41 protein-coding genes and 2 tRNA genes are annotated in these 52,835 nt (G+C 71.0%); 16 read left to right on the forward strand and 27 right to left on the reverse strand.

Annotation, left to right across the window (positions count from 1 at the left end; genetic code table 11):
• From V7Z97_RS11190 to V7Z97_RS11200, 3 genes are all read right to left on the reverse strand, one after another.
• A partial coding sequence (locus V7Z97_RS11190; protein ID WP_334163505.1) for a type II secretion system protein N occupies window positions 1-453 on the reverse strand: 453 nt, incomplete at its 3' end.
• Between the two features lie 121 nt (window positions 454-574).
• Window positions 575-3,172, reverse strand: a complete 2,598-nt coding sequence (locus tag V7Z97_RS11195; protein ID WP_334163506.1) for a TonB-dependent receptor domain-containing protein — start codon at window positions 3,170-3,172, stop codon at window positions 575-577.
• Window positions 3,173-3,240: 68 nt separating this feature from the next.
• A complete protein-coding gene (locus V7Z97_RS11200) occupies window positions 3,241-4,722 on the reverse strand; it encodes a hypothetical protein (protein WP_334163507.1) in 1,482 nt (493 codons plus the stop codon).
• Between the two features lie 248 nt (window positions 4,723-4,970).
• On the opposite strand from V7Z97_RS11200, the gene V7Z97_RS11205 reads away from it, so the two are divergent.
• On the forward strand, window positions 4,971-5,186 hold the full coding sequence (locus tag V7Z97_RS11205; protein ID WP_334163508.1) for a hypothetical protein: 216 nt from the start codon (window positions 4,971-4,973) through the stop codon (window positions 5,184-5,186).
• A gap of 155 nt (window positions 5,187-5,341) precedes the next feature.
• On the opposite strand, the gene V7Z97_RS11210 is transcribed toward V7Z97_RS11205, so the two are convergent.
• Together V7Z97_RS11210 and V7Z97_RS11215 are read right to left on the reverse strand one after the other, a co-directional pair.
• On the reverse strand, window positions 5,342-5,665 hold the full coding sequence (locus tag V7Z97_RS11210) for a hypothetical protein (RefSeq protein ID WP_334163509.1): 324 nt from the start codon (window positions 5,663-5,665) through the stop codon (window positions 5,342-5,344).
• Window positions 5,666-5,800: 135 nt separating this feature from the next.
• Window positions 5,801-5,874, reverse strand: a tRNA-Gln gene (locus V7Z97_RS11215).
• A gap of 129 nt (window positions 5,875-6,003) precedes the next feature.
• Between V7Z97_RS11215 and V7Z97_RS11220 the strand changes: the two genes are divergently transcribed.
• Window positions 6,004-6,080: transfer RNA gene (locus tag V7Z97_RS11220), tRNA-Pro, on the forward strand.
• Window positions 6,081-6,200: 120 nt separating this feature from the next.
• Complete coding sequence (gene sppA, locus V7Z97_RS11225) at window positions 6,201-7,973, forward strand: signal peptide peptidase SppA (protein WP_334163510.1); 1,773 nt, start codon at window positions 6,201-6,203, stop codon at window positions 7,971-7,973.
• Window positions 7,974-7,980: 7 nt separating this feature from the next.
• Here the strand turns inward: sppA and V7Z97_RS11230 are convergent, their stop codons facing one another.
• Genes V7Z97_RS11230 through V7Z97_RS11240 form a run of 3 tightly spaced genes read right to left on the reverse strand, consistent with a single transcriptional unit; the run spans window position 7,981 to window position 12,400 of the window.
• Window positions 7,981-8,991 carry an aspartyl protease family protein gene (locus V7Z97_RS11230; RefSeq protein ID WP_334163511.1) on the reverse strand — a complete coding sequence of 337 codons (1,011 nt, stop codon included), beginning with the start codon at window positions 8,989-8,991 and terminating at the stop codon, window positions 7,981-7,983.
• A complete protein-coding gene (locus V7Z97_RS11235; protein WP_334163512.1) occupies window positions 8,988-10,703 on the reverse strand; it encodes a tetratricopeptide repeat-containing sulfotransferase family protein in 1,716 nt (571 codons plus the stop codon). The genes V7Z97_RS11230 and V7Z97_RS11235 overlap by 4 nt, the downstream gene beginning before the upstream one ends.
• The gene (locus tag V7Z97_RS11240) at window positions 10,700-12,400 is read right to left on the reverse strand and encodes a sulfotransferase (protein ID WP_334163513.1); all 1,701 of its coding nucleotides are present in this window, start codon (window positions 12,398-12,400) and stop codon (window positions 10,700-10,702) included. Before V7Z97_RS11240 ends, V7Z97_RS11235 begins: the two co-directional genes overlap by 4 nt.
• Before the next feature lie 136 nt (window positions 12,401-12,536).
• On the opposite strand from V7Z97_RS11240, the gene V7Z97_RS11245 reads away from it, so the two are divergent.
• Entirely contained in the window at window positions 12,537-13,598 is a 1,062-nt protein-coding gene (locus V7Z97_RS11245; RefSeq protein ID WP_334163514.1) for a methyltransferase domain-containing protein, read from the forward strand.
• Here the strand turns inward: V7Z97_RS11245 and V7Z97_RS11250 are convergent.
• The 3 genes from V7Z97_RS11250 to V7Z97_RS11260 all read right to left on the reverse strand — a co-directional run bounded on the left by V7Z97_RS11250 (window position 13,595) and on the right by V7Z97_RS11260 (window position 21,773).
• Entirely contained in the window at window positions 13,595-16,612 is a 3,018-nt protein-coding gene (locus V7Z97_RS11250; protein ID WP_334163515.1) for a TonB-dependent receptor plug domain-containing protein, read from the reverse strand. The two genes, V7Z97_RS11245 and V7Z97_RS11250, sit on opposite strands and share 4 nt — an antisense overlap.
• A 303-nt stretch (window positions 16,613-16,915) precedes the next feature.
• On the reverse strand, window positions 16,916-19,951 hold the full coding sequence (locus V7Z97_RS11255; protein WP_334163516.1) for a TonB-dependent receptor plug domain-containing protein: 3,036 nt from the start codon (window positions 19,949-19,951) through the stop codon (window positions 16,916-16,918).
• Between the two features lie 160 nt (window positions 19,952-20,111).
• Window positions 20,112-21,773 carry a peptide ABC transporter substrate-binding protein gene (locus V7Z97_RS11260; RefSeq protein WP_334163517.1) on the reverse strand — a complete coding sequence of 554 codons (1,662 nt, stop codon included), beginning with the start codon at window positions 21,771-21,773 and terminating at the stop codon, window positions 20,112-20,114.
• A 12-nt stretch (window positions 21,774-21,785) separates the two neighbouring features.
• On the opposite strand from V7Z97_RS11260, the gene V7Z97_RS11265 reads away from it, so the two are divergent.
• Window positions 21,786-22,328, forward strand: coding sequence for a hypothetical protein (locus V7Z97_RS11265; RefSeq protein ID WP_334163518.1), 543 nt, complete (start codon window positions 21,786-21,788; stop codon window positions 22,326-22,328).
• Between the two features lie 10 nt (window positions 22,329-22,338).
• On the opposite strand, the gene V7Z97_RS11270 is transcribed toward V7Z97_RS11265, so the two are convergent.
• The gene (locus V7Z97_RS11270; RefSeq protein WP_334163519.1) at window positions 22,339-23,250 is read right to left on the reverse strand and encodes an ABC transporter permease; all 912 of its coding nucleotides are present in this window, start codon (window positions 23,248-23,250) and stop codon (window positions 22,339-22,341) included.
• Window positions 23,247-24,170: an oligopeptide ABC transporter permease OppB gene (gene oppB, locus V7Z97_RS11275; RefSeq protein ID WP_334163520.1), complete on the reverse strand. Its 924-nt coding sequence runs from the start codon at window positions 24,168-24,170 to the stop codon at window positions 23,247-23,249. The genes V7Z97_RS11270 and oppB overlap by 4 nt, the downstream gene beginning before the upstream one ends.
• A gap of 109 nt (window positions 24,171-24,279) precedes the next feature.
• Between oppB and V7Z97_RS11280 the strand changes: the two genes are divergently transcribed.
• The gene (locus tag V7Z97_RS11280) at window positions 24,280-24,687 is read left to right on the forward strand and encodes a TIGR01244 family sulfur transferase (protein ID WP_334163521.1); all 408 of its coding nucleotides are present in this window, start codon (window positions 24,280-24,282) and stop codon (window positions 24,685-24,687) included.
• Complete coding sequence (locus V7Z97_RS11285; protein WP_334163522.1) at window positions 24,687-25,580, forward strand: MBL fold metallo-hydrolase; 894 nt, start codon at window positions 24,687-24,689, stop codon at window positions 25,578-25,580. The genes V7Z97_RS11280 and V7Z97_RS11285 overlap by 1 nt, the downstream gene beginning before the upstream one ends.
• Window positions 25,581-25,584: 4 nt before the next feature.
• Here V7Z97_RS11285 and V7Z97_RS11290 read toward each other — a convergent pair whose 3' ends face one another.
• From V7Z97_RS11290 to pdxH, 5 genes are all read right to left on the reverse strand, one after another.
• Window positions 25,585-26,106, reverse strand: coding sequence for a GNAT family N-acetyltransferase (locus tag V7Z97_RS11290; RefSeq protein WP_334163523.1), 522 nt, complete (start codon window positions 26,104-26,106; stop codon window positions 25,585-25,587).
• Window positions 26,103-27,749 carry a long-chain-fatty-acid--CoA ligase gene (locus tag V7Z97_RS11295; protein WP_334163524.1) on the reverse strand — a complete coding sequence of 549 codons (1,647 nt, stop codon included), beginning with the start codon at window positions 27,747-27,749 and terminating at the stop codon, window positions 26,103-26,105. The genes V7Z97_RS11290 and V7Z97_RS11295 overlap by 4 nt, the downstream gene beginning before the upstream one ends.
• A 78-nt stretch (window positions 27,750-27,827) precedes the next feature.
• Window positions 27,828-28,220: a hypothetical protein gene (locus V7Z97_RS11300; RefSeq protein ID WP_334163525.1), complete on the reverse strand. Its 393-nt coding sequence runs from the start codon at window positions 28,218-28,220 to the stop codon at window positions 27,828-27,830.
• A 94-nt stretch (window positions 28,221-28,314) separates the two neighbouring features.
• Entirely contained in the window at window positions 28,315-29,817 is a 1,503-nt protein-coding gene (locus V7Z97_RS11305; RefSeq protein ID WP_334163526.1) for a bifunctional aminoglycoside phosphotransferase/ATP-binding protein, read from the reverse strand.
• Window positions 29,814-30,479 (reverse strand): pyridoxamine 5'-phosphate oxidase, encoded by a 666-nt coding sequence (pdxH, locus tag V7Z97_RS11310; RefSeq protein ID WP_334163527.1) that lies wholly within the window; start codon window positions 30,477-30,479, stop codon window positions 29,814-29,816. The genes V7Z97_RS11305 and pdxH overlap by 4 nt, the downstream gene beginning before the upstream one ends.
• A gap of 81 nt (window positions 30,480-30,560) precedes the next feature.
• Between pdxH and V7Z97_RS11315 the strand changes: the two genes are divergently transcribed.
• From V7Z97_RS11315 to V7Z97_RS11325, 3 genes are all read left to right on the forward strand, one after another.
• On the forward strand, window positions 30,561-31,271 hold the full coding sequence (locus tag V7Z97_RS11315) for a DnaJ C-terminal domain-containing protein (RefSeq protein ID WP_334163528.1): 711 nt from the start codon (window positions 30,561-30,563) through the stop codon (window positions 31,269-31,271).
• A gap of 45 nt (window positions 31,272-31,316) precedes the next feature.
• Window positions 31,317-32,441, forward strand: coding sequence for a chorismate synthase (gene aroC / locus V7Z97_RS11320; RefSeq protein WP_334163529.1), 1,125 nt, complete (start codon window positions 31,317-31,319; stop codon window positions 32,439-32,441).
• A 62-nt stretch (window positions 32,442-32,503) separates the two neighbouring features.
• The gene (locus V7Z97_RS11325; RefSeq protein WP_334163530.1) at window positions 32,504-32,707 is read left to right on the forward strand and encodes a hypothetical protein; all 204 of its coding nucleotides are present in this window, start codon (window positions 32,504-32,506) and stop codon (window positions 32,705-32,707) included.
• Here V7Z97_RS11325 and queD read toward each other — a convergent pair.
• The 3 genes from queD to queC are packed head-to-tail and all read right to left on the reverse strand — an operon-like array spanning window position 32,704 to window position 34,487.
• Window positions 32,704-33,078: a 6-carboxytetrahydropterin synthase QueD gene (queD, locus tag V7Z97_RS11330; RefSeq protein ID WP_334163531.1), complete on the reverse strand. Its 375-nt coding sequence runs from the start codon at window positions 33,076-33,078 to the stop codon at window positions 32,704-32,706. The genes V7Z97_RS11325 and queD overlap by 4 nt on opposite strands.
• Window positions 33,079-33,111: 33 nt before the next feature.
• The gene (queE, locus tag V7Z97_RS11335; RefSeq protein WP_334163532.1) at window positions 33,112-33,744 is read right to left on the reverse strand and encodes a 7-carboxy-7-deazaguanine synthase; all 633 of its coding nucleotides are present in this window, start codon (window positions 33,742-33,744) and stop codon (window positions 33,112-33,114) included.
• Window positions 33,741-34,487, reverse strand: coding sequence for a 7-cyano-7-deazaguanine synthase QueC (queC, locus tag V7Z97_RS11340; protein WP_442958027.1), 747 nt, complete (start codon window positions 34,485-34,487; stop codon window positions 33,741-33,743). Before queC ends, queE begins: the two co-directional genes overlap by 4 nt.
• 330 nt (window positions 34,488-34,817) lie before the next feature.
• On the opposite strand from queC, the gene V7Z97_RS11345 reads away from it, so the two are divergent.
• From V7Z97_RS11345 to hisC, 6 genes are all read left to right on the forward strand, one after another.
• A complete protein-coding gene (locus tag V7Z97_RS11345; RefSeq protein ID WP_334163534.1) occupies window positions 34,818-37,361 on the forward strand; it encodes a TonB-dependent receptor in 2,544 nt (847 codons plus the stop codon).
• Window positions 37,362-37,617: 256 nt separating this feature from the next.
• On the forward strand, window positions 37,618-40,452 hold the full coding sequence (locus V7Z97_RS11350; RefSeq protein ID WP_334163535.1) for a TonB-dependent receptor: 2,835 nt from the start codon (window positions 37,618-37,620) through the stop codon (window positions 40,450-40,452).
• A 365-nt stretch (window positions 40,453-40,817) separates the two neighbouring features.
• Window positions 40,818-43,295: a TonB-dependent receptor gene (locus V7Z97_RS11355; RefSeq protein WP_334163536.1), complete on the forward strand. Its 2,478-nt coding sequence runs from the start codon at window positions 40,818-40,820 to the stop codon at window positions 43,293-43,295.
• Window positions 43,296-43,436: 141 nt separating this feature from the next.
• On the forward strand, window positions 43,437-44,546 hold the full coding sequence (locus V7Z97_RS11360; protein WP_334163537.1) for a response regulator: 1,110 nt from the start codon (window positions 43,437-43,439) through the stop codon (window positions 44,544-44,546).
• 97 nt (window positions 44,547-44,643) lie between these two features.
• The gene (locus V7Z97_RS11365) at window positions 44,644-45,450 is read left to right on the forward strand and encodes a chorismate mutase (protein WP_334163538.1); all 807 of its coding nucleotides are present in this window, start codon (window positions 44,644-44,646) and stop codon (window positions 45,448-45,450) included.
• A gap of 49 nt (window positions 45,451-45,499) precedes the next feature.
• Window positions 45,500-46,630 carry a histidinol-phosphate transaminase gene (hisC, locus tag V7Z97_RS11370; protein WP_334163539.1) on the forward strand — a complete coding sequence of 377 codons (1,131 nt, stop codon included), beginning with the start codon at window positions 45,500-45,502 and terminating at the stop codon, window positions 46,628-46,630.
• Here hisC and V7Z97_RS11375 read toward each other — a convergent pair.
• From V7Z97_RS11375 to V7Z97_RS11400, 6 genes are all read right to left on the reverse strand, one after another.
• Window positions 46,617-47,363: a prephenate dehydrogenase gene (locus tag V7Z97_RS11375; protein ID WP_334163540.1), complete on the reverse strand. Its 747-nt coding sequence runs from the start codon at window positions 47,361-47,363 to the stop codon at window positions 46,617-46,619. The two genes, hisC and V7Z97_RS11375, sit on opposite strands and share 14 nt — an antisense overlap.
• A 14-nt stretch (window positions 47,364-47,377) precedes the next feature.
• Complete coding sequence (locus V7Z97_RS11380; RefSeq protein ID WP_334163541.1) at window positions 47,378-48,157, reverse strand: class I SAM-dependent methyltransferase; 780 nt, start codon at window positions 48,155-48,157, stop codon at window positions 47,378-47,380.
• Between the two features lie 93 nt (window positions 48,158-48,250).
• Window positions 48,251-51,046 carry an ATP-dependent DNA helicase gene (locus tag V7Z97_RS11385; protein WP_334163542.1) on the reverse strand — a complete coding sequence of 932 codons (2,796 nt, stop codon included), beginning with the start codon at window positions 51,044-51,046 and terminating at the stop codon, window positions 48,251-48,253.
• A gap of 68 nt (window positions 51,047-51,114) precedes the next feature.
• Window positions 51,115-51,483: a YccF domain-containing protein gene (locus tag V7Z97_RS11390; RefSeq protein ID WP_334163543.1), complete on the reverse strand. Its 369-nt coding sequence runs from the start codon at window positions 51,481-51,483 to the stop codon at window positions 51,115-51,117.
• 87 nt (window positions 51,484-51,570) lie between these two features.
• Window positions 51,571-51,774 carry a hypothetical protein gene (locus tag V7Z97_RS11395; RefSeq protein WP_334163544.1) on the reverse strand — a complete coding sequence of 68 codons (204 nt, stop codon included), beginning with the start codon at window positions 51,772-51,774 and terminating at the stop codon, window positions 51,571-51,573.
• Between the two features lie 73 nt (window positions 51,775-51,847).
• Window positions 51,848-52,597: a carbonic anhydrase gene (locus V7Z97_RS11400; RefSeq protein WP_334163545.1), complete on the reverse strand. Its 750-nt coding sequence runs from the start codon at window positions 52,595-52,597 to the stop codon at window positions 51,848-51,850.
• Window positions 52,598-52,835 lie beyond the last annotated feature (238 nt).

A 52,835-nucleotide genomic window follows, 5' to 3' on the forward strand; every position in this document is an offset into this window, starting at 1 on the left:
GGGATGGGGCGTGGGGAAGCCGAGGCGACGCCGCGCGCCGTCGCGGGAAAGGATCACGTGGTCGGCGGCGACGGCGGCGAGCACGACGTCCGGCTCCACCTCCTCCCCCACCGCCACGGAGCGCTGGGTCCCGCCGATGGAGAGGATGGCCGAGCCGCGGCCGCCGGGCGCGGCGCGCACGCCGTGCAGCACCGGGGCCCCGCCCTCGCCGCCGGCGCCGTCCGGCGAGGCCGCCGCGCCGGAGACGCGGAAGAAGGGGTCGAAGCCGGCGAGGATGGAGAGGTCGGCCGGGGGCCGCACCGGGGCCTGGGCCATCGCGGCGGAGCCGAACGGGCCCAGCGGGGTGACGAGCGCCCAGGCGAGCCGCGCGGCCTGGGTCGCCAGCGCCACGGCGAGGGCGGCCTCGAGCCCTGCGAGCAGGGTCCGCGGCGGCGGCGCGCCCAGGGCTTTCAACTGGAGCTTCAACCTATCCCCCGTAGCCGCCGATCAGGGCGGGACGGCGGACTCTTGGCGGACGACGCCGACGTTCCCGTGAAGCTTGGATGAAGCTCCCGTGACAGTCGGCGGCCCGGCCTCAGAACCGCGTCGACAGGCTGACGGAGACGCTGCGGCCGAGTTCGTAGTTGTTGAGCTTGATGACGTCGCCGCCGCGCGACTGGCTCTCGTCGAACTCCTCGCCCAACAGGTTGCGGGCCTCCAGGCCGAAGGTGAACTGCTGGGCCCGGACGCTGAACTTCTGCCGGAAGGTGAAGTCCAAGAGGACGCCCGGGTCCTGCACGAAGTCCGGCGCGCCCGACTGGCCGCGGGCCGTGGTCCGTTCGCTGGCGTAGTTGGCGAGCAGGGTCGCCTGGGTGGCGCCGTCGGCGCTCTCCAGGCCGAGCTGGACGTTGGCGAGGTGCTCGGACTGGCCCTGCAGGCGGCTGCCGTCGATGACGAAGTTGGCGGCCGGCGCGGGCATGCCGTTGTTGGTGATCGGGAAGACCAGGTCGCCTTCGTCCACCTTCACCTCGGCCTTGGTGTAGGTGTAGTTGGCCGCCACCAGGAAGCGGACGCCGCTCATCCAGCCGAGGTCGAACCCGGGCTCGAAGAACTTCTTGAACTCGGCCTCGGCCCCGTAGAGCACCGCGCGCGGCGCGTTCAGGAAGGTCTGCTGCAGGCCGGAGCCGGACTCGTTGACCACCGACTCGATGGACTTGTCGATGTCCTTGTAGAAGACGCCCAGCGTCGCGAACTGGCCGCGGTCGAAGTAGTGCTCGTAGCGGGCGTCGAGGTTGATCAGCTCGGAGTCCACCAGGAACGGGTTGCCGATGAAGGTGCGGTCCGACTCCGGGTCGAGGTAGAGCTGCGGCGCCTGCTCGCGGAACTGCGGGCGGGCGATGGTCTTCGACGCGCCGAAGCGGAGCTGCTGGTCCTCGGCGAAGTTCCAGGTGACCGTGCCGGCCGGCAGCAGGTAGTCGTTCTCGATCCGGTTGCCGGTCAGGGCCGCGGCCGGATTGAACAGGTCGATCGCCTGGACGGTCTGCTCGCCGCTTTCGTAGCGGGCCCCGAAGGTGGCGCGCACGGCCGGCAGGATCTCGCCCTCGCCCTGCAGGTAGAAGGCGCTGGTCTTCAGCGCCGCCTCGTAGGCGGCCGCGCCCTCGGAGCCGGTGACCTCGCGCAGGATCAGGCCGTTGGGGCCGATGTTGAAGTCCGAATAGAGGAAGTCCACCCGCTGCATCTGGAAGGCGATGGAGGGCGTGGAGTTCATGGTGAAGCGGAATACCCGGCTGTCGGCGAACCGCTCGTTGTCGTACCAGGCGTAGCCGCCGGAGACGGTGAAGTCGGCGATCAGCGGGTTCTCCAGCCGGTAGCGGAGGTCGACGCCGAAGCCGGTCGCCTTGTCCTCCAGCTCGCTGAAGCGGATGAAGTTGGCGTCGGACTGCGGGTTGTGCAGGTAGACGTCGTCCACCCGGCGGTAGCGCACCTGGCGCTCGTAGGGCACGTCGCGCTCGGTGCGGGCGTAGGAGCCGCGCCAGTCGATCTCCAGGTCGCCGAAGCGGTGCTGGCCGGTGAGCTGGGTGTCGATCAGCTCGCGCTGGTACCAGGCGGTGGAGTCGTCGCGGATGTAGTTGGACGCCCGCGAGCTCTCGCCCTCGACCGAACGGGCCTCCTTGGTGACGTTGCGGACGTAGAAGTTGGTCCACTTGAAGGTGTGGTTGTCGAGCTCCAGGGCGACGCTCGCCAGGCCGTTGATGACGATGTCGTTCTGGGTGGAGTTGGACCGCAGGTCCTCGAGCACGGCCAGGCCCTCGAGGCTGACCACGCCCTCCTGCTGCACGGCGCGCCGGGTGGACCAGCTGGAGTCGTAGCCGCCGACCGCGACGAAGCCGATGTTCCCCCAGTCGAAGGTCCAGGATTCGCCGCCCGAGATGTCGAAGCTGCCGTTGATCGGCACGTCGTTGGTCGACTGCAGGAGATTGATGTTGGCGTTCTGGAAGCTCCGCCCCATGGCGGTGAGCTGGTCGGACGAGAAGTTGGCGGAATCGATCCGCTTGCCGGTCTCGATGCCCTGGCGGATCAGCGCCGGCAGCTCGCGCGTGCCGTCGTCGACGCCCAGCCAGTCGGAGTCGCCGCCGTAGTAGGTGAAGCCCTGCTTGAGCGAGGTCTCGTCGTTCATGCCCAGGCTGACGCCCATGGCCAGGAAGGCTTCCTCCGGCACGTCGATGGTGCGGAGGTCGATGAGGCCGCCACCGAACTCCCCGGGGTAGTTCACCGAATAGCTCTTCTGGACGTTCACGCCAGCCAGGACGTTGGACGGGAAGAGGTCCAGCGGCACGACCCGCTGCAGCGGCTCCGGGCTGGGCAGGGGCGAGCCGTTCAGCAGCGCCGAGGAATAGCGCTCGCCCAGGCCGCGGACGTAGACGAAGCGGCCGCTCACGACGGAGAGGCCGGCCAGGCGGGTGAGCGCCTGGGCCGCGGTGTCGTCGCCCTGCCGGACCAGGTCCTCGGGCGTGACGATGGAGGTGACCTCGGAGGTCTCCCGCATCACTTCCGGGATGTATTTGCCGCGCACGACGATCTCCTCGACCTCCGTGTCCGCCGCGCCCGACTGCTGGGCGTGGACGAGGCCCGGCGCCATCAGCGCGGTCGTGCACAGGAGCAGCCCGCTGAGCGGGCGGATGAGCTTGATCATGGGGGTCGCTTTCAAGATGTCGCCGGCGTGCGGGAAGGGCGGAGCCCGACGGGCCCCGCCCCGCGGGATCAGCAGCTCGAGCCGCTGGCCAGGCCGCAGGTCCAGCCCTGCCACCAGGTGTCGCTCGCGTCGCGCACGGCGCCGATGTAGGTCGTCGTCGTGTAGAAGGCGCCGAGCGTCGCGGCGTTGAAGGCGGTAACCGCGTTCTCGTTGGCGCCGTTCACGAAGCCGCCCGCGAGCGTGTTGGTGAAGCTGGCGTTGTTGTTCGTGCCTGCGCCGAACAGGGCCGCCGTCTCCGCGCCGTTCACGTCGGAGTCGTTGCGGAAGTTGATGGCGCAGGACAGCACCACCGAGTCCCAGCGCGGCGCGGCGGCCACGGTGGAGGCGGTGTCCACGTCGACGCAGGCCGTGGCGGTATTGGCCGAGACGTGGACGCCGTTGACGAAGCGGCCGCCGGTGCCGGTGTTCAGCACCTGGATGTCGCCGGCCCCGGTGCGGCCCGAGCCGATGGCGGTGTAGTTGGCGATGGTCGGGCGCGAGTTCAGCGAGGCCTGGACGCCGGCCGAGCTCTGCTCGAACACCCGGTCGCCGCCGTTGGCCCGCTGGCGGGCGATCAGGAACTGGATGCCGCCGCGCCAGCCTTCGTCGGTGTCGATGCTGTCGTCGTCGGCGCCGGTGATGACGATGTGCTTCAGCTGCACCGTGCCGCCGAAGAACTCCATGCCGTCGTCCGAGCTGTTGTGCACCTGCACGTGGTCGACCACCGTGCCGGAGCCGACGCCCAGGAAGCTGATGCCGTTCAACTCGCGGTTCGGCTGGATCTCGAAGCCCGGGTAGCGGACCTGGACGTAGCGGATGCGGCCGGAGTTGTCGGTCGGGCTGTTGCCGCCATAGAGCGAGACGCCGCCTTCGAAGGTGGCCACGCAGTTGATGTTCGGCGGGGTGGCGCCGGACGGGCAGCTGGCGATCGGCGCGCGGCCGGCGATGACGATGCCGCCCCACTGGCCGATCAGGTCGGCGCCGGAATTGCCGTCGAGGTTGGAACGGCTGGTGAAGATGATCGGGTTGGTGGGCGTGCCCTCGGCGAAGATCTGCGAGCCGCGCTGGACGTTGATGTAGTCGAGGCCGCCCGACCCGTAGAGGCGCACGCCCGGCTCGATGGTCAGGATGCCCGCCTGGGCGCCGGCGATCGGGGCGTTTGGATCCGCGCCGCGGTCCTGGCCGACGTCGACCCGGCCGCTGATGGCGTAGACCGTGCCGGCGCGCAGCGGCACCACCAGGTTGCCGGTGATGGTCTGGGGCAGCTGGCAGGCGCGCAGCGTACCGTTGGCCACGGTGCCGACATTGGCGAAGCCGGTGGGGCAGTCCGCCGCCGCCTGGCCCGGAGGCGGCTCGGTCGTGCCGCCGCCCGTCCCGCCCCCGCTGGTCGGCGGGAAGGCGCCTTCGCCCGGGGAGGCGACATTGTCCGCGCCGCCGCCGCCGCAGGACGCCAGGGCGACCGCGCTCAGCGAGGCGAGAAGAAGGGTTTTCAGCTGGGTGACGCGGGTCATCGAAGGTTCTCCCACCGTGGCTCATCGACGGCGCACGCGAGAGTTCCGTCCCCGGCCCGTGCCGGGCGCCCCGCCTGCCCTTGGCCGGGTTCTAGGGACGAGCCATGACAACGACCCGACAGAAGCGTGACAGCTGTGTTGCAGAGCTTGCCCGTCTGGCCGGCGGGGTCACGCGGGCGAGTCCGAACCGACACGGGCCTGTCGCGAAGGTTGTGTAGAGCCCCGCCCACAGCTGCGGAGTGGGTGACATGCGGCAGATCGTTGTACGGCGCACCGACGGCGCCTGGGCCCTGCACGCGGGCGCGGGGGCCGTCTACTTCAGGACCGGCGCCCAGGCCGAGCGCCAGGCTCGGGCCCTGGCCGCCGACCTCGCGGCCCGGGGCGAGCCCGCCGAGGTGGCGGTGTTTGACCTCTCCGGACAGCCGGTGGGCCGCCTCACCTTCGCGCCCGCCGCCGCGGCCTGAGCGCAAAGAAGGGAGGACCCGGACGGGGGCCCGAATCCTCCAAGGCGCGGGGTACAGACCTCTGAAACGCGAGATCAGGGCGCGGCCGTTCTAGCGGCCGGCCGTGACGGCGCCGCTACAGGCGCGCGAACAGTTGCTGACAGCGCAGCGGGCGGTCAGCCCTCGCCGGCCGGCGTGGCGGATTCGGCCGGGGCCGGGGCGTAGCGGGCCGCGAGGTCGGCGTGCTCCGCCTCGCGGGTCGCGCGGGCCACGTTCAGGCGGGTGTAGAGGCTGGCGCCGCGGCGGATCTCCGCCGGCTGCTCGCCGGCGGCGCGGGAGAGGTCCTCCGTCGCGGCGACGGCGACCACCTTCACCCCCTCCCCCCGCGGCCGGACCACCACATAGTTGCCGGCGATGGGGACGTGGGCCTGCCCGTCGGGCAGGAGGCGGAAGCGGTAGGCGGCGCCCGAGGCGCCGACGAGGTCCAGGAACGGCTTCATGGCGCGCGGGTTAGGCGAAGGCGCACCTCCCGTCGAGCCCAATCCGCCCCCGGCGACGTCCGGTGGGACCGGAAGTCGCGATCGCGCGGACCCGGCGGCGGGCTCGCGGGCGTCTCATCTCCTGGAAAAGGGAAGTGGCTGGGGAACTAGGACTCGAACCTAGAATGACGGTACCAAAAACCGCAGTGTTACCATTACACCATTCCCCAGCAGGAACGGCGCAGAGGGGGCTCCCCTCGCGAGAGGCGGTGAGATAGCGCAGTCGCCCTGTCGATGCAACGCCCCTCAGGGCCGCTTGCGGGGGCGAAAACACTCCCCTATAAGGCGCCCTCCCAAGTCGGAGTGTGGCTCAGTCTGGTAGAGCACCGCGTTCGGGACGCGGGGGTCGCAGGTTCGAATCCTGCCACTCCGACCATCTCTTCCCGCGTCATCCCAACATCCTGAAATCGCGGCCCTTCCCGCGTGCGGGATTGTATGCGACAGGCCGTCGCACGGCCGCCTCCCCGCGGCCGCGCCCGAGGTTCGATCGCGGTCCATGAAGCAGTTCCTGATCACCGCGGCCGGCGTGTTCGCCGGCCTGATGATCTTCCTGATCGGCGTGCCCATCGTGCTGATCTCGATGGCCGCCGGGGCGGCGGGGCCCGCGCCCGTGCCGCAGCGCACGGTGCTGGAGCTGGACCTGCGCGATCCGCTCACCGACCAGTCGCCGCAGAACCCCTTCGCCGGCATCGGCCGCCGCAGCCAGTCGGTGATGGCGATCGTCGAGGGCCTGCGCCGCGCCGCCTCGGACGACCGGATCAAGGGCGTGCTGGTGCGCCTGCCCGAGGACGGGCTGGAGCCCGGCATGGCCGACGAGATCCGGCTGGCGATCAAGCAGTTCCGCGCGTCCGGCAAGCCGGTGATCGCCCACAGCCAGGGTCTCTATCCGGCCGGCGTGATCACCGCGACCTACATGGTGGGGGCCTCCGCCGACGAGCTGTGGATGCAGCCCGGCGCCTCGTTCCAGGTGACGGGGATCGCCAGCGAGGACCTGTTCCTGAAGCGGTTCTTCGACCGCTACGAGGTGAAGCCCAATTTCGAGCAGCGGCAGGAATACAAGAACGCCGTCAACGGCTTCCTCCAGGACGACTACACGCCGGCCCACCGCGAGGCTCAGCTCTCCTGGATGACCTCGGTCTACCAGTCGGGACTGGCGGCCGTGGCGGCCGACCGCAAGCTCGACGCGGACGTCCTGCGCACCCGGCTGGAGGCCGGCCCCTACCTCGCCGAGGAGGCCCTGCGCGAGCGGCTGATCGACCGGCTGGGCCATGTGCGCGAAGCGCAGCTCTCCCTGCTGAGGCGGGCCGGCGAGGACGCCGAGCTGGTGGAATTCGAGGACTACGCCCACGGCCGGCGCGACCGCCGGCGGGCGGGCCCGACCATCGCCGTGATCGAGGGCGAGGGCCCGATCGTCACCGGCCGCGACGGGACGGCCAATCCGTTCGCCGGCGGCTCGACCATCTATTCCGACGACGTCGCCGACGCCTTCCACGCCGCGATCCGCGCCAAGGACGTGAAGGCCATCGTCTTCCGGGTGAACTCGCCGGGCGGTTCGGACACCGCCTCGGAGCAGATCCTATCGGCGATCCGCGCGGCCAAGGCGGCGGGCAAGCCGGTGGTGGTCTCCATGGGCACCTATGCGGCGTCGGGCGGCTACTGGGTGGCCTCGGAGGCCTCCCACATCGTCGCCGAGCCCACCACCCTGACCGGCTCGATCGGGGTGTTCGGCGGCAAGTTCGCGGTCGGCCCAGCGCTGGCCCGCTACGGCGTCGACATGCGCCAGCTGGAGGTGGGCAGCACCTACGCCGGGGCCTTCGGCCTGGGTCAGGAGTTCACCCCGGAAGAGCGGGCCGCCTTCTCACGCTGGATGGACCGGATCTACGAGACCTTCGTCACCCGGGTCTCGGCGGGGCGCAAGCTGCCGCCGGAACGGGTGCGCGAGATCGCCCGCGGGCGCGTCTGGACGGGGGCGCAGGCGCTGCGGCTGGGCCTGGTGGACGAGCTGGGCGGCTTCTACCAGGCGGTGGACCGCGCCAAGGTCCTGGCGAAGATCGAGGGCGAGCCGCACCTGCGCCGCATCGGGCCGTCGGCCTCGCCGTTCCAGGCGCTGGAGCGGATGCTGGGCGTGCAGGCGAGTTCGGCGCGCACCCTGGCGGCGGCGGCCTGGGTGTTCGGCGACCCGCGCGCCGAGCGGATCCTGGACGAGCTTGCCCAGGCCCGCCTGCGCGAGCAGGGCGCCACGGTGCTCGCGCCCATGCCCCTCCCCTAGGGCTCTCCTAGCGCGGGCGCCGGCCCGGCGGGCGGGGCGTGAAGGTCACGTGCTTGCGGCCGAAGTCGAGGGTGACGTCCTGGAAGTGACGCAGCACGTCGACGCCCACCAGGATGGCGGGGCGGTCGGAGAGCTTCCACAGGTCGAAGATGTGCAGGTCGGCGAAGACGCCCAGCACCTGGTGGATGGCGAGGCCGCCCAGGCGCACGGTCGGCAGGGTGGCGAACTCGCCGCGCGCGGTCTGGCCGGTGGCGCTGATCAGGGGCACGGGCGCGAGCCGCACGCCGAACTCGGGCCGCAGCCGCACGGCCGCGTCGCGAAGGGCGCGGTTGCCGACGGTGACCTGGGAGCCGGAATCGATGAAGGCGCTGACCTTCACGTCGCCGACCTCGGCGTCGAGGATGACGAGCTGGCCGAAGCGGTACTGGGCGGGCACGCGCACCGGCTCGTTCGCGGCGCGGATGCGGCTGTCGGTGCGGCGGCCGATCTCGGCCCCGCCGCCGGAGGGGCTGATCTCGAAGCGGTTCTGGCCGAAGTCCATGCGCACGCGGCGGCCGCGGAACACGTCCACGCCCAGCAGGCCGTCGGCGCCCAGCCGCGTGCGCGGCAGGACCGGCAGGGTCAGGCCGCTGGACTGAACGGAGCCGACGCGCAGGCGGCGGACCTGGGCCAGGTCCGCCGGCTCGACGCCGGCGATGCCGTGGACGGCGGCCGTCCCGGCCGGCGCAAGGCCGCAGTCCCGCGCAAGCTCGCGCGAGACGACGGTGCGGTTGGCGCCGGTGTCGATCACGAAGGGATAGGGGCCCTGGCGGTCGATATAGACCGGCACGGTCATCCGTCGCGCCTCGTCGAAAGCGGTCTCCAGGAGGGCGGCGTCGGTGGGCGGCTGCGGCGGCGGTTCGGCGTCCAGCAGGTTCACCGAGACGAGCGGCCGCTCGCCAGGCGTGGTGGCGCAGGCGGCCAGCAGGCCGGGCGCGAGCGCGGCGGCGAGGCCGCGGCGGGTCCAGTCGGCCGTCATCGCGGCGCCTGCGGATAGGTCTCCAGCACCGGGCCGAGCGCCGCCTTCAGCGGCTCCAGCCAGGGCTCGAAATGCCGCCAGTGCTCGGCGGCCCCGGTGTAGATCGGCTGGCGCACCTGCTCCGACGACGCGGTGCGCACGGCCCGGTCGTTCTCGTAGAAGCGCAGGCAGGCCGCCTCGAACGGGAGGCCGCAGTGGTCGAGCAGGGCCCGGACCTGGGCCTCCGGATTGACGACCATCTCCTCGTAGATCACCCGGTGGACGCGTCCGGGCAGGACGGCGTCGAAGTGCGCCATCAGCTCCACATAGTCGGCGTAGTACCGGCCGATGTCGGCGAGCGAATAGCTGAACTCCTGCCCCTCGGCGAAGTGCTGCTTGAAGGCCGAGAAGCCGCAGCCCAGCGGATGGCGCCGGGCGTCGATGATCCTGGCGTTCGGCAGGGCGAGCTGGATGAGACCCACATGCGCCCAGTTGGTCGGGTTCTTGTCGATGAAGAACGGCCGGCCGAGCTTGCGATGGACCTTCGCGCGGCCGAGGTACTCCTCGCCCAGGGCGGCGAGCTCGGCGGCGGAAAGCGCGGCCAGGACGTCGGGATAGGCGCTCTCCGAGGCGCGGCGCGCGCGGCCGCCGAGCCGCAAGGCGAGCGCCGGCAGGTCCGGCAGCTCCTGGGTCCCCTCCACCTGGGAGTGACTGGAGAGAATCTGCTCGATCAGGGTCGAGCCGGCCCGCGGCAGGCCGACGATGAAGATAGGGTCCGGCGCGGCGCAACCCTGCCCTTCCCGCGCGGCGAAGAAGCCGGCGCTCATCAGCGCCTTGCAGCGCCGCATGTGCTGGGTGGTCTCGGCGGCGTCGTAGCCCAGGCGGGCGCGGCGCAGCGCATTGCCCTCCTGGTAGCGGGCGAACGCGGGGCCGTAGCGGCCGGCGTCCTCGTGCGCCTTGCCGAGCGCGAAGCAGAGGTGGAACCGGTCGTCCTCGTCGAGGTCAGACCTGGCCAGCTCGGCCTCCATCACCGCCACCTCGGCCTCGTCGAAGCGGACGGTCTTCAGGTTGGCCAGGCTCCACCAGGCCTCGCCCAGGCCGGGCTGCAGCTCCACCCCGCGGCGGTAGGCGGCGACGGCGTCCGGCTGCCGGCCGAGAATCCGCAGGACGTGCCCGTAGCTCATCCAGCTCAGCGGCTGGTCGGGATGGTCGGCGAGGACGGCGGCGTAGGTCGCGGCCGCCCTGTCGTAGTCGCCGACCCGGACGAGGGCGGCGGCCTTCAGATGGCGGTAGATCGGGTGGGCCGGCGCCTCGCGCAGAAGGGCCTCGGCCTCGCGCAGGGTCTCCTGGGGCCGGTTCTGGCGGTGCAGGACCAGCGCCAGGGCGTAGCGGGCGCCGGGGAACCGCGGCGAGAGCTCCAGGCAGCGGCGGAGCAGGCGCTCGGCGTCGGGCAGCCGGCCGATCCGCGCCGCCACCTCGGCCAGGATGCGGACGGCCGCGGCGTCGGCGGGGCGCCGCTGCAGGACGCCGCCCACCAGCCGCTGCGCGTCGGCCAGCCGGTTGTCGTGCAGGGCGTCGGCCGCCTCGACGAGCTCGGGATCGGCGACCCCGGCGCGGAGCTGGCGGGCGTAGGCCCGGTCGGCGCCGGCGAGATCCCCCGCCAGCCGCAGGCGGTCGCCAAGCGCCGCCCAGCCGGCGGCGTCGGCCGGTCCGGCGTCCCGCGTCTCGCTCATTGCGGCTCGTAGCCGAACCGCTCCACCCAGGGCGTCAGCGTGGGCAGCACGGGCGCGAGCTGCTCGCGGTAGCGCCGCCAGGAGCCGACGCCCTCGGCCGACAGCCCGCCGGCCAGCTGGGCGCCGGTCGGCGTGGCGATGCCGCGGTCCCTGGTGCGGTCGGCGAAACCGCGCATGGCCTCGGTGAACGGCAGGCCGACGGCGGCGCAGACCTCGCCCACGACCCGGTCGAAGTCGGCGATCAGGGATTCGTGGCGGACCACGTGCAGGCGGTCGCCCAGCACCGGGGCGAAGCGCTCGGCGAGCCGCATGGCCGCGTCGTAGTAGCCGGCGGTCCCCGGCAGGGTGAGGAGCTGGTAGGCCGAGCCGCTCATGGCGAAGCGGCGTCGCCAGGCGGCCAGCACCACGTCGCGCGGGTCGCGGCGGGCCAGCAGCACGACGGCGTCGGGGAACAGGCGGGCGATCAGCGGCAGCTTGAAGGTGTTGAGCGGGTGCTTGTCGACGAACACCTTGCCCGAGGGATCGGCGCCCTCGGCCCGCACGCGCTCCCAGTAGGCGGCGCGCAGTTCGGCGAGCTCGGCCTCGCCGGCGGTGGCGAGGTTGGCCACGTCGCCGGGCGCGGACATGAAGGCGCGCATGGCGTCGGCGAGGGTCTCGCGCTCCTCGAGAGCCTCCACCTCGGGGTGACTGGCCAGCACCTGTTCGAGAAGGGTGGTGCCGGAGCGGGGGAAGCCCAGCAGGAAGACGTGGGCCTTCACGCCCGGCGCGGCGCCGGCCGGCGAGCGCGGCCAGGTCTCCGGCCCCGCGAAATCGAGCGCCTCGGCCATCTCACGGACAAACTCCAGCGCGCCCGGCCCCTCCTGGAACGCGGCGGCATAGGCCCGCCAGAGGCCCATGTTGCAGGCCGCGTAGGCTTCGTAGGCCTCGGCCGGGCGGCCCTCGGCGTCGAGCACGTCGCCCAGCAGGCCCTGGGCCAGCGCCCGCTGCTGCGGGGTCAGGCGCGGCTCGGCGATCAGGGCGTCCAGCCGCGCGCGGGCCTCGGCGGTGCGGCCGTCGGCGAGGTCGGCGGAGGCCAGCACCATCACCGCGTCCGGGTAGTTGGGCTGCGCGGCCAGGACCCGCTCGGCCAGCGGCCGGGCCTCGGCGTGGGCGCCCCTGCGGCTGAGCAGGTTGGCGAGGCCGGCGACGGCGCCGAGGTTCTCCGGCTGCAGCTCCAGCGCCCGGCGGTGGGCGGCCTCGGCCTCCACCAGCCGCCCCAGGGCCTCCAGCGCGGCGCCGCGGGCGCAGTGGGCGCCGGCGAAGTCGGGCTGGGCGGCCAAGGCCCGGTCGAACTGGGCGAGGGCCTCGCCGTAGCGCTCCAGCCGGTGCAGGCAGAGGCCCAGCGCATTGCGGGCGGCGAAGTCGTCGGGGGCCAGTTCGCAGGCCCGCTCCAGGATGGCGAGCGCCTCGTCGAAGCGCTCCTCCCGCTCGAGCTTCAGGGCCAGGAGATTGAGCACCATGGGGTGCTCGAGGCCGCGCTTGTGGGCGGCTTCGGCAAGGGTCGAGGCGCGGTCGAAGTCGCGCTGCTGGGCGGCCTCCTGGATGGCCCGCAGGTCGGCGCGGTCACGCTCCACCTGCGCCTGGGAGGGCGCCACCTGGGGCATGCCCAGCCCGCCCACCTTGACCTTGATCTGTCCGACCTTCCAAACGCCGCTCAACGCCGCCTCCTGAACTCGCCGGCAAGGTAGCCCAGGCGGGGCGCCCCCGCCACCCGAGGGGCGGCTTGGCGGCAGGGGCGGGTTGCTCTACCTCAGCCGGGCAGACGGGCGGAACGCCTGGACGAGGGAGCAGGACATGGCCCGCGCGCCGGGATCAGAAAAGCGGCCCGGCTGGCACTGGAGCGAGTACTGGCGCAGCGGCCGCGCCGACGTGCTGAGCGTGGAGGGCCCGAACGGCCCCGCGCCCCTCGATCTCGGCGACCTGTGGCCGGCCTTCTTCCGCACCCTGCCGGACGGCGCGCGGGTGCTCGACCTGGCGACCGGCGGCGGCCAGGTGGCGCGGCTGGCCTGGGACACGGCCCGGGCGGACGGGCGCCGCGCGGAGGTGGTCGGGGTCGACTACGCCGACCTCCCGCCGCCGTCCGGAGAGGGCCCGGTGCTGATGGGCGGGGTCGCGCTGGAGAAGCTGCCGTTCCCGGCGGCCGCCTTCGACGCGGCCACGTCGCAGTACGGCATCGAATACGCCGAGCCGAAGGCCGCGCTGGCGGAACTGGCGCGGGTCCTGCGGCCGGGGGGGCAGGCGCTGATCCTGGCGCACCACGCCGATAGCGCGATCGGCGCGTCGGCGGCCGGCCAGCTCGACGCCTTCGACGCGACCATGGGCGGCGGCGAGGCGCTGCGCCGGGCGCGGCGGCTGTTCGCCGCGATCCTGGAGCGGCGCAGGCCCGAGGTGGTCCAGGCGGCGCACGCGGCGCTGCGCGAGGCGGTGAGCCGGGCCTCCGCCCGCCTGCCGGGCACCCCGGAAGCCGAGTTCGCGCGCTACATGGTGCACTACCTGGCCGATCTCTCGCAGCGGGCGGGGGCCTATGAGCCCGCCAGCGTGCTCCGGCGTCTGGACGAGGTGGAGGCCGGCAACGCCGCCTGGCGCCAGCGCCGGCGCAATCAGCTCGCCGCCGCCCTGGACGTCGCGGGCGCCGACGCCTTCCTGCACCGCGCCGGCCGGGCCGGGCTCACCGCCGTCGAGCGGGCGGAAGCGCGCGACGCCAACGGCGCCCTGATCGGCTGGCGGTTCCTGCTGCAGCGGGCCTCAGAAGACCCGCCCCGCCCGCCGCGGGCGGACACCCGATCGACGGACAAAGAAAAAGGGCGGTGGGTCACCCCACCGCCCTTCAGTCCTTGCGGACCCGTCGACGACTAGAAGTCGGCGGTCAGGCCCACGAACACGTAGCGGCCGAACGCGTCGTACACTTGCGGCCAGGTGTTCCCGTTGCAGGGCCCGGTCGGGCAGTTCGACGAACCCGTCAGCGGCGGCGACTTGTCGAAGACGTTGTTCACGCCGAGACGGAAGTTGACGCTGTCGCGCATGGTCCACGTCGCCGTCAGGTCGAAGTAGTCACGCGCGGCCAGGACACGGTCCGACTCGTAGGCGATGCCCGGGTTGGCCAGCGCCGGATCGGCGTCGAACGCGTCCAGGGTCACCTTGTTGAAGTGACGCCATTGGACCGAGAGACCCAGGGTGTTGATCCAGTCGCCGTAGGCGAACGGGGTGTTCCAGGTCAGACGGGCCTTGTGGCGCCATTCCGGGTTCGGGATACCGCAGATCGTGCCGTAGAGGCCCACGCAGTCATAGGCGGGGTCGCCCGGCAGCGGCTGGGTTTCCAGGGTGTCGAGCCAGGTCCCCACGAAGGAGAACGAGATCCCGCCCATGTTCTCCATGCCGAAGGTGTCGAGATCCGTGCGGTAGCCCACGTTGAAATCGACGCCCTTGGTGCGGAGCGAACCGGTGTTGAGGCTGGTGTTGACGATGTAGCCCTGCGGCGAGAGGTACAGCGAACCCGAGTCGTCGCGGTTCACGAGGCCGCAGAAGAACGGATCCAGGGACTCGAGGCAGCGGTTGATGATCAGGTCAGCACCGATGCCGGAGATGTAGTCCTCCACCTTGATGTCGAACCAGTCGACCGAGAGGTTCAGGCCCGGCATGAACGACGGCTGGTAGACGGCGCCCAGCGAATAGGTGTCGGAAGTTTCCGGCTCCAGGTTCGGGTTGCCGCCGTTCAGGCCGTTGTACTGGTTGGCCGGGTTCTCCTCGATGGCCAGGACCTGAGCCGTGGTCAGGCCGAAGGCCTGGGCGCAGCGGGCCACCAGTTCGTCACCCGCCGACAGGCCGGCGCAGGGATCCTGCGAGCCGTCGAGTACGACGTTCTGCGGGCTGAACAGCTCGATCACGTGCGGCGCACGGACCGCGCGCTGGTAGCTGGCGCGGACCCGCAGGTCCTCGACCGGCTCCCAGTCACCCGCGAGCTTGTAGGTGTGGGTGGTGCCGCTCTCCGAGTAGTCCGAGAAGCGGTAGGCGGTTTCCAGCGTCAGCGAGCGGGCGAACGGCATGTCCTGGATCAGGGGGATCCGGGCTTCGCCGAACAGCTCGTAGACGTCGTAGCTGCCGTTGACCGGCGGCGAGGCGCCGCCCGAGCCGTTCAGCAGGCCGGCCGACGACACGAAGTCCGCCGCCGAGTCCAGCTGCTCGCGGCGGTATTCCGCGCCGAACGAAACGCCGACGCCGTCTTCCGCCCACGGGCTCTTCACGCCGTAGTCGCCGAGCAGGCCGCCGACCGTGATGTTGGCGATCCGCTCGTAGGTGTTGCCGGTCGAGTAGCTGGGGGTCTCCAGGTAGTCGAGAGCTTCCTGGGTGACGCCGCCGAGCCGGAAGATGTTGTAGGGCACGCAGGCGGTGTCGGTGCCGTCGAGCACCGAGGCGCAGACCGGCTGGCCGGTCGTCGGATCGGTGACAACGTTCAGGGCGCTGTTGATGGCGGTGGTGCGGAAGAAGCCCGTCTGCACCTGGTTGAACGACACACGGCCGTACTGCAGGTAGGCGTCATACGACCAGCTGTCGCTGATGTCGCCGCGCATGCCGAGAACGTAGCGGTACTGCTGGTGCTCGGTGCGGCCCTGACGGCCGCCGCCTTCGATGTTCCGGCGGGCCACGACGCCGCGGAAGGTGCCGGCGGGGTTGGACGCGCAGGTGCCGCCGCCCGTGGCCGCCGTGGCGGTCAGCAGAGCGCGCTGCTGGTCGGAGAGCAGCGGGTTGGCGCAGTTGATGTTGAAGTTACCGGCGAAGATGCCGCCCGGGGCGATCTGGTACGTGGACACGTCGTCCATGTACATCACGTCCATGTAGGCTTCGGCCCAGTCGGCGATTTCGTAGTTGGCGAAGGCGCCCAGCACATAGCGGTCGTCGGGGCGCTGGTAGTAGTTGGACGGGCCGTAGTTGTAGACGGTGCCCGAGCCAGCCAGCGGACGGAAGGTGTTGCCCGCCGGGTTGGTCACGTCGACCACGAAGCTGCCGACGCGGGCCGGATAGGCCGTGCCGGAGCCGCCGCAGCCGAACTCGTCGAAGGTCGCGCCCGAGAACAGCGAGCAGGACGAGTAGTCGCGGTTGCCCTGCAGGATCGGCTCGACGTGGCGGTAGCCGGCGTAGGCGGTCACGTTGCCGCGGCCGTCGGGCGCGTTCACGCCGACGGTCAGGGTGATTTCGGAGGATTCACCGTCCCAGACGTTCTCGTCGGGCAGGGCGTAGCCTTCCGGCGTGGCCGAGCCGGCCGCGGCGTCGCGGACGATGCCCTGGACGTAGTCGTTGTCGTTCTTGTGCTGGTAGATGCCGTACTGCGCGTCGAGGCGGACGCCTTCGAAGTTGCGCTGCATGATGAAGTTGACGACGCCGGCCACGGCGTCGGCGCCGTACACGGCCGAGGCGCCGCCGGTCAGGATGTCGACCCGTTCAATCAGGGCGGCGGGGATGAAGTTCAGGTCGGCCGCGAGCGCGCCGCCCGAGGTGTTCGGCGTGCCGGGCATCAGCCGGCGGCCGTCGATCAGCACCATGGTCCGCGTGGCGCCGAGGCCGCGCAGGTCGACGGTGGCGGTGCCGGTCGAGCCGTTGGAGAGAGCCGCGCCCTGGGCCGCGAAGGCCTGCGGCAGGCTGTTGACCATGTCCTCGACCCGGGTGATGCCCTGGGCCTTGATTTCGGCGGCGCCGATGGCGGTGACCGGGCTCACGCTCTCCAGGTTCGGAGACGGGATCCGGGTGCCGGTCACGACGATCTCGGAGACTTCACCCTCCTGGGCCGCCGCCTGCGTGGCGGAGAGGCCGAGCACGGCCACACCGCAGATCATGGAAGACGCCAGCAGGCGCTCCCGCATGGTTTTGATTTTCAAGGTCTACATCCTCCAGCGGCCCACCGTTCGCAACGAATGGCGGACCCGCTCCCCAACAAGGTTCGGTCCCGGGAACGAAGTCGCGCCCGGTTACGGTGGAGTTACTGGCGGATCGAAGTGGGGGTCAACGAACAACGACGTGCGGCAACGTAGACGGCGCCGACGTGTCGCATTCTGGTCACAGATTGTCGCACCTGCCCTCAAGCGAGCACGTTTCGACCTGCCAAGACCCGAGCGCCTGGAATCCGCCGCTCGGGTCTTGCCGCGAATCGGGGGCGGCGGCGGGCCGCCGCCCCCTGGTCCCTAGAACCGGACGCGCACGCCCGCGTAGTAGCGGCGGCCGATGGCGTCGTAGATGTCCGGGTAGGTCGTCCAGCCGGTGGTCTGGGCGGGCACCAGGCCCGAGGTGCCGCCGACGAACTGGTACTCGTCGAAGATGTTGTCGACGCCCAGGTAGACGTTCGCCTTCTCCGTCACGTCCCAGCGGACCTGGGCGTTGTGGAACGCCTTCGCCTCGAGGGGGACGTTGTAATAGAAGTCGTTGACGTCCTTCGTGACGACCACCTCGTCGATGTACTGGGTGGTCCAGGACATCTGCACCGGGCCGCGCTGGTAGATGAGGTTCAGCGTCCACTCGTTGGTCGGCGCGCCCACCGTGCCCGCGTCGCGGATCAGGTCGGCGGGATCGGCGCCCTCGAACGGCGTGGTGGTCAGCTTCTCGAGGTAGCCGTAGGCCAGGCTCGCGGTGAGCACGCCCTTCTCGCCGCCGTAGAGGCCGTCGAGGAAGCCGAGGTCGTCGAGGTTCTGGCGGTAGCTCACCTGCACGTCCCACCCGCGGGTGTCCGTCTCGGCGAAGTTGTCGCTGACCTGGTTGACGAACTCGAGCGCGCCGACCTGCGGGCCCGTGCCGAAGCGGCCGACGGCCGAGCAGAACGGGTTGGCCGCATTGAAGCCGGCCGGGCCGTAGCAGCCCGTCAGCAGCCGGTCCTCGCTGATCGTGGTGATCCGGTCCTTGATCTTGATGACGTAGTAGTCGACCGACAGCGAGAGGTTGTCGAGCAGGCCCAGGCCGCGCGGGTTCAGCAGGAAGCCGACGGTGAAGCTGTCGCCCTCCTCCGGCTTCAGGTCGGGGTTGCCGCCGTCGAAGCCGGTGACGCCCTGCTGCTCGATCTGGGTCAGGGCGAAGCCGCCGTCCCGCGCCACGCGCGCCGCCACCGCCGGGTCGGCGAGGCAGGCCGAGGCCACCGCGTTACCGACCGTCGAGGCGTTCACGCCGCTGGCCAGCACGGCGGAGGGGTCGCCGATGTTGGTGCGGGTGTTGAAGAACGCCGCCTGCCCCCCGGCCGTGCGGGTGACCCCGGCGCAGGGGTCGTTCACGCCCGGGAAGTCCTGCGACGCCGGCGAGTAGAGTTCCGAGATGTTCGGGGCGCGCACCGCCTTGGCGAACTGGGTGCGGAACTTCAGCCAGTTGACCGGCTGGTACTCCAGGGACGCGGCGTAGGCGTTGGTGTCGCCCACGGTCGAGTAGTTGGAGTAGCGGCCGGCCAGGTTCAGATCGAGCGCCTGGACGAAGGGCAGGTCGGCCAGCAGCGGCACGCGCAGCTCGCCGTAGACCTCGGCCACGTCGAACTTGCCGCGGGTGGCGGGGGTGGCGTTGCCCGAGGTCTGGCCGAGCTGGGTCAGCAGGTCGGGGACGTCGTGCGACCGTTCGCGGCGGTACTCGGCGCCCGCGGCGTAGCCGACCCGGCCGGCCGGCAGCTCGAAGAGGTCGCCACGCAGGAAGCCGCCCACGACGAGCTGCTCCACGAAGGCCTCGCGGGAGGTCGGCACGCGGACGTAGTCGGCGGCCTCCGCCGAGATCGAGCCTTCGCCGAACGGGTTGAGCGGCACGCAGCCAGCGGCGCGGGCGGCCGGGTCGGCGCAGACGGTCTGGCCGTTCACCACGACGGCGTCGAGCGCCTGGCGGAACCGGTTGGCGTCGATGTCGCCCGACGACACCTGGCTGTCCTCGGTGCGGCCGTAGTTGATGGAGAGCTCGTAGGCGTGGTTCTCGCCGAGGTCGCCCTCGAAGCCGGTCACGATGCGGAAGGTGTCGCGGTCGATCTCGTTGCCGCGGTTACCGACCTCGGTCAGGCGACGGCGGAAGCCCACCACCAGGTCGTCGTCGGCGACGCCCGGGTTGGCCGTGCGGACCGCGGCGCGCAGCGCCTCGGGGACGATGGCCGAGGTGATCGGCACGCCGTTGGCGCAGGTCCCGTCCTCGCAGAAGGCGAAGGCGCCGTAGACCTGGTCGGAGCCGAGCGGGGTCGGCTCGATCTGGGAGCTGAGCTTCGACTTGACGTAGTTGAGTTCGGCGAAGAACCGGGCCGAGGGGTTGAACTCGTAGTTCAGGTAGCCGGCGAAGTTGCCCTGCTCCAGCGGCACCTGCAGCAGGCGCTGGGCCTGGCGGTTGTAGCCGAAGGCGGCGTTGGAATAGGGCTGGACGCCGGACGGGGTGACGACGCGCAGCAGGTTGGAGCCGCCGCCGATGCGCGGGATCTCCACCACGCCCGCGGGCGTGTAGGACGAGAACAGGCCCGTCGTCTGGCTGCGGATCAGGTCGTAGTTGGCGGGGTCGCCGTCGTAGTCGTCAACGGCGTCGAGGGCGAGGCCCTGGTCGGCGCGGTCCTTGGCCCAGATGGAGCCGAGCTCCTGGTAGCCCGCCGAGACCAGGAACGATCCGCGGCCCTCGTGGAAGGTCTTGCCGCCGGTGACCGAGAACTTGATCTCCTCGTCGTCGCCGCGCTCGGAGAGGCCGTACTGGCCGGTGACGATCAGGCCGTCGATGTCCTTCTTGGTGATGATGTTCACCACGCCGGCCAGGGCGTCGGAGCCGTAGGTCGCCGAGGCGCCGCCGGTGACCACGTCCACGCGCTCCACGAGCTCGGTCGGAATGGTGTTGAAGTCGACCACCTGGGTGCCGACGAGGCCGGCCACGAAGCGGCGGCCGTTGACCAGCACCAGGGTGCGGTCCTCGCCGAGGTTGCGCAGGTCGACGGTGGTGATGCCGTTGGCGGCGGTCTGGAAGCCGGAGTTGGTGGGCGTGATCGACGACACGCCGGCGGCCGGCAGGGTGCGGATCACGTCGCCGGTGTTCACGGCGCCGGTGGCCTCGATCGTGCGGGCGTCGATCACCGTAACGGGGGTGGGGGCGTCAAGATTCGGCCGCGCGATCCGCGATCCCGTAACAACGATTTCATCAACCGCAACGTCCTGAGCAAGAACAGGGGTCGCCGAGAGAGCTGACATAACACCGATCAACATCGACGAAGTCAGCAGATACTGCCGCCGCACTTTCATATTCTACGCCTAAGCTTGAAACCGACCTGGAAACGCGGTCGGGCGGACGTAGCTGACGGCGCTGCTCGGGGGTCAAGCCGCGCGCACCGGCGCCCCCTGGCCATAACGGCGTGTGTCACATGGACGTCACACTTTCGCCGGCTCGGGGGCGGCCGGCGCCCTACTCCGCAGCGCGGCGTTCGCCGGCCCCCGCTACGCAAAGGAAGCGGGTGGGGTGGTAGTCGACGAGGTTGGCCTTCCAGCCGGTGATCTTCGGGCTGACCAGGTTCTTGTTCACGTAGAAGTAGGTCGGCACCACCGCCGCATCGTCGAGGATGAGCTGCTCGGCCTCGGCGAGGATGGCGGCGCGGCGGGCGGCGTCCGGCTCCTGGTCGGCGCGGGCCAGCAGGGCGTCGTAGGCCGGGTTCTTGTAGTCCCCGTAGTTCTGCGCCCCCGTCGAGGACTGCATCAGGTAGAGGAAGCTCATCGGGTCGTTGTAGTCGGCGATCCAGGCCGCGTCGGCGACCTGGAAGTCGCGGGCGCGGTAGGAGGCGTAGGCGATCTGGGTCTCGTTCTGGGCCAGCACGGCGTCGACGCCCACCTGCTTCCAGTCGGCCTGGATGGCCGGCATCAGCAGCATGGGGTCGGGCGAGTTGCGGTGCTTGATCTCGATCCGCAGCGGGTTCTTCGGCCCGTAGCCGGCGGCGGCGAGCAGCCGGCGCGCCTCCGCCTGGCGGCGTTCCAGTGGCCAGGCGGCCCAGGCCGGCGGCTTGGCGCCCGTGTAGTTGGCCACGCCGGGCGGCACGAAGGTGTAGGCCGGGGTCTGGCCCCCGCGCAGCAGCTTCGCGGAAATGAACTCGCGGTCGACCGCCATGTTCAGCGCCTGGCGCACCCGGCGGTCGCGCAGCGCGGGCACGTTCGCGTTGAACGCCAGGTAGGCGATCCCGAGGTAGGTGTGGGTGTGGACGTAGCCAGGCATCTGCTCGCGCAGGAAGGCGATGCGGTTCGACTGGATGTCGGTGTTGATGTCCAGCTCCCCGCGGCGGACCCGCCGCTCGGCGCTGACCGCGTCCTGGGTGGGGTAGTAGTAGACCTCGTCCACGCAGACCTGGCCCGCGTCCCAGAACCGCTCGTTCTTCACCGCCTTGACGTAGTCGCCCAGCCGCCAGGCGACGATCCGGTAGGGGCCGTTGGAGACGTAGTTCTCCGGCCGGGCCCAGGCGTCGCCGAGCTGCTCCACCTTGTGCTTCGGCACCGGGTACATGGTCTGGTGCTTGGCGAGCTCCGGGAGGTAGGGCGCGGGATGCTCCAGGGTGATCTCCAGGATCCGCGGCGAGAGCGCGCGCACGCCGAGGCTCTCGGGCGGGGCCTTGCCCTCGTTCACCGCCTGGGCGTTGCGGAACAGGTAGAGGAGCGAGGCGTACTCGGACGCCGTCGCCGGGAGCAGGATCCGGCGCAGGGAGAAGACGAAGTCGTCGGCCGTGACCGGCACGCCGTCGGACCAGACCGCCTCGCGCAGGTAGAACCGCCAGGTGAGGCCGTCGGCGCTGGCCTCCCAGCGCTCCGCCATGCCCGGGATCGGCTCGCCGTCGGCGTCGTCCTGGGTGAGCCCGATCAGGTTGTCGAGCAGGATACGGTGCTCCCAGGTGCCCTGCACCTTGTGCGGATCGAGCGAGATCGGCTCGGAGCCGTTGCCGATCTGCAGGCAGACCTTGCCGGCGGGACAGTCGGGCCGCACCGGCGCCTGTGGCGAGCAGGCCGTGACGCCCAGAAGCGCGCCGAGGCCGAGGATCAGATTGCGCGCGGGCGCGCGGGTCGCTTCAATGAGCGTTCGCAGGGACATGGGACCGAAGGCATGACGATTTCTGGCGCGCGGGCAAGTCTTGGAACGGTCCTGATCGCGGCCGTGGCGCTCTTCGGGGCGCCGGCGCTGGCCCAGGGCAAGCCCGAGGCGCGCGCCGCGGCGCTGCAGAAACTGACCGACTGCCGCAAGGTGGCCGACAGCGCGGCCAGGCTCGCCTGCTACGACGCGGCGGCCGCCGAGATCGACGTGGCCGAGGCCAAGGGCGACATCGTGGTCGTCGACCGCGAGCAGGCCCGCACGGTGCGCCGCCAGGCCTTCGGCTTCTCCATGCCCTCGCTGACCATCTTCGAACGCGGCGAGAAGCCGGAGGAGGTCGACACCGTCACCGCCAAGGTGGCCGTGGCCAGCATGAACGGCGCGGGCAAGTGGGTGATCGAGCTGGAGGACGGCGCCGTCTGGGTGCAGGTGGACGCCAACGAGGTGCCGCTGACGCCGAAGGCCGGCGACCCGGTCCGCATCCGCCGGGCCTCCCTCGGCAGCTATCTGATGAGCGTGAAGAACCAGCGCGCCTTCCGCGCCCGGCGGCAGGAGTAGAGGCAGGTCCCTACCGGTCCTTGGGATCGATGGCGTCGCGCAGGCCGTCGCCGATGAAGTTGAAGCTCATCAGCGTCACGACCATCACCAGGGACGGGAAGATCAGCAGCCAGGGAGCGAGCTCCATGTCCTGGGCGCCGTTGGCGATCAGGGTGCCGAGCGAGGCCATGGGCGGCTGCACGCCGAGGCCCAGGAACGACAGGAAGCTCTCGGCCAGGATCACCGCCGGGATGGTCAGGGTCACGTAGACCACCACGGGCCCCAGCAGGTTGGGCACGATGTGGCGGGCGATGATCCCGCCCTGCCCGACGCCGGCGGCGCGGGCGGCCTCCACGAACTCCTTGTGCTTCAGGGTCAGGGTCTGGCCGCGCACGATGCGGCTCATGGTCAGCCATTCGACGGCGCCGATGGCCACGAAGATCAGGATGATGTTCGAGCCGAAGGTGACCATCAGCAGGATCACGAAGAAGATGAACGGCAGGGAGTAGAGCACGTCGACGACGCGCATCATCACCTCGTCCAGCCGGCCGCCGACGAAGCCGGCGACGGCGCCCCAGGCCACCCCGATGATCAGCGACACGACGGTGGCCACCAGGCCGATGGCGAGGGAGACGCGCAGGCCCATGAGCAGGCGGGCCAGGAGGTCGCGGCCCAGCGAATCGGTGCCGATCAGGTGGCCGTTCTGCAGCGGGCCAAGCCAGACGTCGTTCTTGTTGATCTCGTCGTAGGCGTAGGGCGTCAGGTAGGGGCCGACGAGGGCGGCCACGACGAGCAGGGCCAGCACGATCATGCCGGCCACGGCGGCCCTGTTGCGCAGGAGACGCCGGCGGGCGTCGTCCCACAGGCTGCGCCCCTTGAGCGCCGCCTTCTCCATGCTTTCGGCGCCCTTGCGGGAGCCCGGGACCAGGACGGACGACGTCACGACAGCCTCACGCGGGGATCGAGCGCCGCGTAGAGCAGGTCGGCGATCAGGTTCAGGACGAGGATCAGGGCGGCGTAGAAGATCACCATGCCCATGACGACGGTGTAGTCGCGCTGCAGGGCGCTGATGACGAAGAACTTCCCGAGGCCGGGGAGGTTGAAGATCTTCTCCACCACCAGGGAGCCGGTGATGAGGCCGGCGCAGGCGGGGCCCAGGTAGCTGACCAGCGGCAGGATGGCGGCGCGCAGGGCGTGCTTGCCGACGATCCGGTGCTCCGGCAGGCCCTTGGCCCGGGCGGTGCGGATGTAGTTGGAGTGCAGCACCTCGATCATGCCGGCGCGCGTGAGGCGCGAGATGATGGCGATCTGCGGCAGGGCCAGCACGGTCACCGGAAGCACCATGTTGACCAGCGCCCCGTCGTTCCAGCCGGCGCTGGGCAGCCAGCCGAGCTTGGAGGCGAACACCAGGACCAGCAGCGGCGCGGTGACGAAGGTGGGGATGCAGACCCCCAGGATGGCCACCGTCATGACGCCGTAGTCGAGACTTCGGTTCTGGCGCAGCGCCGCCAGCACGCCGAGGCTCACCCCCATGATCGCGGCGATCAGGATGGCCGAGAGCCCGAGCCGCAGGGACGGCTTGTAGTTCTCCTGCAGGATATCGAGCACGGTCTTGTCGCGGTACTTGAGCGAGGGACCGAGGTCGCCGCGGGCGACGCCGGCGAGATAGTCCACGTACTGCTCGTGCAGCGGCTTGTTCATGCCGAACTTCGCCAGGACGTTCTTCTCGATCTCGGGCGAGAGCTTGCGGTCCATGTCGAAGGGCGAGCCCGGCGCCGCGCGCATCATGAAGAAGGCGACGGTGATCACCAGGAAGAGCGTCGGTATCGCCACCAGCAGGCGGCGGCCGATGAAGCGGAACATCTGGTGAAGGAGCCTTGCGTGGAGCCTTTGGAGGGCGGGGCGTTGCGAAACTTCCACCGGCCTCCGATGATGTCAACGAACCCCCGTCCCCGCAGCGCAGAGTATAGCCATGGCCGACTTCAGACCCGTCACCGAGGATATCTCCGTGGCGCCGCAGATCACCGTCGAGGACGTGGGCGAGGCCGCGCGGCAGGGCTTCCGGACGATCATCAACAACCGGCCCGACAACGAAGAGCCGCATCAGCCGTCGAGCCACGACATCGAGGCGGCGGCCAAGGCCGCGGGGCTCGAGTATTTCCACGTGCCGGTCCGCGGCTCGCCGACGCCCGACCAGGTGGACGCCACCAACCGCATCCTCGCCGAGGCGCCCTCTCCCGTGCTGGCCTTCTGCCGCTCGGGCACGCGCTCGATCATCACCTGGTCGCTCGGCCAGGCGGTGTCCGGCGCCCGGGGCCGCGACGAGCTGAAGGCGCTGGGCCGCGAGGCCGGCTACGACCTCTCGGGCGTGTTCGGCTGATGATCCCCTATGTCCGGGACATCGCCTTCGAATACGGCCGCTGCGACCAGCTGAGCCCGCTGATCCGGCGGGTGATCGCCAACAATCCGGGGCCGTTCACCTATGTCGGCACCGGCACCTACATCGTCGGCCGCGACGAGGTGGCGGTGATCGACCCGGGCCCGGACGATCCGGCCCACCTGGAGGCGATCCTGGCGGCGATCCCCGGCGAGCGGGTGACCCACATCGTCATCACCCACCACCACTCCGACCACTCTCCCCTGGCCGGGGCGCTGAAGGCGCGGACGGGGGCGCCGGTCTACGGCTGCGCGGTGGCGACACCGGACGAGGACGACGGCGGGGTGAAGATGGAGGCCGGCCACGACGCGGGCTTCCGCCCCGACGTCAGCCTGTGCGGCGGCGGCGAGATCGCCGGACCCGGCTGGACCCTGGAGGCGATCCCCACGCCGGGCCACACCTCCAACCACCTCTGCTATGCGCTGAAGGAGGAGAACTGCCTGTTCTCCGGCGACCACATCATGGGCTGGTCGACCACGGTGATCACCCCGCCCGACGGGGACATGACCGACTACCTGCGCAGCCTGGAGGCTATCCGCGAGCGGGGCTTCTCCACCCTGTGGCCGACCCACGGGGCGCCGATCCGCGAGGTCAGGCCGTTCATCGACGCCTACCTCGCCCACCGCCAGGAGCGGATGGACCAGATCACCACGGCGCTGGCCGCCGGTCCGGCGCGGATCCGCGACCTGGTGCCGAGGCTCTACGCCGACGTGGACGCGCGCCTGCATCCGGCCGCGGCGCGCTCGATGCTGGCGGCGATGATCCACCTGACGCGGCAGGGCGTGCTGGCCGCCGACGGCGAGCCCGGGCCGGACAGCACCTACCGGCTGGCCTGAGCGCTCAGAGCGACCGTTCCAGGACCACGAATTCCAGGTCGTCGCGCAGGGGCCGGCCGAAGCGGTCGTCGCCGTAGGGGAAGGCCCGGGTCTCGCCGGTGAGGCGGTAGCCGCGGCGCAGGTACCAGGCGATCAGGGCCTCCCGCCGGTTGATCACCGTCATGCGCATGCGCCCGGCCCCGCGGTCGCGGGCGTAGTCCTCGGCCGCGGCCAGCAGGGCGCGCCCGAGCTTGCGATCCTGGCGGTCGGGCCGGACGGTGAGCAGGCCGAGATACCAGGCCCCGCCCTCGGCCGGCTCCAGCCAGACGTGGCCCAGGTGGTCGCCGCCCTCGTTGCGCCAGATCAGCAGGTGGGCGTGCGGCTTCTCCGCGAGGTCCCGGCGCAGCAGCTCGGCGGTGATCCGCTCGCCGCCGATCATGTCCTCGACGTTCCAGCTGGCCTGCGGCCCGGTCTCCCGGAAGGCGCGGTTGGTCAGCGCCACGATCTCGGGATGGTCGGCCTCGGAGGCCGGCCGCAGCCCGCTCATGCGGTGACGGGCTGCCTGGCCGTGGGCAGGACGTAGCCCTCCATCCGCTGGCGGATCAGCTTCTTGTCGATCTTGCCGGTGGCGCCCAGCGGGATCTCGTCCACGAAGACCACGTCGTCAGGCGTCCACCACTTGGCGATCTTGCCCTCGAGGAACTGGAGGAACTCCTCCTTGGTGGCGGTCTGCCCGTCCTTCAGCTTGACCAGCAGGACCGGCCGCTCGTCCCACTTCGGGTGGGCCGCGCCGATGACCGCGCAGATGGCGGCCTTCGGATGGCCCATGGCCAGGTTCTCGATCTCGATGGAGCTGATCCACTCGCCGCCGGACTTGATCACGTCCTTGGCGCGGTCGGTGATCTGCATGAAGCCGAACTCGTCGATGGTGGCCACGTCGCCGGTGTCGAAGAAGCCGTCCTCGTCGAGGATCTCGCCGCCGTCGCCCTTGAAGTACTCGCCGACCACGAAGGGCCCGCGGACCATCAGCCGGCCGAAGGTGGCGCCGTCGTGCGGCAGGGGCTCGCCGGCGTCGTTGACCAGCTTCAGCTCCATGCCCACCGGCGGGCGGCCCTGCTTGAGGGTGAAGCGGAGCTGCTCGTCGTCGCTCATCATCGAGATGGCGCGGGTCGGGGTGGCCAGCGTGCCGAGCGGCGAGGTCTCGGTCATGCCCCAGGCGTGGGTGACGGAGACGCCGAACTCGTCGCGGAAGCCGCGCACGATGGCCTCCGGCACCGCCGAGCCGCCGATGACCACGCGCTTGAGCGTGGTGAGCTGGCCCCTGGTCTCGCGCAGGTGGGTGAGCAGCATCTGCCACACCGTCGGCACGGCGGCGGAGAAGGTGACGCCCTCGGTCTCCAGCAGCTCGTGCACCGAGGCGCCGTCGAGCTTCGCGCCCGGCATGACCATCTTCGCGCCCACCGCGGGGCAGGAGAAGGCGAGGCCCCAGGCGTTGGCGTGGAACATCGGCACCACCGGCAGCACGACGTCGGCGGCCGACAGGCCCATGACGTCGTGGCCCATGGTCACCAGGGTGTGCAGGAAGTTGGACCGGTGGGTGTAGAGCACGCCCTTCGGATTGCCGGTCGTGCCCGAGGTGTAGCAGAGCCCGGCCGGCGTCTCCTCGCCGAAGCCGCCCCAGGCGACGTCGGGCGAGTTCTGCTCGACCAGGTCCTCGAAGCAGAGGGCGCCGGGGAAGTCGACGCCCTTCATCCCCTCGCGATCCGTCATCACCACGAAGTGCTTCACGGTCGGCATCTTGTCGCGATGCGCGGCGAGGATCGGCAGGAAGGTGAGGTCGGTGAAGAGGACCTTATCCTCGGCGTGGTTGATGATGTAGCAGAGCTGGTCCGCGAACAGCCGCGGGTTCAGGGTGTGGCAGACCGCGCCGATCCCCATGATGCCGTACCAGGCCTCGATGTGGCGGCCGGTGTTCCAGGCGAGCGTGGCGACGCGGTCGCCCTGGCCCACGCCCATGGCCTTCAGGGCGTTCGAGAGCCGCTTCGCCCGCTCGTGGATGGCGGCGTAGGTGGTGCGCACGACCGGTCCCTCGATCGAGCGGCTGACCACTTCTGCCCCGCCGTGCCAGGCCTTCGCGTGGTCCAGGATCCTGTCCACCGTGAGCGGCCAATCCTGCATCCGGCCCTGCATCGACGTTCTCCCAACTAAACTTTGTTCACTTCCCGATACGCTAGTTTCTCAAGGGCTTGGACGCAAACGGAAGCGGCGTCAGCGGACCACGGAGATGCAGCCCACCACCTTGTTTGGGACCGGCACGGTCCCTGCCTCGATCTTGATCGCCTCGACGATGTAGGTCCCGGGGCGCGAGAAGGCGAAGACCTGCTCCTGGCCGCCCGGAAGGGTCGCCTTGATGTTGGCGCTGTAGTTCGCCTGCGGTCCCTGGGGCGGGCCCGGCGAATGGATCATGACGTGGGTCGGGGACTTGAAGAGGCCGATCGTCAGCAGGCCGCCCCCCGGGAACTGCGGGAACTCGAAATACCCCGGCCCGCCCGGCTGACAGGAGGCCTGGGGCGGCGCGGGATTGGGCTGCGCCAGGGCGGGCTGCGCGAGCATACCCAGGGCTGCGGCGAGCACGGCGGCTGTCGTCGTCCGGTCGATCATTCCACTTCCCCCGTCTGGACCCAGAGAGGCCTTCCCCCGAGCCTGACCGCATGGAACAGCCTCGCGGGCCGGGCGTCCACCGCCGTCGATCAGCTCAGGCGAAGGCGCCCTGCAGCCAGCGCGCGGCGGCGGGCTCCACGGGGCCGGTGGCGTCGACCCTGGGCCAGGCGACGTCGTCGCCCAGGCGGGCGATCTGTCCGCGGAGCACCTGCACGGTGGCGTCGGAGGCGTCGCGGGTGCGGCCCGCCACCCGCGCCTCCAGCACCTCGGCCGGCGCGTCCAGCCACACGCCCTCGAACGGGACGCCGCACTCGCGGGCCAGCGCCTCGGCGCGGCCGCGCAGGCCGGGATCGATGAAGGTCGCGTCCAGCACGACCGAGGCGCCGCCGCGCAGCAGGGCGCGGGCGTTGTCGATCATGGTGTCGTAGGTGCGGCCGTAGAACTCCGGGGTGTAGGTCTCGCTGTCCATCCGCCGGGTCGGCGGCACGTTCAGCAGGCGCTTGCGGATCTCGTCGGTGCGCAGGATCACCGCGCCGGGCGAGGCCCCGAGCGCCGGGGCCACGGCGCGGGCGAAGGTGGACTTGCCCGAGCCGGAGAGGCCGCCGACGGCGAGCAGCCTCGGCGGCGGGGGCGAGAGGTGGGCGATCCCCGCCTCCACATAGCGGCGGGCGGTGTCGGGGTCGGCGCTGTGGGCCATGACGTGGGCGCGGACGCCGGCGCGCACCGAGAGCATCAGCGGCAGGGCGGCGATCCCGTCCCAGAGCTCCGGCGGGAAGCTGCGGGCCGCCTCGTCCAGATAGGCCGACAGCACCCGGACCGCGGCGTCGCGGCGGCCCCGGAAGTCGAGGTCCATGAGCAGGAAGGCGAGGTCGTACTGGATGTCGAGGTCCGACAGCAGGTCGTTGAACTCGATGCAGTCGAACAGCACCGGGCGGCCGTCCTCCACCAGGATGTTCCCGAGGTGCAGGTCGCCGTGGCACTGGCGAGCGAAGCCGGTGGCGCTGCGATGCGCCAGCAGCGGGGTGTGGCGCTCGAACTCCGCCTCCGTGAGCGCGATCAGCGTCTCGACCCTGTCCGCGCCCAGTTCGGCGCCGAGCTCGCGCAGGAGCTGGGCGTTGGAGCCGACGGTGAAGGCGAGCGCGGTGAGCCCGCCCTGCGGCTTCAGCGGCGCCTTGGCGTGGAAGCCCGCGATGGTGCGGCCCAGCGCCTCGGCCATCTCGCCGTCGATCGCCTCCGGGGTCTTCGAGAGCACGGCGTCGTCGTCGAAGCGGCGCATCTCCAGGGCGTAGTCCACGGTCTCGCCCGGGCCCTCCCACTCCAGCCCGCCGCCGGCCGCGCGGGTGATCGGACGCAGGCGGCGGTAGATGTCGCAGGTGCGGGCGTTGAAGGCGAGCTCGCGCTCCAGCGCCCACAGCCGGCGCTCGGGCGTGCCGAACTCGACGTAACCAAGGGAGACGTGGCGCTTCAGCTTGTAGGCCAGGGTCTCGCCCAGGAAAACGCGGGAGATGGCGGTCTCGATGGGCTTGCCGATCTGGCCGGTCAGCCAGCGGACGACCTCGGCTTCGGCGCCGTCGGCCGGGGCTTCCGCGCCGCTCAAGGATAGAGCCTGTGGGTCGTCCAGCCGTCGCCGGCGCGCTCGAACACCAGCCGCTCGTGCAGGCGGAACGGCCGGTCGCGCCAGAACTCGATGGTCTTCGGCGCCACGCGGAAACCCGACCAGTGCGGCGGGCGCGGCACCTTGCCCAGGCCGAACCGCAGCCCGACCTCGGCGATCTTCTTCTCCAGCCCGAGACGGTCGGCCAGCGGCCGCGACTGGTCGGAGGCCCAGGCCCCGAGCTGGGCGGGGCGGGCGCGGGTGGCGAAGTAGGCGTCGGCCTCCTCCGGCGTCACCGGCGAGACGGTCCCGCGGACCCGCACCTGGCGGCGCAGCGACTTCCAGTGGAACAGCAGGGCGGCCTGCGGATTGGCGGCGAGCTGGCGGCCCTTGGCGCTGCCCAGGTTGGTGTAGAAGACGAAGCCCGCGGGATCGACGTCCTTCAGCAGCACCATGCGCACGTCGGGCAGGCCGTCCGGATCGGCCGTGGCCACGGCCATGGCGTTGGCGTCGTTGGGCTCCTTCGCCAGCGCTTCCGTCAGCCATTCGGCGAACAGGGCGAAGGGGTCGGTCTCCGTCAGCAGGGGCGGCGGCTCGGCGGTGGTGACCTGCCGGACGTACTCGTCCTCGCTGGGCGACGGGGGGATCAGGGTCTTGTCGGTCATCTCGCGCGGCATATAGCGCGCACGCCCCGGGGACGGCGAGCCGTAACGCGGCGTTCACCATGTTCGGGTTCCCTCGCGGGGATGGCCGACGCCGCTTCCCCGACCACCGCCGCGATGACCGCGAGGGCCGCCCGCGACGCGCTGGGCGTGGGTCCGCTGGCGGGCCCTGGCGAGATCCGCCGCGCCTTCCGCGAGGCCGCCAAGCGGGCCCACCCCGACCGGCCGGGCGGCTCGGCCGAGCGGTTCCGCCAGGTGGTGGACGCCTACCACCTGCTGCAGCAGGGCTGCCCGCCGGCCGAGCGGATCGTCCAGCCCCCGGCGCGCGGGGCGCCGCTGCCGACGACGCTCTCGATCTCGCCGCTCGTCGCCATGCAGGGCGGGGCGGTCGACCATCCCCTGGCCGACGGGCGCCTGATCCGCCTCACCCTGCCCCCCGGCCTGCGGTCCGGCGACACGGTGCGGGCGGGCGAGAGCCGGCTCACCGTCACCGTGCGCGGCGAGGCCGGCACCATGGTGCGGGGCGACGACCTCTGGCTCACCGTGCCTGTCCCCCCACGCACCCTGGCCGAGGGCGGGCGGCTGGCGCTCGACACGCCGCTCGGCCGCCGGATCGTCTGGGTGACGAAGAAGGCCGGCGAGCGCGGCCTGGTGCGGCTGGAGGGCCAGGGCCTGCCGGCCCGCGGGCGCCACGGCCAGGGCCACCTGTTCCTGCGGCTTTCACCAATGAAGAGCTCCACCGACTCTGCCGCCCGCAAGCTGCTGCGCCGGTTCGCGGCCGCCTGGGCGGCGTGATCCTCCCCCTCCCCCGACCGGGAGGGATGGGCTAGAAGCGCCGCCATGTCGCACAACACCTTCGGCCACCTGTTCCGCGTGACGACCTGGGGCGAGAGCCACGGGCCGGCGCTGGGCTGCGTGGTGGACGGGTGCCCGCCGGGGATCCCGCTGACCGCGGAGGATATCCAGGTCTGGCTCGACCAGCGCCGTCCGGGCCAGGGGAAGTTCGTCACCCAGCGCCAGGAGCCGGACGCGGTGCGCATCCTCTCCGGCGTGTTCGAGGACGAGCGCTCCGGCGGCCAGGTGACCACCGGCACGCCGATCTCGCTGATGATCGAGAACACCGACCAGCGGTCGAAGGACTATTCCGAGATCGCCCAGGCCTTCCGGCCGGGCCATGCCGACTACGCCTACTTCGCCAAGTACGGGGTGCGCGACTACCGCGGCGGCGGGCGCCAGTCCGCGCGGGAGACGGCGGCGCGGGTGGCGGCGGGCGCGGTGGCCCGCAGGATCCTGGAGGGCGTCACCATCCGCGGAGCCGTGGTCCAGATCGGCCCGCACGCGGTCGCGCCGGACCGGATCGACTTCGCCCGCACGGGAGAGAATCCGTTCTGGTGCCCCGACCCGGACATGGTCCCGGTCTGGGAGGCGCACCTGGAGACGGTGCGCAAGTCGGGCTCGTCCACCGGCGCCGTGGTGGCCGTGGAGGCCACGGGCGTTCCGGCCGGCTGGGGCGCGCCGGTCTACGGCAAGCTGGACGCCGAGCTGGCGGGCGCGCTGATGTCGATCAACGCCGCCAAGGGCGTGGAGATCGGCGCGGGCTTCGCCTCGGCCGCCTTCTCCGGCGAGGAGAACGCCGACGAGATGCGGATGGCCAATGACGGCCCGCTGTTCACCTCCAACCATGCCGGCGGGGTGCTGGGCGGCATCTCCACGGGCCAGCCGGTGACCGCGCGGGTGGCCTTCAAGCCGACCTCCTCGATCCTCACCCCGCGCAAGAGCCTGAACGAGCAGGGCGAGGAGATCGAGCTCAGGACCAAGGGCCGCCACGACCCGTGCGTCGGCATCCGCGCCGTGCCGGTGGTGGAGGCGATGGTCGCCTGCGTTCTCGCCGACGCCTTCCTGCGGCACCGGGGCCAGACCGGCGGCGGGGCCTACCAGCCGGGCGCTGCGAAAGGCCGCAGCTGACCGCCATGTTTCGGCGCCGGGCCTGGGGCAGTATCCGCCGCCAAAGTCCGGGGAACCTTCAGATGACCGCCAAGACCTTCTTCCGCGCCGCCGCGCTCACGCTCGCGGGCTTCAGCCTGTCCGGCTGCCTGGCCGTCGCCGCCACGGGCGCGGTGGTGGGAACCGCCGTGGGCGTCACCGGCGCGGCCGTGAAGACCACCGCCAAGGGCGCGGGGATGGTGGTCGGCGCCGTGGTCCCCGGCGGCGGCGACAAGGACGAGCGCTAGGCCACCCGCAGGGCGCAGCTCTCGCCGATCGTCGGGCGGGAGACCACGATGCGCGAGAGACCGGGGAACCGGGCCTTCAGGCGATCGGCGAAGTAGAGGCAGATGTGCTCCAGCGTCGGACGCTCGAGGCCCGGCCTGTCGTTGAGCAGGCCGTGGTCGAGCTCGGCCGCGACGGCCTTCAGCGCCTGGTCGAGATCGGCGAAGTCGGCGACCCAGCCCACTGGCTCCTGCGCGGGGCCGGCGACGGTGGCCTCCACCTTGAACGAATGGCCGTGCAGGTTCGTGTAGGGCCGGTGCTCCGGCCCCTCGGCGATGTAGTGGGCCGCGTCGAAGGTCGCGGTCTTGGTGATCTCGAAGATGTGGGCGGTCATGGAAAAGGTCAGGGGCGGCCTGGGCGGGAGGCCTCAGGCGATGCCGAGGTATTTGTGGGTCTGGACGCTTAAACGCCAGCGGGGATGGGCAAGGCAATAGGCGATGGCGGCGCGGGTGTTCGCCTCGCGGTCGGGGCCGTCCATGGGCTGGAGGAGGAAGCGCTCGAAATCGAGGTGCTCGAAGCGCTCCGGATCGACGCCGGGCTGCGGATAGACCAGCTTCAGCTCATGCCCGTGGGTCTGCACGACCTCCGCGTCGGCCTTGGGGCTGACGCAGATCCAGTCGACGCCCGGCGGGACCGGCAGGGTGCCGTTGGTCTCGAGCGCTATGGAGAAGCCGCGGGCATGAAGCGCCGCGACCAGGGCCTCGTCCACCTGCAGCAGGGGCTCGCCGCCGGTGAGCACCACGAGCCGGTCCTCCGCCCCGCCCCGCCAGGCGGCCTCGACGGCGCGGGCGAGGTCGTCGGCCGTGGCGAAGCGGCCGCCGCCGGGGCCGTCCATGCCCACGAAGTCGGTGTCGCAGAAGGTGCAGACGGCGGACGCGCGGTCCTGCTCGCGGCCGCTCCACAGGTTGCAGCCGGAGAAGCGGCAGAACACGGCCGGCCGGCCGGCCTGGCCGCCCTCCCCCTGCAGGGTCAGGAATATCTCCTTGACCGCGTAGCTCATGCCTCCACGGCTCCGGGTCGCAGCACGGGGCGGTCCTGGGCGACCCAGCCCTCGTAGCCGCGGGCGCGCAGCTCGCAGGCCGGGCAGGTCCCGCAGCCGTAGCCCCACGGGCGGCGCACGTCGCGCTCGCCGCGGTAGCAGGTGTGGCTCTCCTCGAGGGTCAGCTCGACCAGGGCCTCGCCGCCCAGGCCCTTGGCGAGCGCCCAGGTCTCGGCCTTGGTCAGGCGCATCAGCGGCGTCTCGATGCGGAAGTCCTGGGCCATGCCGAGGTTCAGGGCCCGTTCCATGGCGTCGATGGCCTCGCGCCGGCAGTCGGGATAGCCGGAGAAGTCGGTCTCGCACATGCCGCCCACCAGCACCCGCAGCCCCCGCCGGTCGGCGAGCGCGGCGGCGTAGGCGAGGAAGACGAGGTTGCGGCCCGGCACATAGGTGGAGGGCAGGCCCTTGGCGGTGATCTCGAAGGCGCGCTCGCCGGTCATGGCCGTGTCGCCGATCGCGCCGAAGCCGCGCATCTCCAGCATGTGGTCCTCGCCCAGGCGTGCGGCCCAGTCGGGGAAGGCTTCGGCCATGCGGGCGCGCACGGCCTGGCGGGCCTGGAGCTCCACGGCGTGGCGCTGGCCATAGTCGAAGCCGACGGTCTCGACGCGCGGATAGCGGTCGAGGGCCCAGGCGAGGCAGACTGTGGAATCCTGCCCGCCGGAGAACAGGACGAGGGCGCCGGTGGTCTCGGTCATCGGCCCCATATGCGCCCTGAGGCGCCGCGGGGGAAGTCGGCGACCGCGGGCCCGGCGCCGGTGGGTGAGCAAGAATCACTTTGCGAGACGCGAAGCTCTGCGCAGGTGCAACTGAAGCGCGATACCGGATGTTCAAAGTCTAGACTCAACATAACGCTGTTATATTTCTGCACATTTCCGCAACGGAAGCTTCAATTTGGGATCGCTTTCGGCGCGAAGATTGATTTTCGCCGCATTTCCCCCTCGGCGAGGCGTTGACAGGACCGCGATCCCGGCTGAGCTTGAGCCATTCGGCGGAAACCGGGCCAACAGAACCCGGACGCCTCTGGGAGAAAACGAATGTCAAAAACTCTGCACCTGCGGAGCCTGCTTGTCGCGGGCGCTTCCGCCATGACCCTCGGCGCGATCGCCCAGCCGGCGCTGGCCCAGACCGAGATCGAGGAACTGGTCGTCACCGCCGAGAAGCGCGAGCAGTCGCTGCAGGACGTGCCGGTGGCCGTCACCGCCTACACCAGCGAGCGCCGGGACATCCTGGGCGTCAACACCGTCGAGGACCTGGCGCGGATCACGCCGTCGCTCAGCTACACCAACAACGACCGCCTCTCGATCCGCGGCTTCGGCCGCCTGACCAATGCGATCGGCACCGATCCGTCGGTGGCGCTCTATTCCGACGGCATCTTCTCCAACTCCATGGCGGACGCCTCGACCCCGCCGCTGTTCATCGAGCGGACGGAGATCCTGCGCGGACCGCAGGGCACGCTCTACGGCCGCAACTCGATCGGCGGGGCGATGAACGTCATCGCCAAGCGTCCCACCGAGGACTTCGAAGGCGAGGTCCGGGCCCAGGCGGGCAACTACGACTTCTACCGGGTGGACGGCCTGATCCGCGGGCCCATCGCGCCGAACCTGCGCTTCCTCCTGGGCGCCTCCATGGAGAAGCGCGGCAAGGGCTTCATCGAGAACGTCGGCCCGGCGCGCGACACCGCCGAGGTGGACCGCTGGATGGTCGAGTTCCAGATCGAGGCGGACCTCGGCGAGAACACCACCGCCCGGCTGCGCTATTCCAAGTTCGACTGGGACGACAGCTACGGCGTCGGCAACACGCTGACCAACATCGTCTCGCCGTACGACGTGACCTCGCCGACCGGCTCGGGCACCTCGGCGCTCTACTACAACACCGCGCTCGGCTACACGGGGACCAACCCGGCGGTGGCCGATCCCTACCGGATCAACACCAACCACGACGCCTACGGCTCGCTGGACAACCACCACCGGGTCCACCTGGACGTCACCCACGACCTCGGCTGGGGCACGCTCAAGTACCTCGGCGGCTACCAGCAGTACGACTACAACACCTCGTCCGACTCCGACCTGACACCCCGCGTCGGGCCGCAGAACCTGCCGTTCCCGGACCTCGACGGACCGGGGCCGCTGACGCCGTTCACGGCGACCAACGTCTCCACCGACGCGCGCACCTTCTACGAGGAGCGCCAGAGCTGGATGTCGAACGAGATCAACCTCTCGTCGAACAGCGACGGGCCGCTGAACTGGATCGTCGGCGTGTTCCAGTACTACCAGGAGTACGACCAGCCGCAGGGCATCCGGGTCGTCGGCGACCCCGGCATGTTCAATCCGGTCAGCCTGACCGGCGCGCCCGTGCCGGCCAACCCGCGCGGCGCCTTCCTCTATGTGGACGGCCATCTGGAGACCAAGTCCTACGCCGCCTTCGGCCAGATCGACTGGGAGTTCGCGCCGGCGCTGACCCTCACCGCCGGCCTGCGCTACACCTACGACGAGAAGAGCGGCTACGACGTCGCCCGCTACGTGGCGCGCCTGCCGGCGGCGGCGCTGCTGCAGGGGCTGGTGGCCGCGGGCGTGCCGATCTCGGTGGCCCAGGGCCTGTCGCTGGACCTCACGCCGTTCCAGGTGTGCGGCGGCTTCACCCTGGCGGCGTGCGCGGCCAACCCGCTGACCGCCGACCTGTTCCCGAACCCGAGCGGCGGCCTGCGCCGCGACCTGTCGGGCGACTGGGACGCGCTGACCGGCACGCTCGGCCTCCAGTGGGAGCCGGACCCGGACACCAACCTCTATGCGCGCTACAGCCGCGGCTACAAGTCGGGCGGCTGGCTGGGCTCCAACGGCCTCACGCCCAGCCCCTACGCCGACCCGGAGTACGTGGACTCCTATGAGCTTGGGGCGAAGAAGAACTTCGGCCGCCGGCTGCAGGTGAACAGCGCCCTGTTCTTCTCCGACTACAAGGGCTTCCAGACGCCGCTCACCGTAGCGCTCGGCAACATCACCGGCAGCCGCTTCCTGAACCTCGACGCCGAGGTCTGGGGCGCGGAGCTCGAGGCCCAGTGGGCGCCGGTCGACAACCTGCAGCTCCTGATGAACTACGCCTACCTCAACGCCGAGGTGAAGGAGGGCTGCTGCTTCGTCGACACGCCGGACCCGCGCGCGCTCGCGCCCGGGGCGCGGCCGTTCGGCGCGCCGCTGGCCAACGGCAGCCAGCCGCAGTCGCTGGTGGGCAACGCCCTGCCGCTGACGCCCAAGCACAAGGTGACCCTGGGCGCCACCTACACCTGGCAGTTCGACGCGGGGAGCCTGATCGCCAGCGGCACCTACACCTGGACCGACGACCAGCAGTCCACGATCTTCAGCAACCCGGTCTACACCTCGCCGGCGTTCGAGATCGCCGACTTCCGGATGCTCTGGAAGGACGGGGAGGACCGCTACACGGTCATCGGCTACGTGAAGAACGCCTTCGACGAGGTGGGCTACCAGAGCTCGACCGCCGGCTCGCCGACCGCCGTGGGGCCCCGCCGGACGGTGATCCTCAACTTCCCCCGGACCTACGGCGTGGAGTTGCAGTATCGGTTCTGACGAGCAGGTACAAAACGGCTCGGCAGGGGGCGGCGGGGAGACCCGCCGCCCCTTTACGTTAGGTCCGCTGCTTCGCCAATTTTGTCACAGGCGAGCATCTAAACAGTGATCGGCTAACGATGTTCTGTTGACAGGACCCCTCCTCGTGCCGCGTGCTTGGCCATGGCTGTCGGGGGGACTCGCCGCACCCCTCAGCGCATTTCCGCGAGCGGCGAACGTCACGGGCCACAAGAGCCCGGCGTGTTGGGAGGAACCGATGGACAAAGCAATCACCCTGCGTCGCATGCTCGTGGCGGGCGCTTCCCTCGCGGCCATCGCGGCGACCACGCCGGCGGCGGCCCAAACGGTGATCGAGGAGCTCGTCGTCACCGCCCAGAAGCGCGAGGAAGCGCTGCAGGACGTGCCGATCGCGGTCTCGGCCTTCAACCAGGAAGCGCTTGAGAAGGCCAAGATCGACGGCGGCCCGAACCTGGTCCTCGCCGTGCCGAACGTGAACTTCTCCAAGGGGAACTTCACCGGCTACAACTTCCAGATCCGCGGGATCGGCTCGAAGCTGGTGGCCGCCTCGGGCGACGCCGGCACCGGCATCCACCTGAACAACGCCCCGCTGATCGCCAACAACCTGTTCGAGACCGAGTTCTACGACATGGAGCGCGTCGAGGTGCTCCGCGGTCCGCAGGGCACCCTCTACGGGCGCAACGCCACCGGCGGCGTGGTCAACCTGATCACCGCCAAGCCCACCGACACCTTCTCCGCCCACGCGCGGGCCGAATACGGCAACTACAACACCATGAAGATGCGCGGCATGGTGAACATGCCGATGGGCGACATGCTGGCCCTGCGGGTGGCCGGCAGCTACCTGAAGCGCGACGGCTACGGCGAGAACCTGGCCACCGGCAATGACGCCGACGACCGCGACCTGTGGGGCGGACGGGTCACCCTGTCCTTCTCGCCGACCGACAACTTCCGCAGCTGGCTGCTGTTCGACCACTTCGAGGAGGACGACAACCGCTCGCGGATCGGCAAGCAGCTCTGCACCAAGGACCTCGGCCCCGGGAACATCGGCGGCCTCGGCTATTCGGCGATCCCGCCCGTGGGGCAGATCCAGCGGGGCCTGTTCAGCCAGGGCTGCCTGCCCACCTCGCTCTACGATCCGAGCGCGCTGGGCACCGTGAACTCCCAGGCCACGCTGGGCGGCCTGTTCGGCGCGCTCGGCGGCTTCCAGACCGGGGACGCCTACGCGGGCAAGATGCAGACGCCGGACGTGCGGGACATCGAGTCCCTGTTCGACCCGATCTACAAGTCGAAGACCGATATCTACGAGTTCAACGCCGAGTTCGACGTCACCGAAAACGTGACGATGAACTGGCTGAGCGCCTACACCTACTACAAGCTCTACACGCGGCAGGACTACAACCGCTACCTGCCATCGTCGAACTTCAACACCACCCCGAACCCGGTGAACGCCTTCGCCGCCGCGCCCATCCCGGGCGGCTACGCGGCGGTCTACGGGGCCCTGTTCCCCGGAGGCGTGATCAACGATCCGCAGAACGGCGCGCAGAACCGGTTCACCACCAGCGACATCTCCTCGGGCTACACCGAGCAGTGGAGCCACGAGGTGAGGTTCCAGTCGAACTTCGAGGGCCCGCTGAACTACAACGTCGGCGGCCTGATCACGAAGTACAACTCGACCGGCGACTACTACGTGATGTTCAACACGGGGACCGGCTACTACCAGATCAACAATCTGCTCACGGCCGGCAATCCGAACTGCGTCGGGGCGGCCCCCTGCGTCTCGGTGGATCCGAACGCCGACCCGACCCGGCTGGGTCACAACTACTATGACAGCTACGGCCCCTACCGGCTGCTGTCCTACGCCGCCTTCGGCGAGCTCTACTGGCAGATGAGCGAAAACTTCAAGTGGACGCTCGGCCTGCGCTACACGGTCGACGACAAGCGGGTCACCGCCCACTCCGTGGCGCTCGGCGTCCCGGGCCAGGGCCCGATCCCGATCGGGCTGCAGAAGGCGAAGTTCAAGGAGCCGACCGGCCGCTTCGGCTTCGACTGGCAGCCGGACGTCGGCTTCACCGACGACACCCTCATCTACGCCTTCTACACCCGCGGCTATAAGGGCGGCGGCCTGAACCCGCCGTTCAGCCCGGGGATCGGCGTGGTGCCGGTGCCGGCGACCTTCGAGCCGGAGTTCATCAACGCCTACGAGGTCGGCACGAAGAACACCCTGATGGGCGGCTCCCTGCAGCTGAACCTCACGGGCTTCTACTACGACTACAAGGGCTACCAGGTCTCCAAGATCATCAACCGGACCTCGATCAACGAGAACATCGACGCCCGCGTCATGGGCCTCGAGTTCGAGTCGATCTGGCAGCCCCTCGAGAACCTGCGCCTGAACGCCCAGATCGGCTGGCTGGACAGCGAGATCAAGGACGCGGCCTCGATCGACACCTTCAACCGGACCCAGGGGATCGCCGGCCTCACCCTGGTGAAGTCCAGCGCCGCCTCCAACTGCGTGGTGACCACGGCCGCGGCGCAGACCGCGCTGGCCATCTCCAACGGCCAGGTGCCGGGCTTCACCCCCAACCCGTTCAACCTGCTCGGCGTCTGCACCCTGGCTTCGGCCGCGGGGGCCGGCACGAACATCGGCGGGGGCGCGATCGCGGCCGGCACCAACGCCTTCGGCGGCCTGGTCTCGGAAGGCGTGCCGGTGGACCTCGACGGCAACGAACTGCCGAACTCGCCGCACTGGACGGTCTCGCTGGGCGCCCAGTACACCATGGACCTCAGCGCCTCGTGGCAGGCCGTCCTGCGCGGCGACTACTACAAGCAGGGCAAGACCTACGCCCGGATCTACAACAGCAACGCCGACCGCATCCGCGGCTGGGAGAACGTCAACCTGACGCTGACCGTGGAGAACCCCGAAGCCGGGCTGGAAATCGGCGCCTTCGTGAAGAACGCCACCGACGAGACGGCGATCACCGACTTCTATCTGACGGACGACTCCTCGGGCCTGTTCCGCAACGTGTTCTACACCGAGCCCAGGACCTACGGCGTCTCGATCTCCAAGCGCTGGTAGCCAGCCAGCCGGCGGAGACAAAAGGGGGGCGGCGGGGTGACCCGCCGCCCCTCTTCTTTTGTCCGGGCTCCACCATGTTCGTAGATTCGGTACGGCGAGCGAATTTCTGACGCTGCGTCAATTCCCATAACCGCTAGGGTTCATAGAGCGGCGTTCGGTTTTGTACGTCGTATTCGAAAGTGCGGTATTTCGGTCACGTCCACGGCAAAGTTGGCTTGAAAGCCGATAAGTTATCGCTGTCCAGTTGACCCGCCCCGCCGGGCGCCGCGAGGGTCCCGGCCCTTCGGGCGCCTCCCCGCGCCCGTCCACAGCAAAGCGAAACGAAGCGGCGCCGCGCCTCCGCGCGCGCGTCCCGGGAGGACTGCATGTCTCTGAACACCCTGCGGCTTCGCAGCCTGCTCGCCATGGGCGCGTCGGCTGTTGCGCTCACCGCCCTGGCCCAGCCCGCCCTGGCCCAGGACGCCAGCGGCATCGAGCTCGAGGAACTGGTCATCACCGCCGAGAAGCGCGAACAGTCGCTGCAGGACGTGCCGGTGGCCGTCTCGGCCTTCACCTCGGAGCGCCGCGACATCGCCGGCATCACCGGCATCCAGGACTTCGTGAACTTCACGCCGGGGATGAACTACTCCGGCACCGACCGGGTCAGCCTGCGCGGCGCCGGGCGCAACACCTTCTACATCGGCAACGACCCGGGCGTGGCGTCCTATTCGGACGGCTTCTACTCCGCCTCGTCGTCGGAGCTGTTCAAGTCGCCGCTGTTCATCGAGCGCACCGAGATCCTGCGCGGGCCCCAGGGCACCCTCTACGGCCGCAACGCCATCGGCGGGGCGATCAACCAGATCTCCAAGCGTCCGGACCAGGAGTTCGGCGGCGAGATCCGCGCCGGCTACGGCAACTTCGAGCGCACCAAGATCGAGGGCGTGGTCTCTCTGCCGGTGGCCGACAACCTGCGCTTCAAGGTGGGCGGCAGCCAGGACTGGCAGCGCGACGGCTTCATCAAGAACATCGGCGGCGGCAAGGACGGCGCCACGATCAAGCGCACCTACTTCGAATTCCAGGTCGAGGCCGAGCCGACCGAGCGCCTGACCATCTGGGCCCGGTACAACCGCTCCAACTGGGACGACACCATGGGCGTGGGCGACCGCCTCGCCAACCTGGTGACGCCTTACGACACCACCCTGCCCTTCGGCCCGATCGGCCAGCTCGTGCCCAACGCCCAGTTCGGCTACGCCACGGCCAACCCGGGCGTGACCGACCCGTACGTCACCAACACCAACACGGACGGCTACGGCCAGCTGCGCGGCAACCACGTGCTGGCGACCAACGTCAGCTACGACCTGGGCTTCGCGACGCTGAAGTACATCGGCGGTTTCCAGCAGTACAACTACCAGACCGGCGGCGACTATGACGGCACCAGCCGCACCGCCGCGATCTCGATCCCCGGCATGGCGGTCCCGTACTTCCCGACGACCACCACCGACTTCGACGAGAACAAGCGGTACTTCTCGAACGAGGTGAACCTGACCTCGAACTCGGACGGCGCCCTGCGCTGGATCCTCGGCCTCTACCAGTACCACGAGGAGTACAAGCAGCGGATCCAGCTGGCGAACCCCAACCAGGTCCAGCTGGCCAACCCGCTGACCCTGCTCGGCGCCCCGGCCGCCGCCAACCCGAGCCGCAACTTCGCCGACGGCCGGGCGAACCTGGAATCCAAGGCCTGGGCGGTGTTCGGCCAGGGCACCTACGAGTTCAACGAGCAGTTCGCGCTCACCGCCGGCCTCCGCTACACCAAGGACAAGAAGTCGGGCTTCGAGACCCAGCGCCTCATCATCCTGTCGCCGGCGATCGCCAGCGGCGCGGCGGCCTTCGACGTCTCCACCGACATCGACGGCAACCCGGCCAACGGCGTGCAGAACTTCCGCTCGCTGTCGGACAGCTGGGACGCCGTCACCGGCACGGTGAACCTCGACTGGACGCCGGACGACGACACCCTGGTCTACGCCAAGTACAGCCGCGGCTATAAGTCGGGCGGCTTCCTGCTCGGCACGCTCGCGCCCGACCCCACGGCCGACCAGGAACAGGTCGACGCCTACGAGATCGGCCTGAAGAAGAGCATCGGCCGCCGCTTCCAGCTCAACGGCGCGGCCTTCTACAACGACTTCAAGGACATGCAGCTCAACCTGTCGCAGCTGAACGCGGCGGGCACGGCGGCGGCCAACAACTTCGTCAACGTCGACTCCGAAGCCTACGGCGTCGAGCTGGAGGCGCTGTGGCGGCCGATCGCCAACCTCGACCTGTCGGCGAGCTACGGCTACCTGCACACCGAGATCACCAAGGGCTGCTGCTTCTACGATCCGGCGGACCCGGGCGCGCTCGATCCGAACGCCACCCCGTCGGGCGGCTTCGTGGTCTCCAACGGCACCCGCCTGGTCTTCCAGACCCTGGAAGGCTCGCGGATCTACCAGTCGCCGAAGCACAAGTTCGCCGGCAACGCGAACTACACCTTCAACTTCGATCCGGGTTCGCTGATCCTGTCGGCGACCTACACCTGGACCGACGAGACCACCTACCAGCCGTTCAAGAGCGCGGCGAACAAGGTCCCGGCCTACGACGTCACCGACTTCCGGGTCCTGTGGAACGACGCCGACGACCGCTACACGCTCATCGGCTACGTGAAGAACGCCTTCGACGAGCGGGGCTACACGTCCAACGGCTCGACGACGCCGACGGCGATCTTCGACATCCCCAACCCGGGCCCCGGGCTCGTCCAGACGCGGACGGCCATCACGCGGGGGCTGATCCAGCCGCGCACCTACGGCGTGGAGCTGCAGTACCGGTTCTAGAAAGGCGCGTTTCCTCCCTAGCGCCATCTTGGGCGGCGGGTCTCCTGCCGCCCTTCTTTTTTGGGGAACGGGTCCACTTAACGACTGCTCAAAGCCTTGGCGGCATGATCGCCTCGATCTGATCACCCCAGTCGGCGGCCCATGTCCCTGCCAGCGTTCTTCTTAGACCGGGTCAGCGCGGAAATCCGCCAGCAGATGGACGGCGTGCTGGCGCTGGCCGACCAGTTGTCGCGCCAGCGGCTGGCCCCCGACGCCCAGGCCTGCGTGGCCGGCGTGGCGGAAGCCGCGGCGGGCGTGCGCCGCACCCTCGACAACGCGCTGGACCTGAAGGCCGTGGCGACGGACGGCCTCGCCCTGTCGCCGGTCCCGATCCGGCTCTGCGAACTGACCGACACGCTCGGCGACCGCTGGCAGGCGCGCGCGGCGCAGGCGGGCGTGACCCTGCTGGTCTCCTACGACGGCGATCCGGAAGCCTGCGTCATGGGCGACCGCGCGCGGCTGCTGCAGGTGTTCGACGGCTTCATCGGCGAGGCGGTGGCGAGCGCCGGCCGCGGGGCCGTGGAGGTGAGCCTCAGGGCGGCCCCCGGCTCCGCGGATACGGTGAAGCTTCGCGGCCGGGTGCGCGGCGCCCGCAGCGCCGCCTGGGAGGCGCAGGACCTGGAGGGCCGGGTTCGCGAGGTCGCCGCCCGGTTCGGCCTCGAGGTGGCCATCGGCGCCATGCTCGCCCGTCGGATCGTCGCCGGCCACGGCGGGACCATCGCCGACGAGCCGCAAGCCGGCGCGGCGCAGGCCGTGGCGTTCGAATTCCCCCTGCCCCGGGCCATCCAGGCGCCGGAAGGACCGGCCGAGGCGAGCGGCCGCGCGGCCCACATCCTGATCGTCGACGACAACGCCACCAACCGCGTGGTCGCCCAGGCGCTCTGCGAGATGCTCCAATGCACCACCGAGACGGCCGAGGACGGGCTGCAGGCGGTGGAGACGGCCCGCAGCGGCCGCTTCGACCTGATCCTCATGGACATCCGCATGCCTGGCATGGACGGGGTGACCGCCACCCGCGAGATCCACGCCCTGCCCGGTCGCGCCGGCCAGACGCCGGTCATCGCGCTCACCGCCAACGTCGATCCGGACGAGGTGCGCGGCTACATGGACGCCGGCATGGTGGGCGTGATCGAGAAGCCGATGAAGCCCGAGCACCTGCGCGACGCGCTCGCCAGCGCGCTGGGCGAGACCCGGGACGTCGAGGCCGCCTAGCCCCTCGTTGCGGCTGCAACTTTCTTGCGTCGACCGGCCCTATTGCGCCCGGCCGCGCAATGACCTAGGTCGCGACCCTGCATTTTCGGGGGAGAAAATGGCCGACGCCGAGACCACGCCCGCGACGCCTACGCTGGACGAGGTCCGTGCGCGCATCGACGTCATCGACGCCGAGCTCCTGAAGCTGCTGGACGAGCGGGCCGGCCTGGCCCGGGTGGTGGCCGCCGCCAAGGCCGCGGCGGGCGAGGCCGGCCGGTTCGGCCTGAAGCCCGGCCGCGAGGCCCAGCTCCTGCGCCGGCTTCTGGCCCGGCCGCGGACGGGGGCGAGCGCCGCCCTGGTGGTCCGGGTCTGGCGGGAGATGATCGGCGAGAGCCTGAAGCTGCAGGGCCCCTTCCACCTGGCCGTCTGGGGCGGCCGCGATCCGGCCCGCGCAGTGGAGCTCGCCCGCCTGCGGTTCGGCGCCGCCCCGCCGCTGCGCCAGGTCGCCAAGCCGGAGGACGCCATCGCCGCGGCGAAGGTCCCCGGCGGCGTCGCCGTCGCCGCCCTGACGCCGGACAGCGCCTGGTGGGGCCGGCTGCTGGCGGAGCCCAAGCTGCGGGTGTTCGCCGCCCTGCCCTGCCTCTCCGCCTGGGGGCCGCTCTCGGCGCTGGCCGTCGGCGAGGTCGAGGTGGAGCCCACCGGCGGCGACGTCACCTTCTGGGTCACCGACGCCCCGCATTCCGCCGCGGCGGTGGAAGAGGCGCTGAGCCGCGACGGGGCGGCGGCGACCCTGGTGGCCGAGGCCGGCGGCCTGAAGCTGTTCAGCCTGGCCGGCTTCTATCAGGCGAACGACCCGCGCCTGGCGCGCGCGCCGGGCCGGCTTTCCGGCGTCATCGGGGCTGCGCCCGCGCCGCTGGACGTGTAAGAGGCGACGCTTCCCGGCCCGGTGGGCCAAGCTGAACTCCGACGGTCCGATGTCCGACGACGCCCCGCTCAACGACCGCGCCCGCGCGGCCCGCCCGCTCCCCAAGCCCGGCGTCATGGACATCCACGCCTATGTGCCCGGCAAGGCCAAGGCGGAGGGCGTGGAGCACCCGATCAAGCTCTCGGCCAACGAGAACATCCTGGGCTGCAGCCCGAAGGCGCGGGAGGCCTACGCCGGCGCCGCCGACCAGCTGCACATGTACCCGGACAGCCGCACCAGCCTGCTGCGGGCGGCGGTGGCCGAACGCTACCGCCTGGAGCCGGAGCGGCTGATCTTCGGCCAGGGCTCGGACGAGGTCTTCCAGCTGCTCAACCAGGTGTTCCTGGAGCCCGGCGACAACATCGTGCAGGGCGAATACGGCTTCGCCGCCTACGCGATCGGCGCCTACGCCTGCCAGGCGGAGGTGCGCCGCGCGAAGGAGCCCAACTACACGATCGACGTGGACGAGATCCTGAAGTGCGTGGACGATCGCACCCGGCTCGTCTTCATCGCCAACCCGGCCAATCCCACCGGCACCTGGATCCCGTTCTCCGAGATCCTGCGCCTGCACGCGGCGCTGCCGCCGAGCGTCGTGCTGGTGCTCGACGGAGCCTACGGCGAGTTCTGCGAGGACCCCACCTTCGACGACGGGCTCGACCTGGCCCGCACGGCGGAGAACGTGGTCGTCACCCACACCTTCTCGAAGCTGCACGGCCTGGCCGCCCTGCGGGTGGGCTGGGGCTATGCGCCGGCCGAGATCTCCGCCGCCGTCGACCGCATCCGGCTGCCGTTCAACATCTCGATCCCGGGCCAGGCGGCGGCCATCGCGGCGCTCGGCGACGAGGACTTCCAGCGCCGCTCCATCGACCATGTGGAGCAGTGGCGTCCCTGGCTCGCCCAGCAGTTCGGCGGCCTGGGCGTGGACGTGGTGCTGCCGTCGGCGGCGAACTTCCTGCTGGTCGGCTTCCCCGAGACGCCCGGCAAGACGGCGAAGGAGGCCGAGGCCTTCCTCGCCACCAAAGGGCTGCTGGTCCGCGGCGTCGGCAACTACGGCCTACCCGGCCACGTGCGGATCACCATCGGCCTGGAAGAGCACAACCGCGCCGTGGTCGACGCGCTTGCGGAGTTCATGAAGGCCTAGGCGCCTTCTCGACCTGCTCCAGCAGGTCCTCCGCCTGGCGGACGAAGGCCTTCACGACCTCAGGGGCGTACGGGTTCTGGGTCTGGATGGCGGTGAACAGCTCGAAGGTGTCGGCGCCGATCAGGCCGCAGAGCTCCAGGAGGTGCTGGTAGGACTGGGTCGCCAGCCGCTCGTCCGGGATGCCGAGGTTCACCAGGCTGCGGCCGATCAGGTGGGTGAGCGCCTGGACGTAGGCCATCTCCTGGTCGTGCTCCTCCGGCGTCGTGACCGTGACGGCGAGGCCCAGCTCGCGGCCGAAGGCGGCGACCCTCTCGTGGCGGTCGCCGCGGATCGGGCAGACCACGAAGCGCAGGCCCGGCAGGCCGTCGCGCGCCACACTCTGCGGGCCGAACAGCGGGTGGGTGGCGACGATGTCCACGTGGGACGGCAGGAGCTCGCGCATCCACTGGGCCGGCAGGACCTTCACCGAGCCCACGTCCACCACCAGGGCGCCGGGCTTCAGGTGCGGGGCGATCTCGCCGATCACCGCACGCATGGCGGCCACCGGCACGGCCACGACGACGACGTCGCGGGCGGCGGCCTCCTCGATCGAACCGAAGGCGACGCCGAGCTCGCGGGCCCGCTCGCGGGCCTCCGGGGCCCGGTCGGTCACCAGGACGTCGAAACGGGTCTTCAGGACCCCGGCCGCCAACTGGCCGAACTGGCCGAAGCCGATGAGACCCAAGCTTTTCATGGGGGCTGAGTAGCCTATTCGGCTTCGGGGGTCAGCGGCGGCGGCAGGACGCCCAAGGGCCCGTCGTCGAACGGGAAGTCGACGTCCTCCCCCTCCTCCAGCTTGGCGTAGATCAGCCACTGGAAGCCGCGGATGGCTGGCTTGTGCACCGCGTAGATCCGAAGGCCCGCGCGGCGATAGAGCGAGCGGACATAGGCATGGTCGTAGATCACCGCATTGGTCGGATCCGTCGCGTTGACGTAGAGCGCGTTCTGGAAATCCTGCATCATCGGCATGTAGGCCTTGTCGAACAGGAACCAGGTGGCGCGCAGCACCCCGTCCGGCTCCAGCGAACGGCGACACTCCTCGAAATAGAACTCCACCTCATCGCCGATGATGTGAGTGAAGACCGAGTGGGCGTTGACGAGCGAGTAGCGGTCATCCGTCGGGATGCGCGCGCGCTGCTTGCCCTTCGGGTTCAGGCTCAAGTTGGCGACGTTCATGTGTTCGAACCGGAACGCCGGGTCGAAGCGGGTGAGATGGTCGCGGCACCACCTGATCGACGGCTCGTAGAGATCGACCCCAAGGTAACGGCCGGGGCGCGCCTGCTTCTGCAACATCATCTGGCGGGCGACCCGTCCGCAACCGCAGCCGAAGTCGAGCACACTCGCGTAGTTGCCGATCGGCACGTCGGCGCCGAAGGTCAGATCGCCGTAAGGATTCTCGAAATCCCGCGTGCCGTCGTGGCCGACGGAACGACGCAGCTCCAGCGGCGGCATCGGCGGCTCGGCGACTGCATTCAGGTCTACTGACATCGTCAGGCTCCGGTTCGGACGGCAACCGCCGCTCCTAACATCGGCCGTGGCCACTTCCCAACCGCCATCCGCGCCTCTACCGCAGGCGCGGGGCTATGGGCCGGCCAAGAACGCCTGCACGCCCTCGATGGCCTCGACCAGACTGACCCGTTGCAGCTCCACGCCCTCCGGCAGGGCCGAGAACAGGCGGGTGGGCGAGGAGGCGTCCAGCATCACGAAGACGCCCTTGTCGTCGGCGCGGCGGATCAGGCGGCCGAAGGCCTGGGCGATGCGGCCCCTGGCGATCGCGTCGTCGTAGCCCTTGCCGCCGAAGCGGGCGCGGCGGGCCTTGTGCAGGATGTCGGGCCGGGGCCAGGGCACCCGGTCGAAGACCAGGCAGCGCAGGGAGCGCCCGGGCACGTCCACGCCGTCCCTCACCGCATCCGTGCCGAGCAGGCAGGCGTCCTCCTCGGCGCGGAAGATGTCGACCAGCGCGCCGACCTCCAGCGGGTCCACATGCTGGGCGTAGAGGGCGAGGCCGCGGTCGGCGAGCGGGGCCGCAATGCGCTCGTGCACCGCGCGCAGCCGGCGGATGGCGGTGAACAGGCCAAGTCCGCCGCCGCCGGCCGCCAGGAACAGCTCGCGCATGGCCGCGGCGATCTGGCGGGGATCGTCCTTGCCGACGTCGGTGACCACGAAGCAGCGGGCCTGGGACGCATAGTCGAACGGCGAGGCGAGGCGCAGCGTCTTCGGCCGGTCCGGCAGGCGCGCGGCGCCGGTGCGCATCTCGGCGAGCGCGAAGGGATCGTCGAGCGTCTGGTCGGCGAGGGTCGCGGAGGTGACCAGCACGCCGTGGGCCGGGGCGATGACGGCGTTGGTCAGGGGCTCGGTCGGATCCACCCAGTGGCGGCGGCAGGCGGCGTCCACCACCCGACCGTAGAGGAAGGTGGCGTCGAACCAGTCCACGAAGTCCGGGTCGTCCTCGGCGTCCTCGTCGATGGCCCGCAGCATGGAGCGCCAGGCCGGCAGGGTCATGCGGGCGCGGCGGTCGAGGCCGCGCAGCGCGCCTTCGATGCGGGCCCGCTCGGCCGAGCCCAGGGTGGCGGCCTCCTGGTCGAGCACGTCCTCCAGGGCGCGGGCGAGCGCCAGCAGCGGCGCCTCCACCCTGGCCAGGGCCGCGGCCGCCTCGCGGGCGGTGTCGCGCACCAGGTCCAGCGCCGGCCGGGCGGCGCATTCCATGCCGACCTCGGAGGGCGCGGCGCGGGCACGCAACTGCTCCAGCACGGCCACCAGGAACTGTTCGATGGGGCCGATGGGGTTCACCTCGCCGTTCGGCGGGGCGATGCGGCCGGACCAGCCCTCGCCCGGCAGGGCGGCGGCGGCGTGAGTGGCCTGGACCAGCGCCTGCTTGGCCTCGTCATGGTCGCCCAGCACCTCCATGAGCCGCGCCTCCAGGCCCCGGCCGCGGCGGCCGCGCCCTTCCGGTCCGCGGATCCAGCGGCGCATCTCGGCGCTCTCGGCGCCCGACAGGGCGGCGGAGAAGGCGCTGTCGGCGGCGTCGAACAGGTGGTGGCCCTCGTCGAAGACGATCCGCTTGAGCTGGGTGGTCTCGGAGTCGGCCTTGGAGCCGCGGGCGGCGCGGGCGCCGTCGAAGGCCGCCTGGGTCATCACCAGGGCGTGGTTGGCGATGACGATGTCGGCCCGGCGCGAGCCGCGGATCGCCTTCTCCACGAAGCAGGTGCGGTAGTGCTGGCAGCCAGCGTGGATGCACTCGCCGCGCCGGTCCACGAGGTTGGCGGCGCTGGCCTGGGCGGCCGGCGGGACGGCGAACAGGGTGGGCAGCCAGGCCGGGAAGTCGCCGCCGGTCATGTCGCCGTCGCGGGTGGCCCGCGCCCAGCGGGCGGCGAGCCCCATGCCCACCAGGTCGGCCCCGCCGAGCTGGGCCTGGTTAGCCTGGTCCTGGAAGTTCAGCAGGCAGAGGTAGTTCTCGCGGCCCTTGCGGACCACGGCCTTCTTCGCCCGGACCTTGGGATCGGGGAAGACCGAGTGGCTCTCGCGCTCGATCTGACGCTGCAGGGCGCGGGTGTAGGTGGAGACCCAGACCGCCGGTCCATTGGCCTCGGCCCAGAGCGAGGCCGGCGCGAGGTAAGCCAGGGTCTTGCCGGTGCCGGTGCCGGCCTCGGCCAGCATCATCCTGGGCTCGCCCTCCTTCTCCCGCGGCTGGAAGGCGTAGGCGGCCTCGGCGGCGAACTCGGCCTGCGCGGGGCGGGCCTCGTCGAGGCCGGAGCGGTGGAGCAGTTCCTTCAGCCGGTCGGCGGCATGCCCGGCGGCCACCGGCCTTGAGCCGGCCTCGCCCGGCGGGGCCTCCGCCTCCCACTCGACCATGCGCATCCAGACGTCGAGGCCGGACGAGCGGAACATGTTGCCCACGGGGGCCGAGCGCAGGGCGGCGATGGCGGCCTGGCCCCAGGCCCAGCCGGCGCGGGCCAGGGTCTCGGCCACGGCCAGCGCCTCCTCGCGGGAGGGCTCCGGCGCCGCCGCGAGTTCGGCCAGCAGGATCCGGCAGGCCTCGCCGAGCGCCAGCGCCTGGGCCTCGGCGCCCCGGGGCTCGGGCATGCCCAGCGCCTGGGCGAGGCCGGCCGCGGAGGGCGCGCAGAATCGCGCCGGCCGCACGAAGGCGAACAGCTCCAGGGCGTCGAAGATCCGCGGCGACCGGGGCAGGGCGTTGAGGCCGAGCCGCCGCGCGGTCATGGCCGCGTGCGCCAGGAGGACGGGCGCGGCCTCCACGAGGTCGCGCGCGTCGGGGGCCCGCAGCGTCCGCGCGCCGGCCCCGTCGGCCACCGCCGCGCGCGGGCCGGGCAGCACCACGAGGGCGGGCGCGAGATCGACGGCGGCGAGGGGAGCGGTCACCCGCGGAGTTTACCGGAGTCGGCGCGGAACGGAAGGCGAACCCGCAGGCGACGACGCCGCAGGCCGCCTCAGGCCGGGACGATCTCCTTGCCCACCGGCGTGAGCGACAGGACCGCCAGCTTCACGTGCTGCCAGGCGAAGGGAATGCCGATGATGGTCACCGCGAGCCCGACGGCGAGGACCAGATGATGCAGGGCCAGCCACCAGCCGGCGAGCAGCAGCCACAGGAGGTTGAGGAGCACGCTGGTCACGCCGGGGTCGCGCTCGGCCACCACCTTGCCGAACGGCCAGTAGCTGAAGCCGGCGATGCGGAAGGCGGCCGGCGTCCACGGCAGGCCCACGATGGTGATCGCCAGAACGAGGCCGGCCAGCAGCCAGGCTGTGCCGGAGATCCAGCCGCCGAGCACGAACCACAGAAGGTTGAGCAGCAGTCGCATGTGTCCTCCGCCTCCGGCCGCGAGGCGGCGGGGGCGACGCATCTGGAAGCGCCATAGGGGTGTACAGTCAAGCTCGGGGCGACGGGCTCAGACCGGGCGGGGCCCCACCGGTTCGCATTCGCGCAGGATGCGCAGGGCCCGCTCGCGGATGGCGCGCTCGACGGCGCCCGAGGTGTCCAGGCCCGCCTCGATGGCCCGGGCGATCTCCTGCCGCACCTCGGGAGGGTCCTGGGCGACCCTCAGCGACACCAGCAGCTCCAGAGCCAGCACGTATTGCTCGGGGTCGGTCATCGGTACGCTCGCAAACTGCGCGCCGGAATCCGGCGCCATCCAGGGTCGTTACAGCCGGCCGCGGGGCCGGATCTCAGGCGATCTCCCGGCCCTTGGCGGGCGAGACCCTGCCGTCGTCCAAGTCGTAGCGGGCGGCGACGATCTTCAGCGAACCGGCCAGCACGCGGCCGCGCAGCGGCTTCGAGCCGGCGAAAATCTCGGCCGCGGCGTGGGCGGCGTTCAGCGAGACCGCGGCGTCGACCTTGTCGACCACGCCGGCCGGCACGGCGCGGACGGCCGGCGCGATCAGGGCGGCAAGGGCGCCGATCTTGGTGTCGGCGTCGTCGGGCGAGGGGTGGCCGTCGAGGGCGTCCGCGGTCGCCTTGACCGCCCCGCAGCGCTCGTGGCCCAGCGCCATGACCAGGTTGGCCCCCAGGTGGATCACCGCATACTCGATCGAGGCGAGGACGGCGTCGTCCACCACATTGCCGGCCACGCGGACGACGAACAGGTCGCCAAGGCCCTGGTCGAAGATGAGCTCGGGGGCGACGCGGCTGTCGGCGCAGGCCAGCACCACGGCGAAGGGATGCTGGCCGGCCGCCACCAGCCGGCGGCGGGCGGCGTCGCCGTTGGGATGGGTGGCGCGGGCCGCCACATAGCGGGCGTTGCCGGCCATCAGCCGGGCCATGGCGGCCTCGGGCGTGAGAGCGGGCGCGGCGTGGCCGGCGGCCGGCTTGGCCTTGCCGGGCTGGGCGGCGAAGGCGGCGGGCGCGGCCAGCACGCCGGCGCCGGCGGCGAGGATGAGGCCGCGCCGCGACAGGCCGGTCCGGGACTGGTCTTGCATCGGCGGTACGCCCCCCCGGGCGCGTCGTTGAACCGGCGGCCATCGAAGCTGAAAATCCCTAAGATGCGGTGGAGCCCGGCGCGGCAAGGCGCCGCGTCTGGACCCGCGCACAAAAAGTCCGCCCGCCCCGGGAACGCCGTTCTGCCGGCGACGTTCTTGCTCCCGACCGCACGAAGCCCCCCCCGTCGCGCGGTCGGAACGGCCGGCCCCGCGGGGGCAGTAGGGGGGATGCCAGGGG

It is taken from the genome of Phenylobacterium sp. (assembly GCF_036821595.1).
GTDB lineage: Bacteria > Pseudomonadota > Alphaproteobacteria > Caulobacterales > Caulobacteraceae > Phenylobacterium.

Excerpts from the sequence above, each read along its gene's own strand:
- V7Z97_RS11195 (WP_334163506.1), bottom strand. The coding sequence starts at position 3,172 with ATGATCAAGCTCATCCGCCCGCTCAGCGGGCTGCTCCTGTGCACGACC.
- V7Z97_RS11200 (WP_334163507.1), bottom strand. The coding sequence starts at position 4,722 with ATGACCCGCGTCACCCAGCTGAAAACCCTTCTTCTCGCCTCGCTGAGC.
- V7Z97_RS11205 (WP_334163508.1), top strand. The coding sequence starts at position 4,971 with ATGCGGCAGATCGTTGTACGGCGCACCGACGGCGCCTGGGCCCTGCAC.
- V7Z97_RS11210 (WP_334163509.1), bottom strand. The coding sequence starts at position 5,665 with ATGAAGCCGTTCCTGGACCTCGTCGGCGCCTCGGGCGCCGCCTACCGC.
- sppA (WP_334163510.1), top strand. The coding sequence starts at position 6,201 with ATGAAGCAGTTCCTGATCACCGCGGCCGGCGTGTTCGCCGGCCTGATG.
- V7Z97_RS11230 (WP_334163511.1), bottom strand. The coding sequence starts at position 8,991 with ATGACGGCCGACTGGACCCGCCGCGGCCTCGCCGCCGCGCTCGCGCCC.
- V7Z97_RS11235 (WP_334163512.1), bottom strand. The coding sequence starts at position 10,703 with ATGAGCGAGACGCGGGACGCCGGACCGGCCGACGCCGCCGGCTGGGCG.
- V7Z97_RS11245 (WP_334163514.1), top strand. The coding sequence starts at position 12,537 with ATGGCCCGCGCGCCGGGATCAGAAAAGCGGCCCGGCTGGCACTGGAGC.
- V7Z97_RS11255 (WP_334163516.1), bottom strand. The coding sequence starts at position 19,951 with ATGAAAGTGCGGCGGCAGTATCTGCTGACTTCGTCGATGTTGATCGGT.
- V7Z97_RS11260 (WP_334163517.1), bottom strand. The coding sequence starts at position 21,773 with ATGTCCCTGCGAACGCTCATTGAAGCGACCCGCGCGCCCGCGCGCAAT.
- V7Z97_RS11265 (WP_334163518.1), top strand. The coding sequence starts at position 21,786 with ATGACGATTTCTGGCGCGCGGGCAAGTCTTGGAACGGTCCTGATCGCG.
- oppB (WP_334163520.1), bottom strand. The coding sequence starts at position 24,170 with ATGTTCCGCTTCATCGGCCGCCGCCTGCTGGTGGCGATACCGACGCTC.
- V7Z97_RS11280 (WP_334163521.1), top strand. The coding sequence starts at position 24,280 with ATGGCCGACTTCAGACCCGTCACCGAGGATATCTCCGTGGCGCCGCAG.
- V7Z97_RS11285 (WP_334163522.1), top strand. The coding sequence starts at position 24,687 with ATGATCCCCTATGTCCGGGACATCGCCTTCGAATACGGCCGCTGCGAC.
- V7Z97_RS11290 (WP_334163523.1), bottom strand. The coding sequence starts at position 26,106 with ATGAGCGGGCTGCGGCCGGCCTCCGAGGCCGACCATCCCGAGATCGTG.
- V7Z97_RS11295 (WP_334163524.1), bottom strand. The coding sequence starts at position 27,749 with ATGCAGGGCCGGATGCAGGATTGGCCGCTCACGGTGGACAGGATCCTG.
- V7Z97_RS11300 (WP_334163525.1), bottom strand. The coding sequence starts at position 28,220 with ATGATCGACCGGACGACGACAGCCGCCGTGCTCGCCGCAGCCCTGGGT.
- pdxH (WP_334163527.1), bottom strand. The coding sequence starts at position 30,479 with ATGACCGACAAGACCCTGATCCCCCCGTCGCCCAGCGAGGACGAGTAC.
- V7Z97_RS11315 (WP_334163528.1), top strand. The coding sequence starts at position 30,561 with ATGGCCGACGCCGCTTCCCCGACCACCGCCGCGATGACCGCGAGGGCC.
- aroC (WP_334163529.1), top strand. The coding sequence starts at position 31,317 with ATGTCGCACAACACCTTCGGCCACCTGTTCCGCGTGACGACCTGGGGC.
- V7Z97_RS11325 (WP_334163530.1), top strand. The coding sequence starts at position 32,504 with ATGACCGCCAAGACCTTCTTCCGCGCCGCCGCGCTCACGCTCGCGGGC.
- queD (WP_334163531.1), bottom strand. The coding sequence starts at position 33,078 with ATGACCGCCCACATCTTCGAGATCACCAAGACCGCGACCTTCGACGCG.
- queE (WP_334163532.1), bottom strand. The coding sequence starts at position 33,744 with ATGAGCTACGCGGTCAAGGAGATATTCCTGACCCTGCAGGGGGAGGGC.
- queC (WP_442958027.1), bottom strand. The coding sequence starts at position 34,487 with ATGGGGCCGATGACCGAGACCACCGGCGCCCTCGTCCTGTTCTCCGGC.
- V7Z97_RS11345 (WP_334163534.1), top strand. The coding sequence starts at position 34,818 with ATGTCAAAAACTCTGCACCTGCGGAGCCTGCTTGTCGCGGGCGCTTCC.
- V7Z97_RS11350 (WP_334163535.1), top strand. The coding sequence starts at position 37,618 with ATGGACAAAGCAATCACCCTGCGTCGCATGCTCGTGGCGGGCGCTTCC.
- V7Z97_RS11355 (WP_334163536.1), top strand. The coding sequence starts at position 40,818 with ATGTCTCTGAACACCCTGCGGCTTCGCAGCCTGCTCGCCATGGGCGCG.
- V7Z97_RS11360 (WP_334163537.1), top strand. The coding sequence starts at position 43,437 with ATGTCCCTGCCAGCGTTCTTCTTAGACCGGGTCAGCGCGGAAATCCGC.
- V7Z97_RS11365 (WP_334163538.1), top strand. The coding sequence starts at position 44,644 with ATGGCCGACGCCGAGACCACGCCCGCGACGCCTACGCTGGACGAGGTC.
- hisC (WP_334163539.1), top strand. The coding sequence starts at position 45,500 with ATGTCCGACGACGCCCCGCTCAACGACCGCGCCCGCGCGGCCCGCCCG.
- V7Z97_RS11375 (WP_334163540.1), bottom strand. The coding sequence starts at position 47,363 with ATGAAAAGCTTGGGTCTCATCGGCTTCGGCCAGTTCGGCCAGTTGGCG.
- V7Z97_RS11380 (WP_334163541.1), bottom strand. The coding sequence starts at position 48,157 with ATGTCAGTAGACCTGAATGCAGTCGCCGAGCCGCCGATGCCGCCGCTG.
- V7Z97_RS11390 (WP_334163543.1), bottom strand. The coding sequence starts at position 51,483 with ATGCGACTGCTGCTCAACCTTCTGTGGTTCGTGCTCGGCGGCTGGATC.
- V7Z97_RS11395 (WP_334163544.1), bottom strand. The coding sequence starts at position 51,774 with ATGACCGACCCCGAGCAATACGTGCTGGCTCTGGAGCTGCTGGTGTCG.
- V7Z97_RS11400 (WP_334163545.1), bottom strand. The coding sequence starts at position 52,597 with ATGCAAGACCAGTCCCGGACCGGCCTGTCGCGGCGCGGCCTCATCCTC.